54 protein-coding genes, 7 tRNA genes, 2 rRNA genes and 1 other annotated feature (1 of these 64 running past the window's edge) are annotated in these 57,671 nt (G+C 39.2%); of the genes, 53 read left to right on the top strand and 10 right to left on the bottom strand.

Features of this window, described 5'->3' with window-relative positions:
* Window positions 1-136 precede the first annotated feature (136 nt).
* The 4 genes from H5R64_RS03510 to H5R64_RS03525 all read left to right on the top strand — a co-directional run bounded on the left by H5R64_RS03510 (window position 137) and on the right by H5R64_RS03525 (window position 3,555).
* Window positions 137-3,059: ribosomal RNA gene (locus H5R64_RS03510) — 23S ribosomal RNA — on the top strand.
* 77 nt (window positions 3,060-3,136) lie between these two features.
* A 5S ribosomal RNA gene (gene rrf / locus H5R64_RS03515) occupies window positions 3,137-3,253 on the top strand.
* 5 nt (window positions 3,254-3,258) lie between these two features.
* A tRNA-Asn gene (locus H5R64_RS03520) sits at window positions 3,259-3,331 on the top strand.
* Window positions 3,332-3,482: 151 nt separating this feature from the next.
* A tRNA-Thr gene (locus H5R64_RS03525) sits at window positions 3,483-3,555 on the top strand.
* Window positions 3,556-3,811: 256 nt separating this feature from the next.
* On the opposite strand, the gene H5R64_RS03530 is transcribed toward H5R64_RS03525, so the two are convergent.
* Window positions 3,812-4,297, bottom strand: coding sequence for a flavodoxin (locus H5R64_RS03530; protein ID WP_182581330.1), 486 nt, complete (start codon window positions 4,295-4,297; stop codon window positions 3,812-3,814).
* 144 nt (window positions 4,298-4,441) lie between these two features.
* Here H5R64_RS03530 and H5R64_RS03535 point away from each other — a divergent pair.
* The 16 genes from H5R64_RS03535 to H5R64_RS03610 all read left to right on the top strand — a co-directional run bounded on the left by H5R64_RS03535 (window position 4,442) and on the right by H5R64_RS03610 (window position 20,043).
* Window positions 4,442-4,514: transfer RNA gene (locus H5R64_RS03535), tRNA-Asn, on the top strand.
* Window positions 4,515-4,661: 147 nt separating this feature from the next.
* Window positions 4,662-5,582 (top strand): glutaminase A, encoded by a 921-nt coding sequence (gene glsA, locus H5R64_RS03540; protein WP_182582849.1) that lies wholly within the window; start codon window positions 4,662-4,664, stop codon window positions 5,580-5,582.
* Between the two features lie 315 nt (window positions 5,583-5,897).
* Window positions 5,898-7,394: a peptide MFS transporter gene (locus H5R64_RS03545; protein ID WP_182581328.1), complete on the top strand. Its 1,497-nt coding sequence runs from the start codon at window positions 5,898-5,900 to the stop codon at window positions 7,392-7,394.
* A 139-nt stretch (window positions 7,395-7,533) separates the two neighbouring features.
* Window positions 7,534-7,616: transfer RNA gene (locus H5R64_RS03550), tRNA-Tyr, on the top strand.
* Between the two features lie 10 nt (window positions 7,617-7,626).
* Window positions 7,627-7,698: transfer RNA gene (locus H5R64_RS03555), tRNA-Gln, on the top strand.
* A gap of 70 nt (window positions 7,699-7,768) precedes the next feature.
* Window positions 7,769-8,410 carry a hypothetical protein gene (locus tag H5R64_RS03560; protein WP_182581327.1) on the top strand — a complete coding sequence of 214 codons (642 nt, stop codon included), beginning with the start codon at window positions 7,769-7,771 and terminating at the stop codon, window positions 8,408-8,410.
* A 118-nt stretch (window positions 8,411-8,528) separates the two neighbouring features.
* Window positions 8,529-10,178: an aspartate-alanine antiporter-like transporter gene (locus H5R64_RS03565; protein WP_182581326.1), complete on the top strand. Its 1,650-nt coding sequence runs from the start codon at window positions 8,529-8,531 to the stop codon at window positions 10,176-10,178.
* Between the two features lie 37 nt (window positions 10,179-10,215).
* Window positions 10,216-10,932, top strand: coding sequence for an aspartate/glutamate racemase family protein (locus H5R64_RS03570; protein ID WP_182581325.1), 717 nt, complete (start codon window positions 10,216-10,218; stop codon window positions 10,930-10,932).
* A 187-nt stretch (window positions 10,933-11,119) separates the two neighbouring features.
* Window positions 11,120-11,821: a GntR family transcriptional regulator gene (locus tag H5R64_RS03575; RefSeq protein ID WP_182581324.1), complete on the top strand. Its 702-nt coding sequence runs from the start codon at window positions 11,120-11,122 to the stop codon at window positions 11,819-11,821.
* A gap of 51 nt (window positions 11,822-11,872) precedes the next feature.
* Window positions 11,873-13,339: a nicotinate phosphoribosyltransferase gene (locus H5R64_RS03580; protein WP_182581323.1), complete on the top strand. Its 1,467-nt coding sequence runs from the start codon at window positions 11,873-11,875 to the stop codon at window positions 13,337-13,339.
* An 11-nt stretch (window positions 13,340-13,350) separates the two neighbouring features.
* The gene (gene nadE / locus H5R64_RS03585) at window positions 13,351-14,178 is read left to right on the top strand and encodes an ammonia-dependent NAD(+) synthetase (RefSeq protein ID WP_182581322.1); all 828 of its coding nucleotides are present in this window, start codon (window positions 13,351-13,353) and stop codon (window positions 14,176-14,178) included.
* Window positions 14,179-14,198: 20 nt separating this feature from the next.
* Entirely contained in the window at window positions 14,199-16,376 is a 2,178-nt protein-coding gene (locus H5R64_RS03590) for a Tex family protein (RefSeq protein ID WP_182582851.1), read from the top strand.
* The gene (locus H5R64_RS03595) at window positions 16,369-16,821 is read left to right on the top strand and encodes a SprT family protein (protein ID WP_182581320.1); all 453 of its coding nucleotides are present in this window, start codon (window positions 16,369-16,371) and stop codon (window positions 16,819-16,821) included. Before H5R64_RS03590 ends, H5R64_RS03595 begins: the two co-directional genes overlap by 8 nt.
* A gap of 57 nt (window positions 16,822-16,878) precedes the next feature.
* Window positions 16,879-16,964: transfer RNA gene (locus tag H5R64_RS03600), tRNA-Leu, on the top strand.
* 177 nt (window positions 16,965-17,141) lie between these two features.
* Entirely contained in the window at window positions 17,142-19,091 is a 1,950-nt protein-coding gene (locus tag H5R64_RS03605) for a glycoside hydrolase family 2 TIM barrel-domain containing protein (RefSeq protein ID WP_182582853.1), read from the top strand.
* The gene (locus H5R64_RS03610; RefSeq protein WP_182582855.1) at window positions 19,075-20,043 is read left to right on the top strand and encodes a beta-galactosidase small subunit; all 969 of its coding nucleotides are present in this window, start codon (window positions 19,075-19,077) and stop codon (window positions 20,041-20,043) included. Before H5R64_RS03605 ends, H5R64_RS03610 begins: the two co-directional genes overlap by 17 nt.
* 48 nt (window positions 20,044-20,091) lie before the next feature.
* On the opposite strand, the gene H5R64_RS03615 is transcribed toward H5R64_RS03610, so the two are convergent.
* Window positions 20,092-21,828 (bottom strand): cell division protein, encoded by a 1,737-nt coding sequence (locus tag H5R64_RS03615; protein ID WP_182582857.1) that lies wholly within the window; start codon window positions 21,826-21,828, stop codon window positions 20,092-20,094.
* Window positions 21,829-22,024: 196 nt separating this feature from the next.
* Here H5R64_RS03615 and H5R64_RS03620 point away from each other — a divergent pair, with 196 nt between their 5' ends.
* The 6 genes from H5R64_RS03620 (at window position 22,025) to H5R64_RS03645 (ending at window position 26,788) form a co-directional block, all read left to right on the top strand.
* Window positions 22,025-22,723, top strand: a complete 699-nt coding sequence (locus H5R64_RS03620; protein WP_182581316.1) for a 2,3-bisphosphoglycerate-dependent phosphoglycerate mutase — start codon at window positions 22,025-22,027, stop codon at window positions 22,721-22,723.
* A complete protein-coding gene (locus H5R64_RS03625; RefSeq protein ID WP_182582859.1) occupies window positions 22,710-23,579 on the top strand; it encodes an alpha/beta hydrolase in 870 nt (289 codons plus the stop codon). The genes H5R64_RS03620 and H5R64_RS03625 overlap by 14 nt, the downstream gene beginning before the upstream one ends.
* Window positions 23,580-24,304: 725 nt before the next feature.
* A complete protein-coding gene (locus H5R64_RS08710) occupies window positions 24,305-24,475 on the top strand; it encodes a PLP-dependent transferase (RefSeq protein WP_231818586.1) in 171 nt (56 codons plus the stop codon).
* A 45-nt stretch (window positions 24,476-24,520) separates the two neighbouring features.
* Window positions 24,521-25,216 (top strand): amino acid ABC transporter permease, encoded by a 696-nt coding sequence (locus H5R64_RS03635; RefSeq protein ID WP_182582861.1) that lies wholly within the window; start codon window positions 24,521-24,523, stop codon window positions 25,214-25,216.
* A 14-nt stretch (window positions 25,217-25,230) separates the two neighbouring features.
* On the top strand, window positions 25,231-25,980 hold the full coding sequence (locus tag H5R64_RS03640; RefSeq protein WP_182581313.1) for an amino acid ABC transporter ATP-binding protein: 750 nt from the start codon (window positions 25,231-25,233) through the stop codon (window positions 25,978-25,980).
* A 16-nt stretch (window positions 25,981-25,996) separates the two neighbouring features.
* Window positions 25,997-26,788 carry a transporter substrate-binding domain-containing protein gene (locus H5R64_RS03645; RefSeq protein ID WP_182582864.1) on the top strand — a complete coding sequence of 264 codons (792 nt, stop codon included), beginning with the start codon at window positions 25,997-25,999 and terminating at the stop codon, window positions 26,786-26,788.
* A gap of 262 nt (window positions 26,789-27,050) precedes the next feature.
* Here H5R64_RS03645 and H5R64_RS03650 read toward each other — a convergent pair whose 3' ends face one another.
* The gene (locus H5R64_RS03650; RefSeq protein ID WP_182582866.1) at window positions 27,051-28,391 is read right to left on the bottom strand and encodes a C1 family peptidase; all 1,341 of its coding nucleotides are present in this window, start codon (window positions 28,389-28,391) and stop codon (window positions 27,051-27,053) included.
* Window positions 28,392-28,525: 134 nt separating this feature from the next.
* Window positions 28,526-30,145, bottom strand: coding sequence for a malolactic enzyme (locus tag H5R64_RS03655; RefSeq protein WP_220476713.1), 1,620 nt, complete (start codon window positions 30,143-30,145; stop codon window positions 28,526-28,528).
* 130 nt (window positions 30,146-30,275) lie between these two features.
* Between H5R64_RS03655 and H5R64_RS03660 the strand changes: the two genes are divergently transcribed.
* The 3 genes from H5R64_RS03660 to H5R64_RS03670 all read left to right on the top strand — a co-directional run bounded on the left by H5R64_RS03660 (window position 30,276) and on the right by H5R64_RS03670 (window position 32,169).
* Entirely contained in the window at window positions 30,276-30,398 is a 123-nt protein-coding gene (locus H5R64_RS03660; RefSeq protein WP_182581310.1) for a helix-turn-helix domain-containing protein, read from the top strand.
* A 217-nt stretch (window positions 30,399-30,615) separates the two neighbouring features.
* Window positions 30,616-31,770, top strand: a complete 1,155-nt coding sequence (locus H5R64_RS03665; protein WP_182582868.1) for an RNA-guided endonuclease TnpB family protein — start codon at window positions 30,616-30,618, stop codon at window positions 31,768-31,770.
* A 171-nt stretch (window positions 31,771-31,941) separates the two neighbouring features.
* Entirely contained in the window at window positions 31,942-32,169 is a 228-nt protein-coding gene (locus H5R64_RS03670) for a type 2 periplasmic-binding domain-containing protein (RefSeq protein WP_182581308.1), read from the top strand.
* A gap of 241 nt (window positions 32,170-32,410) precedes the next feature.
* On the opposite strand, the gene rpiA is transcribed toward H5R64_RS03670, so the two are convergent.
* Both rpiA and H5R64_RS03680 read right to left on the bottom strand, forming a co-directional pair.
* Window positions 32,411-33,103 (bottom strand): ribose-5-phosphate isomerase RpiA, encoded by a 693-nt coding sequence (gene rpiA, locus H5R64_RS03675; RefSeq protein ID WP_182582870.1) that lies wholly within the window; start codon window positions 33,101-33,103, stop codon window positions 32,411-32,413.
* 18 nt (window positions 33,104-33,121) lie between these two features.
* Window positions 33,122-33,415, bottom strand: a complete 294-nt coding sequence (locus H5R64_RS03680; RefSeq protein WP_182581306.1) for a GNAT family N-acetyltransferase — start codon at window positions 33,413-33,415, stop codon at window positions 33,122-33,124.
* A 108-nt stretch (window positions 33,416-33,523) separates the two neighbouring features.
* Here H5R64_RS03680 and H5R64_RS03685 point away from each other — a divergent pair, with 108 nt between their 5' ends.
* The 16 genes from H5R64_RS03685 to H5R64_RS03760 all read left to right on the top strand — a co-directional run bounded on the left by H5R64_RS03685 (window position 33,524) and on the right by H5R64_RS03760 (window position 48,607).
* Entirely contained in the window at window positions 33,524-34,060 is a 537-nt protein-coding gene (locus tag H5R64_RS03685) for a dCTP deaminase/dUTPase family protein (protein ID WP_182581305.1), read from the top strand.
* Window positions 34,061-34,232: 172 nt separating this feature from the next.
* On the top strand, window positions 34,233-35,612 hold the full coding sequence (gene radA / locus H5R64_RS03690) for a DNA repair protein RadA (RefSeq protein WP_182581304.1): 1,380 nt from the start codon (window positions 34,233-34,235) through the stop codon (window positions 35,610-35,612).
* 20 nt (window positions 35,613-35,632) lie between these two features.
* Window positions 35,633-36,793 carry a PIN/TRAM domain-containing protein gene (locus H5R64_RS03695; RefSeq protein ID WP_182581303.1) on the top strand — a complete coding sequence of 387 codons (1,161 nt, stop codon included), beginning with the start codon at window positions 35,633-35,635 and terminating at the stop codon, window positions 36,791-36,793.
* Window positions 36,794-36,904: 111 nt separating this feature from the next.
* Window positions 36,905-38,563 carry a formate--tetrahydrofolate ligase gene (locus H5R64_RS03700; protein ID WP_182581302.1) on the top strand — a complete coding sequence of 553 codons (1,659 nt, stop codon included), beginning with the start codon at window positions 36,905-36,907 and terminating at the stop codon, window positions 38,561-38,563.
* Between the two features lie 370 nt (window positions 38,564-38,933).
* Window positions 38,934-40,352, top strand: a complete 1,419-nt coding sequence (cysS, locus tag H5R64_RS03705; RefSeq protein ID WP_182581301.1) for a cysteine--tRNA ligase — start codon at window positions 38,934-38,936, stop codon at window positions 40,350-40,352.
* Window positions 40,353-40,367: 15 nt separating this feature from the next.
* On the top strand, window positions 40,368-40,781 hold the full coding sequence (locus H5R64_RS03710) for a Mini-ribonuclease 3 (protein ID WP_182581300.1): 414 nt from the start codon (window positions 40,368-40,370) through the stop codon (window positions 40,779-40,781).
* Window positions 40,771-41,517 carry a 23S rRNA (guanosine(2251)-2'-O)-methyltransferase RlmB gene (gene rlmB / locus H5R64_RS03715; protein ID WP_182581299.1) on the top strand — a complete coding sequence of 249 codons (747 nt, stop codon included), beginning with the start codon at window positions 40,771-40,773 and terminating at the stop codon, window positions 41,515-41,517. Before H5R64_RS03710 ends, rlmB begins: the two co-directional genes overlap by 11 nt.
* Window positions 41,518-42,071: 554 nt before the next feature.
* A complete protein-coding gene (locus H5R64_RS03720) occupies window positions 42,072-42,638 on the top strand; it encodes a sigma-70 family RNA polymerase sigma factor (protein ID WP_182581298.1) in 567 nt (188 codons plus the stop codon).
* 158 nt (window positions 42,639-42,796) lie between these two features.
* On the top strand, window positions 42,797-42,946 hold the full coding sequence (gene rpmG / locus H5R64_RS03725; RefSeq protein WP_182582872.1) for a 50S ribosomal protein L33: 150 nt from the start codon (window positions 42,797-42,799) through the stop codon (window positions 42,944-42,946).
* Window positions 42,947-42,962: 16 nt separating this feature from the next.
* Window positions 42,963-43,139: a preprotein translocase subunit SecE gene (gene secE / locus H5R64_RS03730; protein WP_003717524.1), complete on the top strand. Its 177-nt coding sequence runs from the start codon at window positions 42,963-42,965 to the stop codon at window positions 43,137-43,139.
* Between the two features lie 107 nt (window positions 43,140-43,246).
* The gene (gene nusG / locus H5R64_RS03735; RefSeq protein WP_182581296.1) at window positions 43,247-43,792 is read left to right on the top strand and encodes a transcription termination/antitermination protein NusG; all 546 of its coding nucleotides are present in this window, start codon (window positions 43,247-43,249) and stop codon (window positions 43,790-43,792) included.
* A gap of 209 nt (window positions 43,793-44,001) precedes the next feature.
* The gene (rplK, locus tag H5R64_RS03740) at window positions 44,002-44,427 is read left to right on the top strand and encodes a 50S ribosomal protein L11 (RefSeq protein ID WP_003717526.1); all 426 of its coding nucleotides are present in this window, start codon (window positions 44,002-44,004) and stop codon (window positions 44,425-44,427) included.
* Window positions 44,428-44,521: 94 nt separating this feature from the next.
* A complete protein-coding gene (gene rplA / locus H5R64_RS03745; RefSeq protein WP_182581295.1) occupies window positions 44,522-45,214 on the top strand; it encodes a 50S ribosomal protein L1 in 693 nt (230 codons plus the stop codon).
* Between the two features lie 106 nt (window positions 45,215-45,320).
* Window positions 45,321-45,395, top strand: a tRNA-His gene (locus tag H5R64_RS03750).
* 261 nt (window positions 45,396-45,656) lie between these two features.
* A complete protein-coding gene (gene gadC, locus H5R64_RS03755; RefSeq protein WP_182581059.1) occupies window positions 45,657-47,177 on the top strand; it encodes a glutamate:gamma-aminobutyrate antiporter in 1,521 nt (506 codons plus the stop codon).
* 23 nt (window positions 47,178-47,200) lie between these two features.
* Window positions 47,201-48,607, top strand: a complete 1,407-nt coding sequence (locus H5R64_RS03760) for a glutamate decarboxylase (protein ID WP_182581058.1) — start codon at window positions 47,201-47,203, stop codon at window positions 48,605-48,607.
* A gap of 130 nt (window positions 48,608-48,737) precedes the next feature.
* On the opposite strand, the gene H5R64_RS03765 is transcribed toward H5R64_RS03760, so the two are convergent.
* A complete protein-coding gene (locus H5R64_RS03765; RefSeq protein ID WP_182581057.1) occupies window positions 48,738-49,382 on the bottom strand; it encodes a phosphatase PAP2 family protein in 645 nt (214 codons plus the stop codon).
* A 111-nt stretch (window positions 49,383-49,493) separates the two neighbouring features.
* Window positions 49,494-49,611, top strand: a sequence feature (ribosomal protein L10 leader region).
* Window positions 49,612-49,642: 31 nt separating this feature from the next.
* Here H5R64_RS03765 and rplJ point away from each other — a divergent pair.
* Window positions 49,643-50,143, top strand: coding sequence for a 50S ribosomal protein L10 (gene rplJ / locus H5R64_RS03770; protein WP_182581056.1), 501 nt, complete (start codon window positions 49,643-49,645; stop codon window positions 50,141-50,143).
* Between the two features lie 63 nt (window positions 50,144-50,206).
* Complete coding sequence (rplL, locus tag H5R64_RS03775; protein ID WP_182581055.1) at window positions 50,207-50,572, top strand: 50S ribosomal protein L7/L12; 366 nt, start codon at window positions 50,207-50,209, stop codon at window positions 50,570-50,572.
* 155 nt (window positions 50,573-50,727) lie between these two features.
* Here rplL and H5R64_RS03780 read toward each other — a convergent pair whose 3' ends face one another.
* Both H5R64_RS03780 and mscL read right to left on the bottom strand, forming a co-directional pair.
* Complete coding sequence (locus H5R64_RS03780) at window positions 50,728-51,012, bottom strand: hypothetical protein (protein ID WP_182581054.1); 285 nt, start codon at window positions 51,010-51,012, stop codon at window positions 50,728-50,730.
* 365 nt (window positions 51,013-51,377) lie between these two features.
* Window positions 51,378-51,752, bottom strand: a complete 375-nt coding sequence (gene mscL, locus H5R64_RS03785; protein WP_182581053.1) for a large-conductance mechanosensitive channel protein MscL — start codon at window positions 51,750-51,752, stop codon at window positions 51,378-51,380.
* 172 nt (window positions 51,753-51,924) lie between these two features.
* On the opposite strand from mscL, the gene H5R64_RS03790 reads away from it, so the two are divergent.
* From H5R64_RS03790 to H5R64_RS03800, 3 genes are read left to right on the top strand one after another with little or no spacing between them, the layout of a single operon-like run.
* Window positions 51,925-52,245 carry a PadR family transcriptional regulator gene (locus H5R64_RS03790; protein ID WP_182581052.1) on the top strand — a complete coding sequence of 107 codons (321 nt, stop codon included), beginning with the start codon at window positions 51,925-51,927 and terminating at the stop codon, window positions 52,243-52,245.
* On the top strand, window positions 52,245-52,880 hold the full coding sequence (locus tag H5R64_RS03795; protein WP_182582874.1) for a DUF1700 domain-containing protein: 636 nt from the start codon (window positions 52,245-52,247) through the stop codon (window positions 52,878-52,880). Before H5R64_RS03790 ends, H5R64_RS03795 begins: the two co-directional genes overlap by 1 nt.
* Complete coding sequence (locus tag H5R64_RS03800) at window positions 52,858-53,622, top strand: DUF4097 family beta strand repeat-containing protein (RefSeq protein WP_182581050.1); 765 nt, start codon at window positions 52,858-52,860, stop codon at window positions 53,620-53,622. The genes H5R64_RS03795 and H5R64_RS03800 overlap by 23 nt, the downstream gene beginning before the upstream one ends.
* A gap of 494 nt (window positions 53,623-54,116) precedes the next feature.
* Here H5R64_RS03800 and H5R64_RS03805 read toward each other — a convergent pair whose 3' ends face one another.
* Entirely contained in the window at window positions 54,117-54,971 is an 855-nt protein-coding gene (locus H5R64_RS03805) for a LysR family transcriptional regulator (protein WP_182581049.1), read from the bottom strand.
* A gap of 111 nt (window positions 54,972-55,082) precedes the next feature.
* Here H5R64_RS03805 and H5R64_RS03810 point away from each other — a divergent pair, with 111 nt between their 5' ends.
* The 3 genes in view from H5R64_RS03810 to menC are tightly spaced (at most 18 nt apart) and all read left to right on the top strand, a layout consistent with a single transcriptional unit that may run on beyond the window.
* Window positions 55,083-56,417: a M20/M25/M40 family metallo-hydrolase gene (locus H5R64_RS03810; RefSeq protein ID WP_182581048.1), complete on the top strand. Its 1,335-nt coding sequence runs from the start codon at window positions 55,083-55,085 to the stop codon at window positions 56,415-56,417.
* A gap of 18 nt (window positions 56,418-56,435) precedes the next feature.
* Window positions 56,436-57,641, top strand: a complete 1,206-nt coding sequence (locus H5R64_RS03815; RefSeq protein ID WP_182582876.1) for an MFS transporter — start codon at window positions 56,436-56,438, stop codon at window positions 57,639-57,641.
* 18 nt (window positions 57,642-57,659) lie between these two features.
* Window positions 57,660-57,671, top strand: the beginning of a protein-coding gene (gene menC / locus H5R64_RS03820; protein WP_182581046.1) for an o-succinylbenzoate synthase. It continues 1,095 nt past the right edge of the window; only the first 12 of its 1,107 coding nucleotides appear in the window; its start codon is at window positions 57,660-57,662; its stop codon lies off the right edge, out of view.

The raw sequence follows: 57,671 nt of genomic DNA on the forward strand, positions 1-57,671 counted from the left end.
AGCTTGCACTTTGAAAACTAAATAATATCAATTTTCTTTATTAATTAACAAAACAAACCGAGAACACCGCGTTATTTTGAGTTTTAAGAAATAATCGCTAACTCAATTAATCCGATAATCACAAAGTGATTATCAAGGTTAAGTTATGAAGGGCGCATGGTGAATGCCTTGGTACTAGGAGCCGATGAAGGACGGGACTAACACCGATATGCTTCGGGGAGCGGTAAGTACGCTTTGATCCGGAGATTTCCGAATGGGGAAACCCAACCAACTTAGTCGTTGGTTGCTTGACTAGTGAATCTATAGCTAGCAAGCGGTAGACGCAGTGAACTGAAACATCTCAGTAGCTGCAGGAAGAGAAAGAAAAATTCGATTCCCTCAGTAGCGGCGAGCGAACGGGGAAGAGCCCAAACCAACGAGCTTGCTCGTTGGGGTTGTAGGACTGAACATTTGAGTTACCAAAGAGCGACGTAGTCGAAACAGTTGGGAAACTGTGCCAGAGATGGTGAGAGCCCAGTAGACGAAACGTCACTCCCTCAGTTCAGGATCCTGAGTACGGCGGGACACGTGAAACCCCGTCGGAAGCTGCGAGGACCATCTCGCAAGGCTAAATACTCCCTAGTGACCGATAGTGAACCAGTACCGTGAGGGAAAGGTGAAAAGCACCCCGGAAGGGGAGTGAAATAGTTCCTGAAACCATGTGCCTACAAGCTGTCGGAGCCCATTAATGGGTGACGGCGTGCCTCTTGCAGAATGAACCGGCGAGTTACGATTGCATGCAAGGTTAAGGTGGAAAAACTGGAGCCGCAGCGAAAGCGAGTCTGAAATGGGCGTATGAAGTATGTAGTTGTAGACCCGAAACCAGGTGACCTACCCATGTCCAGGTTGAAGGTGCGGTAAAGCGCACTGGAGGACCGAACCCGTGTCAGTTGAAAATGGCTGGGATGAGGTGTGGGTAGCGGTGAAATTCCAAACGAACTTGGAGATAGCTGGTTCTCTCCGAAATCTCTTTAGGGGGAGCCTTGGGATAAAGAATCGTGGAGGTAGAGCTACTGTTTGGACAAGGGGCCCGTCATGGGTTACCAACTTCAGATAAACTCCGAATGCCATCGATTTATGCCCAGGAGTCACACGATGAGTGATAAGATCCACCGTGTAAAGGGGAACAGCCCAGATCACCAGTTAAGGTCCCTAAATATATGCTAAGTGGAAAAGGATGTGGAGTTGCATAGACAACTAGGATGTTGGCTCAGAAGCAGCCACCATTTAAAGAGTGCGTAATAGCTCACTAGTCGAGTGATTCTGCGCCGAAAATGTACCGGGGCTAAGCATATTACCGAAACTGTGGATGTGCACTACGTGCACGTGATAGGAGAGCGTTCTAAGGGCGGTGAAGCTAGACCGTGAGGACTGGTGGAGCGCTTAGAAGTGAGAATGCCGGTATGAGTAGCGAAAGACAGGTGAGAATCCTGTTCACCGAATGACTAAGGTTTCCTGGGGAAGGCTCGTCCTCCCAGGGTAAGTCGGGACCTAAGCCGAGGCCGAGAGGCGTAGGCGATGGATAACAGGTTGAGATTCCTGTACCAGTTAACTGCGTTTGACGATGGAGGGACGCAGGAGGCTAAGCAAACCTCACGATTGGAAGAGTGGGGCCAAGCAGTAAGTCAGGATGTGAGTTAAATGCTTACATTCGGGTTGACAAGCTGTGATGGGGAGCGAAATTATAGTAGCGAAGTTGCCGATGTCACACTGCCGAGAAAAGCTTCTAAGGAGCAAGTTAACTGCCCGTACCGCAAACCGACACAGGTAGTCGAGGAGAGAATCCTAAGGTGAGCGAGTGAACTCTCGTTAAGGAACTCGGCAAAATGACCCCGTAACTTCGGGAGAAGGGGTGCTGGTCGCAAGACCAGCCGCAGTGAATAGGCCCAGGCGACTGTTTATCAAAAACACAGGTTTCTGCAAAATCGTAAGATGAAGTATAGGGGCTGACGCCTGCCCGGTGCTGGAAGGTTAAAAGGAAGGGTTAGCTTCGGCGAAGCTCTGAATTGAAGCCCCAGTAAACGGCGGCCGTAACTATAACGGTCCTAAGGTAGCGAAATTCCTTGTCGGGTAAGTTCCGACCCGCACGAAAGGCGTAACGATCTGGGCACTGTCTCAACGAGAGACTCGGTGAAATTGAAATCCCTGTGAAGATGCAGGGTACCCGCGACAGGACGGAAAGACCCCATGGAGCTTTACTGTAGCTTGATATTGAGTGTTTGTACTGCTTGTACAGGATAGGTAGGAGCCATAGAAGTCGGAACGCTAGTTTCGACGGAGGCGTTGGTGGGATACTACCCTTGCATTATGACCACTCTAACCCGCAGCACTAAACGTGCTGGGAGACAGTGTCAGGTGGGCAGTTTGACTGGGGCGGTCGCCTCCTAAAAGGTAACGGAGGCGCCCAAAGGTTCGCTCAGAATGGTTGGAAATCATTCGCAGAGTGTAAAGGCACAAGCGAGCTTGACTGCGAGACAGACAGGTCGAGCAGGGACGAAAGTCGGGCTTAGTGATCCGGTGGTTCCGTATGGAAGGGCCATCGCTCAACGGATAAAAGCTACCCTGGGGATAACAGGCTTATCTCCCCCAAGAGTCCACATCGACGGGGAGGTTTGGCACCTCGATGTCGGCTCATCGCATCCTGGGGCTGTAGTCGGTCCCAAGGGTTGGGCTGTTCGCCCATTAAAGCGGTACGCGAGCTGGGTTCAGAACGTCGTGAGACAGTTCGGTCCCTATCCGTCGCGGGCGTAGGAAATTTGAGAGGACCTGTCCTTAGTACGAGAGGACCGGGATGGACATACCGCTGGTGTACCAGTTGTTCCGCCAGGAGCACCGCTGGGTAGCTATGTATGGACGAGATAAACGCTGAAAGCATCTAAGTGTGAAACTCGCCTCGAGATGAGATTTCCCATTCCTTCGGGAAGTAAGACCCCACAAAGATGATGTGGTAGATAGGATGGAAGTGGAAGTGCCGTGAGGCATGGAGCGGACCATTACTAATCGGTCGAGGACTTAACCAAGTTAAGCGGGAGTTCGGTTTGGTAGAAAATGATATTGTTTAGTTTTGAGAGCGCAAGCTCTTGCCCAAAAGGGTAAGTGTGGTGATGATGGCTTGAAGGATACACCTGTTCCCATGCCGAACACAGAAGTTAAGCTTCAACACGCCAAAAGTAGTTGGGGGATCGCTCCCTGCGAGGATAGGACGTTGCCACGCGTTATTCCGGCATAGCTCAGTTGGTAGAGCACCTGACTGTTAATCAGGTTGTCGTCAGTTCGAGTCTGACTGCCGGAGTTATTAATGAAAAGCTATTAGCTATTGGGCTGATAGCTTTTTTATCTTATTTGTTAAATAAAACACCTATTCCTAATTTACTTAGATAAAATTAGGAATAGGTGTTTTAACTCGCTTATTGTCATGATATAATAAAAGATGTTAATTATCTGCTAACTTAGCTCAGCTGGTAGAGCATCTCCCTCGTAAAGAGAAGGTCGGAGGTTCGACTCCTCTAGTTAGCACTTATAAAAGTCTAATAATCCTTGATGTAGTAGCGTCTTACAAAAACACATCAAGGATTATTTTTTATACATATAAAAGCATATGCGTTGAAAATTTAGGTAGAAGTTATCAATGACTAGTTATAATAAACCTTACGAATAATTTCTTGTGAATATTACTGTGTATGGGAACACTGACCATATGTAAACTAATAGGAATAAGAAGTATGAACCCAATTACGGATCAGGTTCATGCATTAACTTAATTAAGTAAGAATTAAAAGTTCAATGAGTTAAGCCAATTCTTAATTGCTGATCGAGAATTAAGAATATCTCCGTGAGCTACTTTAACATCATAGTTATTTTCCCTAACCGTTCGTTCAACATTGGATTGTGCTCGATCATATCCAGTACTGCTAGATGTTCCAAACGTTGCTAGTCTTTTTCCGTTAAGTGCAAGATTGTCGATAGCGGTAGCAATGAGGCGTGGCGGAATCCCCCACCAAATTGGGTGACCAATAATAACGTTGTCATAATTATCGAGAGAGGGTAGATCATCTTTAATAGGAACACGGCCATCGTGTTCTTGTTTCTGTTCTACGGTTGCCCGAGTAGATTTGTTATGCCAATTAAGATCATCGTTTGAGTAGGGTGTTACTGGATGAATTTCAGCAATATCTGCATTCAAAATTTGGGAAATCTTTTCTGCTACCTTTTTCGTTGTACCAGTAGCGGAATAGTAGAGAACTAAGGTATTTGCCATGGGATACCCTCCTTGAAAATCCTTATTTTTACTAGTATTATATCTCAAATTAAGGGAAATTAATTTAAATCTCTTCTTGCTACTTAAGATATTATCTTGTATAATAACTAGTGTTGTTAAGGTTTATCTTTGATATTATCTTATTCCGGCATAGCTCAGTTGGTAGAGCACCTGACTGTTAATCAGGTTGTCGTCAGTTCGAGTCTGACTGCCGGAGTTATTTGTATCGTTAGCTATTTTAGCTAGCGTTTTTTTATTTTAAAATTCATCGCATTAAATAATTAATTATCTCAGTTACACCATAATACGTTTCTTTTGCTATTTTTACTAATTAACGTATGATTTTAATTAGGAGGTGATCTATTTGAATCTAGAACAAATAGTGAAAAATAACTTACCTAATAGCCAGAAAGGAAGAGTAGCTGATTACATTCCAGCACTAGGTAAAGTGGCACCGAAACAATTGGGAATTGTAGTTTATGATCTGAAAAAGAATAATATAGAGCAGGCTGGTGATTCAAGGGTTAGATTTGCGATCGAAAGTATTTCAAAAGTTATTACTTTCTTGTATGCGGTAAACCAGTTAGGAATGGAGTATGTTACTCAACATGTTGGGGCCCGGCAGACTGGTTTTCCATTTAATTCAATTTTAAATTTAGAAATTGAGGGGGATCATCATCCGTTAAATCCCTTTGTTAATGCTGGGGCAATCGCAGTAACATCACTAGTAAAGGCGACAAATAGTATGCAGCCGTTTGAACAGATTATTCGGTTTACTCGCGATATTTGTCACGATCCACAAATCACGCTTAGTACAGAAATTTCTGAGTCAGAAGAGCGAACGGGTGATATGGATCGCTCCTTAGCATATTACCTTAAAGCAAAAGGTATGTTAAAAGCGAATGTGCCATTAAGCCTGAAAACTTATTTTAAACAGTGTTCAATGATGGTAACGGCTGCTGATCTGGCCAATTTAGGTGCAGTTCTAGCAAATAATGGAATTAAGCCGTGGGATAATGAGCGATTGATTTCGAGTGAAGCAGCAACATACACTAAATCATTAATGATGACTACTGGACTTTATAACGAATCAGGAAAATATTCTGCAATTATTGGAGTTCCAACTAAAAGTGGTGTTGGTGGTGGACTAATGACCGCAGTACCAAATAAGTATGGAATTGGAATTTTCAGTCCGCCATTGGACAAATCTGGTAACAGTATTGCAGGGCTGAGTGCTTTAAATGAACTTAGTCAGAAATTAAAAGTCGACATATTTAGATACTAAATGGCGAAATTTTGTTTGATGTTTAATTCTAAAATAAGATTAGCTTTATTAAGTTAAGGGATATTCTGCAGCATGCTTAATATTATTAAGCATAAACTAGAAAAATATTCAAAAAATAACGTGGAGTAGGTTGATTAGTTGTGAAACAAGTTATCCTTAGAATAGTTTTTCTCATCAAAAATTTATTGTTGAATTGACGCCTGCAAAATAGACGCCTATAATAGTTATATTATGAAATTTTAATGTGAAAGTTTCTTAATTTAATTAACTTTTACATTTGATTTATCTCCTGAAGATATTATTTGGAGGAATTATATGAGTAAAGAGAAAAACTTGGATACAGCCTTCTTTGGGCAGCCAAGAGGACTATCCACGCTGTTCTTCACTGAAATGTGGGAACGGTTTAGTTACTACGGAATGCGGGCTATCCTGCTATTCTACATGTACTATGCTGTCACTAAGGGTGGTTTGGGCATGGATCAAGCCACTGCTGCTTCAATTATGGCGATCTACGGTTCGTTAGTTTACCTCTCAAGTGTTGTTGGTGGTTGGCTTTCTGATCGTGTATGGGGCTCTCGTAGGACCGTCTTTATCGGTGGTGTGCTGATTATGTTTGGGCACATTGCCTTGTCATTGCCTGCTGGTGTTACAGCCTTATATATTTCAATCGCATTAATCGTTGCCGGGACTGGTTTATTGAAGCCAAACGTTTCTGAAATGGTTGGTGGCTTATATGCTCCAGATGATGAACGTCGTGACTCTGGATTTAGTATGTTTGTTTTTGGGATTAACTTGGGGGCAGCCGTTGCTCCATGGGCTGTTCCATGGGCTGCAAATGGTTTTGGCCTTCATTTATTTGGTAACGAAATGAACTTCCATGCTGGTTTTTCACTAGCTGCAATCGGAATGTTCTTTGGTTTACTTCAATATACTTTGGATGGTCGAAAGTACCTTTCAAAGGACAGTTTATATCCTAACGACCCGATTGAAAAAGATGATTTACGGCCAATTATTATTTGGACTTGTGTTGGGATAGCTGTATTGATTGTTATCCTAGGTCTGTTAGCCGCAATCGGTCAGCTAAACATTACTAATATCATTAACATTATCACGTTTATCGCAATTGCATTGCCAATCTACTACTTTATTATGATGCTGAATTCAAAGAAGGTTACTAAGCCTGAAAAGTCGCGGGTTCTTGCTTATATTCCACTTTTTATTGCTGCAGCAATCTTCTGGGCAATTGAAGAATCAGGTTCTGTTGTTTTAGCATTGTTTGCTGAACAACGGACAGTTCTTCACATTGGTAGCTGGCACTTTGCTGCTGCTAACTTCCAGACTTTGAACCCATTATTCATTATGATTTTAACACCAGTATTTGTTGCCCTTTGGGATCACTGGAAGGGTCAACCAAGTGCTCCTGGTAAGTTCTCTGCTGGTCTTGTTTTTGCCGGATTATCATATATCCTCATGGCGTTGCCAGGCATGATGTTCGGGACTGCAGGACGGGTTAGCCCATTCTGGCTTGTTGGTTCATGGTTCATCGTTGAAATTGGTGAAATGTTAATCTCACCAATTGGTTTGTCAGTAACCACTAAACTTGCGCCTAAAGCATTTAAGTCACAAATGATGAGTATGTGGTTCTTGGCTGATTCTGCTGGTCAAGCTGTTAACGCTCAAATTGTTAAGTACTACTCGTCTGCAACTGAAGTTCCATACTTCATTGTTGTGGGGCTTGTAAGTATTGTTTTCGGGATTATCCTGATGTTCTTCGTTAAAAAGATCCATGGATTAATGGACGGAGTAGATTAAAATGAAAGAAGAAGCTGGAAATTAATTTTCAGCTTCTTTATTTTTTTTAAAACTTTTCTCCAAAAAGTCCTTGCAATTTTAACTAAAGTTCGGTACTATAATAAATGTTGATTGTTGCTTATAACTTTCACATTATGATGGAGGAGTAGCGAAGTCTGGCTAAACGCGACGGTCTGTAAAACCGTTCCTTCGGGTTCGGCGGTTCGAATCCACCCTCCTCCACTTTTATTATTGGGCTATAGCCAAGCGGTAAGGCAACGGTTTTTGGTACCGTCATGCGCTGGTTCGAATCCAGCTAGCCCAACTGCTTAAGCCACCAACTAAATAGTTGGTGGCTTTTTTGTTTATTAAAACTATGTAAAGGAGAAATTACGATGCCTAAACAAGGGCAGTTTGCAAAGTCGAGTCGACTTAAACAATTAAACCAGTTTAAAGTAAAAAAACATTCTCATCGGTCTGTAATTGATGGTGACCAGTTTGTTGACTATGTCGTTTTACGATTTAATCTAACAAGTAAGAAAAGATTAGCAAAGAAGATTCAAGAGAGTAATCAACGCTTCTTAATTGAAATTTTGGATACTTGTCAGGGACAACGTTTAGATTTAGAAAGTATCATTCCGAGTTTATTTAAGCAGTTAAATAGTCGTGTTCCTTGGCAGTTCTACCGTCAAATAATTAATGGTTGGAGAACTCTCCAACATTTTATTCAACGGGAAGTTCCTAGTGTTCCACTAAAACAACAAATTCTTGTTTCGGGAACAATTAGTGAAGAAGAGTTAACAAAAATGGTTGCAGAAGAATTAGCAGTAAAAGCAACTGCTATGATGTTTTTGAATCGGCCAGTAAGTAACCAGATTCAAAAATTAACGCAACAACGACTCTTTCAAACTATTTATCAGGGTGATCAGGTTAACTGGCAGCAGATCGAAATTTTATTTAAACCATTTCCGTTAGTAATTGCTCCTGGGCTAGATCAGGAAACTAAGGATTGGTTAATAGCATTGGCAAAATCGTAATTAATTCAAAGGTAAATAAGATGGTTGAGTTGATAGCCTTCATTCTTAGATAATGTTAAAATGAATGATTGGTAATAACAAAATTAAGGGATTGTCTGAGGTATAAAGAGAAATTCTTATGGTTGATACAATTATTCATTTTATGGTTCATAACCAAGTCTTTACCTTATTTATCTGTATGGCCCTAGGTTTTGCAATTGGGGATTATAAAATTGGGGGTAAATTTAGTATTGGAGCAACTGTGGCCACGCTAATTGTAACCTTAATTGTTGGTCAGATCGGAGCGTTTCCACGAGATGAAATGCTAGGAACGATCTTCTTTGGTGCTTTCATGTTTTCAGTTGGCTACCGAATTGGGCCGCAGATGTTAATCAGTTTAAAAATTTTCGGTTCACGAATTCTGATTATCAGTATTTTCTGGTTAGTAACGGCTTTTCTTGTTTCATGGGGATTGTTCATTACATTTCACATTGGACCGGGAGTGGCATCAGGAATTATTGCTGGTTCATTAACTCAATCATCAACGGTTGCTAGCTCGTTGCGGACGATTGGGTCTCTGCCAGTTAGTAGTGCAGTTCGATCAACGTATGAAGCTCAGTTGCCAGTCGCCTATGCATTAACCTATGTTTTTGGAACGTTGGGTGTTATCATTTTTCTTCGTGATGTTGCTCCAAAGCTTTTGGGAATCAAGGTAAGTAAACGAGGACCATTGATGGCCTGGAAGTATCACTTTCACGCAAAAAATCCTAACCCGACATGGCGGCGGACATACAGGATAAAACCTGATTCACCGTTAGTTGGTAAAACGATTGGTAGCTTTAATAAGTGGACTCGTTACCGGATAATTGCATTAGTTGCTTTTCATGGAGATGAGATGACGGATCACTTGGAGTATAAGTTGAAGCCTGGGGACCTTCTAACCGTGATCGGCTATGCAATTTACTTTGATCAGATGCATGGAATTAAGGGGACGTCCGAAGTCTTAACTCCAACTAATGCACCGCGAGAACGAAAATTCGTTTTGGGGAAGCATTTTAAGCCAACCCAACTAGCACATTTACGTCAACATGGGGTTTTTATTAATATTCAAGATCCGGATACGGGGAATGAACAATTATTTAATCAGTTAAAGCCTGGGGATGTAATTTCTTTAACTGGGAATACGTCACGGACATCCACGATTTTAAGGAAGATGGGACGCTGGCATACGAGTGCAATGGCAATTAATTACTCATTGTTCTCACTCGGAATTGGTTTTGCCTCTTTACTTGGAATTCTTGGGGTGAAGTTGAACGGCATTCCTCTACAACTTGGAAACGGGGTTGCTGCCTTATTAATGGGTCTAGTATTGAGTACATGGATTTCCCGTCATCGGGATCATGATTCAATTCCACCAACAGTAACTGCTTTTTTCCAGAACTTAGGGTTAACTCTTTTCGTGGGGACGGTTGGCCTTCAATCTGCCCAAGCATTTACTGGTGCGATTAAGGCGTTAGGGATTGGGGTGCTCTTTATTGGCGCAGTTATTGCAATTGCTCCCCACCTTTTAACGTTACTATTTGGTCGTTATGTTTTACATATGGAACCCTTGGCATTGATTGGTGGATTGACTGGTTCAGGTACCTGTGCCGCTGTGATGACGGAAATTGCTGATCAGGCTGGTGCGGAAGGTGGGGCATATTTTGCCGCTGCGTTAACCCCAGCTTACATCATGGGAAATATTGGCATCACTTTACTAGGACCAATTTTTGTTGCGTTGTTATCTTAAAGTATTGAAGTTAAACCATAAAGTGAGGTTATGAGTCATGAAAAAGTTTTTTACAGTTCTTGGTGGAATGGGAACATTAGCTACTGAAAGTTACGTACGGATTTTGGATCAGCGGACACCAACGCATCGTGACCAGGATTATTTGGACTACCTTGTGGTTAACCATGCGACTGTCCCAGATCGGACAAGTTGGATCCTTGATCATAGTAAGCCCAGTCCAGCTAAAGCGCTAGTTGAAGATATCAAGCAGCAGAGCCTTCTTCATCCGGAATTCTTTGTCTTAATTTGTAATACTGCTCACTATTCGTATGATGAATTACAGGCAGCGACGAAGATTCCAATCCTTAATATGCTTCAAGAAACGGTTAATGAAATTAAACGATTGAAGCCAGATGCTAAGCGAGTTGGTCTTTTGGGAACTGACGGTACCATGAAATCCGGAATTTATGATTCTTATATCAAGAATGCAGGTTACGAAGAGGTTAAGGCAACTCCTGAGATTCAAGAAATGACCGAGGACTTAATTTATCATGACATTAAGGAAAAGGGTCACTCTGACGGGAAAAAGTATCATGAACTAGTGCGTAAGATGATTGAAGAAGAACACTGTGACATTGTTATTCTTGGTTGTACAGAACTTTCATATGCTGAAGAGATGGATCCGGAAACTAAGTACCCGGTTGCAGATTCACAATCAATCATTGTCGACCGGACGCTTGAACGGGCATTAAAGATTCGCAACGGGGAAAAATAAAAGTTATAAAATAAGAAACCGAAAAATAACCATTGGTCTAAGTAGTGGAGGTGTATTAGATGAGTTGTTTTTCGGATTTTTATTTAATTTGTTAATCTTACTAAAATTGGTCTAACCCTATTAAATGATGTTACAATTATAAATGGCTAATTATTGTTTGAAATGGTGTGAGGAGGATAAAGCCAAAATGAGTTCACCGATATATATTCAAATCCATAATCAACTACGGGAAAATATTGAAGATGGTAAATGGAAGGTTGGCGATAAAATTCCTGCTGAACGGGAGCTGGCTAGTCGATTTGGAGTCAGCCGAATGACATTACGCCAAGCAATTCAAGAATTGGTTGATGAAGGAATTCTTGAACGGCATGTTGGTTCCGGAACCTTTGTCGCTAATCGAAAAGTCCAAGAAAAAATGTCGGGGGTAACAAGCTTTACAGATTTAATGAAGTCGATTGGTAAGGAGCCATCTAGTACAACGATTTCTTACCACTTGACGATTCCCTCCCAAGTTGAAATCGAAAAGCTAGATTTAAGGGACGGCGATCAGGTTATTCGAATGGAACGGATTCGTTCAGGAAATGATGTTCCAATCTGCTTTGAAGTGGCAACGATCCCGGCAAGATTAGTTAAGGGATTAAGTAAAAAAGAAGTAACAACTTCTTTTTGGGAAACACTTGAACATAAGGCCCATCTTTATCCGGGACATGCTGTTCAGCATATTTCTGCTACTAAGGCCAATGAACGGATTGCAACTTACTTAAATGTTAAACGTGGTGACCCATTATTGCGGATGACACAACTTTCGTATTTACAAGATGGAACACCATTTGAATATGTTCATACCCAATATGTTGGTTCACGATTTGAGTTCGTTTTGGAGAAATAAAATTCGTGCTACAATGTTGGTTATTAATTTAATTTGAGAGGATACTAGACAATGAAATTCAATTATCCAGATGATAGTACAGCTCTTCATACTGATGCTTATGAACTCAGTATGATGCAAACATATTGGAAACAGGGACAGGAAAATCGGCGTGCCGTTTTTGAAGCTTTTTTCCGTAAAATGCCTTTCCAAAATGGGTATGCAGTTTTTGCAGGTCTGGATCATATTATTCGTTATATTAAGTCTCTTCACTTTACGGCTAATGATATTGAATATCTTCGGTCGACGGGGCAATTTGCCGATGATTTTTTGGACTATCTGAAAGACTTTAAATTCACGGGATCTATTAAGAGCTTTGAAGAAGGAGAATTGGTGTTTAACCATGAACCGATTCTCCAGGTCGATGCACCGGTGCTCGAGGCCCAATTAATTGAAACAGCATTATTAAACATTCTTAATTATCAAATTATGATTGCTACTAAGGCTTCTCGGATCAAGTCGATTGTTGGTGATCAACCAGTGATGGAATTTGGCTCACGACGGGCTCAAGAATTTGACGCTGCTTTGTGGGGAACGCGGGCTGCCTATATTGGTGGCTTTGATGCAACAAGTAATGTTCGTGCAGGTAAATTATTTGGAATTCCAATTTCTGGGACTCATGCCCATGCCCTAGTTCAGGCATACCGGAATGATTATGATGCCTTTAAGGCATATGCCCAAACTCACCATGACTGCGTTTTCCTGGTAGATACATTTGATACATTGAAGAGTGGTGTACCGGCTGCAATAAAGGTGGCCAAGGAATTTGGCGATCAAATTAATTTTCATGGTGTCCGGATTGATAGTGGTGATATGGCCTACCTCTCGAAGCAGGTTCGAAAGCTACTTGATGATGCTGGGTTTAAAAATGCGAAGATTTACGCTTCCAACGGTCTTGACGAAAAGACAATTCAGAACTTGCAAATGCAGGGAGCTAAGATTGACGTTTGGGGAATTGGAACTAAGTTAATCACTGCTTACGACCAACCAACTTTAGGAGCTGTTTATAAGCTAGTTGCCATTGAAGATGAAGATGGCAATATGGTTGATACAATTAAGCTTTCGAATAACCTTAGTAAAATGTCTACTCCAGGGAAGAAACAGGTTTGGCGGATTAATGATTGTGCAGATAATAAGAGTGAAGGGGACTATATTACCCTTGCCGATGAGGATCCCCGTAAGCAACGGTCATTAAATATGTTTAATCCGGACTTCCCACTCCAACAAAAGGATGTTGATGATTTTAAAGCCCGTCCCATGTTAAAGGATATTTGGAAAGACGGTCAATTTGTTTATGATGAACCGAGCCTGGAAGAAACACGACAACGGCGAAAGAAAAACCTTGATGCATTGTGGGATGAATACAAACGCGATCTTAATCCAGAAGTTTACCCAGTGGATCTGTCACAGAAGTGCTATGATAATAAGCTTAAGATGATTCACCGGATCCATGAATACGTAAAAACACTTGATAATTAGGGGGCAGAAAGATGACTAGTTTACAAGAAACAATCATTGAGACGCTTCATGTACGACCAGAGATCGATCCAAAGGCGGAAGTTGAGCAACGGGTTGAATTCTTAGCAGACTTCCTCAAAAAGACGGGGATGAAGACTTTAGTCCTAGGAATCTCTGGTGGTCAGGATTCTTCATTAGCAGGACGTTTATCACAGTTAGCAGTTGAGAAGCTTCGTCAAGAAACGAACGATCAAGCCTATCAATTTATTGCAGTTCGCTTACCTTATGGTGAACAAGCGGATGAATCAGATGCGATGATGGCAATTGACCAGTTTATCCATCCTGATAAGATAATGCGGGTTAACATTAAGCCTGCTACAGACGCGATGTTTGATTCGTTAACAACTGCTGGTGCTAACATTAGTGACTTTAATAAAGGGAATATTAAGGCCCGTGAACGGATGATTGTCCAATACGCAATTGCGGGTGAACATGGGGGTGCCGTTGTGGGAACTGATCATGCGGCAGAAGCGGTCACTGGATTTTATACTAAATTTGGGGATGGTGGTGCTGATATTACACCACTCTCCGGCTTGGATAAACGACAAGGAAAAGTCTTGCTGGAATACCTTGGTGCTCCAGCGCACTTGTATGAAAAGGTTCCAACGGCTGATTTGGAAGATGACAAACCAATGCTTCCGGATGAGAAGGCCCTTGGAGTTTCCTACCAAGAAATTGATGATTACCTTGAGGGAAAAGAGGTTAGTCCTCAAGCAGCAACGACAATTGAAGGCTGGTACAAGAAGACACAACATAAGCGTCACCAGCCAATTAATCCCGCTGATACTTGGTGGCGGTAAAACGATCGACGGAGGATTGTATGGACGAAAAAGCAATTAAGTTAGTTAGTAAACAACTTCCAAAACTACGTGAATCACAGATTAAGGCATCTTTGAAGTTAATGGATGAAGGAGACACGATTCCGTTTATTGCCCGGTACCGGAAAGAGGCTACCGGAACGTTGGATGAAGTTCAACTTCAGGAAATTCATGATCAATATCGGCATGCAACATCATTACTTGATCGGCAGCAAACCGTTATTAATAAGATTAAGGAAGCTGGTAAGCTAACTCCGGCCTTAGAGAAGCAAATCTTGGCTGCAACGGAACTCCAAACGGTTGAAGACCTTTACTTGCCTTATAAGCAAAAACGGCAAACAAAAGCGCAGGTAGCCCGGGAACATGGTTTAGCACCCCTTGCTAATTGGTTATTAACATACTCAGACGATGACCCACAAACTGAGGCGGCAAAGTACCTCAATGATGACGTTGAAACGATTGAGGATGCTTTGGATGGCGCTCACGAAATCTTAGCTGAAGCAATTAGTGAAATGTCAACTGTTCGGAGTTGGTTAAGAAACTTTATGAATCAACATGGTCAATTGGTAACTACTGTTAAGCGAAACGGTAATGAAAAGGATGAACTAAAAACTTACGAGCAGTACTACGACTTTACGAGTCCGGTAAAAGAATTAAGTTCTTACCAGATCCTGGCAATTAACCGTGGAGAAAAGGAAGGTGTCCTAAACGTTAAGGTCACCGTAGATGATGACGCGGTGCTCAATTACCTTCACTTTCGGTTAATCCGGACAAGTAAGGAGAATGCGGCTGTTAAGTTGATTGAAGAGGCCTATGCTGACTCCTATAAGCGTTTCTTGGGTCCAGCAATTGAACGGGAGATTCGCCGCCAATTAACGGAAAATGCGGACCAGCAAGCGATAAAAGTATTTGGAGAAAATCTTTATCATTTATTGATGCAAGCGCCAATTAAGGGAAAAGTTGTTCTTGGCTTTGATCCTGCTTACCGGACGGGATGTAAGTTAGCTGTTTTGGATGAAAACGGAAAGTTCCTTACTAAGGCCGTTATTTATCCCCACAAGCCAGCGCCTGAAGAAGATCGAGTAAAAGCTGAAGGTCAGTTAATTGATCTGATCGAAAAGTATCGTGTTGAGATGATCGCAATCGGTAACGGAACAGCAAGTCGGGAATCTGAACAGTTTGTTGTGAATACCTTGAATAAAATCAAGCGACCTGTCTATTACGTAATTGTTAATGAAGCGGGTGCCTCTGTATACTCGGCAAGTAAGGAGGCGCGGAATGAGTTTCCTGATCTTCATGTTGAACAACGAAGTGCGATCAGCATTGGTCGACGGCTTCAGGATCCACTCGCCGAATTAGTTAAGATTGATCCACAAGCGATTGGTGTTGGTCAGTACCAACACGATTTGCCGAAAAAAGAGCTCTCGGGTGAATTAGATGCCGTTGTGGAGCGAGCCGTTAATCGGGTTGGCGTTAATCTTAATACCGCAAGTTACCAACTTCTCACTCAGATTTCTGGTCTGAATAAGACTACGGCAAAAAATATAGTTAAGTATCGTGATGAACATGGTAAGTATACTAACCGAAAACAATTAAAAGATGTCCCAAGGTTGGGACCAAAAGCTTATCAACAATCTGTTGGGTTCTTGCGAATTGTTAACGGAGATAACCCTCTCGATAATACTGATGTTCATCCGGAAAGTTATCCAATTGCAAAGAAGATCATGGAAGCTGCTGAGATTAATGTTGATAGTCTTGGCTCGTCAGTAGCTGAAAAGCAGTTAAAGAAGATCAATATTAAGAACTTTACTAGTGAAAAAGCTGGTGAAGAAACGGTGAAGGATATCATTGCTTCACTTCAAAAGTCAGGTCGTGATTTGCGTGATTCAATGCCAGCACCATTGCTTCGTCAGGACGTAATGAAGATTGATGATCTTAAGACGGGGATGAAACTTCAGGGGACCGTTAGAAATGTTGTAGACTTTGGCGCCTTTGTTGATATTGGTGTGAAGCATGATGGCTTAGTTCACGTTTCAAAGATGAGTAAGCAATTTATTAGGGATCCACGTGCTGCAGTTTCTGTTGGTGACATTGTGGATGTTTGGATTGAAGACGTTGATCTTAAACGTCAACGAATTCAACTAACAATGATTGCACCACAAGATGAAGAAAATGCGTAATCAGCAATTACAAGAACTAACTGAAAAATGGTCGATGGAGTATTTTCAGCGGCCATTTCTACATCGGATCTTCTTTAATTCCCGTTTACGAACTACTGGTGGACGTTACCATCTTGATGATCATCATATTGATATTAATCCGTTAATGTACACTGAATTTGATTTAGATAATTTAAAACGGGTGGTTCTTCATGAACTTTGTCACTATCATTTACACTTGACTAATCGTGATTATCATCACCGAAGTGCGGATTTTCGTCAGTTACTGGTTCGTGTAGGCGGTTCACGATATGCTCCGGTAACGAGTAGAGCTACGCGAAGAACACGCCACTATTGGAGTTATCAATGTAAGGGATGTGGAGTCCAAATTCTCCGTCAACGACGATTTAATACTGAGCGGTACGTATGTCGTCGGTGTGGGCACCATTTTATTCAAAAAAACTGAAAAAAGTTATTGCCAACGAATAAGTATCTTGCTATAATAATATTCGTTGGTTGATATGCGGCCGTGGCGGAACTGGCAGACGCGTAAGATTAAGGATCTTATGGTCGATTATGACCGTGGAGGTTCAAGTCCTCTCGGCCGCACTAATAAAGCACTTAACTTTTTGGTTAAGTGCTTTTTTCGTTTAAAAATTAACCGAAATCAGTTTTTAATGAAGAAAATAACTATTATTAATTTTACCTTGGTTAGAAAATCCTATCTTTACAGTGATGAAAGCGCTATACTTAAACTGTAATGATTTTTAAGGAGGAACTTTGTCGATGGAAGCAGAGATAAAATGGTTAGATAATCCAGAGATTTTCCGGGTTAATCAATTACCGGCGCATAGTGACCATCATTTCTACCGTAATTATGTAGAGTGGCAACAGCATAAAAGTAGTTTTGAACAAAGCTTGGATGGTCAGTGGCAGTTTAAGTTTGCCCAAACGCCTCAGGAAAGGGTTAAAGATTTTTATAAAGTTGACTTTGACGCTAGTAACTTTGGGCACATTAAAGTTCCTAGTGAAATTGAATTAAGTGATTATACACAAAATAATTACATTAATACCCTGATGCCGTGGGAAGGAAAAATTTTCCGGCGTCCTGCTTATGCCTTGAGCCAGGATGATCCTGAAGAAGGATCGTTTAGTGAAGGGAAGGATAACACCGTTGGCCTTTACCTGAAGCATTTTGACTTAAATGATGAACTTCGGGGGAAGCAAATTCGGGTTCGCTTCGAAGGCGTTGAACGGTCAATGTACCTATGGCTTAATGGTCACTTTATTGGATATGCAGAAGATAGCTTTACGCCCTCTGAGTTTGATTTGACACCTTATATTCAGGATGAAGATAACGTGATAGCGGTAGAAGTATTTAAGCACAGTACCGCTTCCTGGATTGAAGATCAGGATATGTTCCGTTTCTCTGGTATTTTTAGGAGTGTTGAACTACTCGCCCAACCGGTAACTCACCTGGAGGACTTTACCTTGAAGCCACGGGTAGCTGATAATTACCGTGATGGTGAGTTAGCAATTGATCTTGCTTTTGTTGGCGAGCAAGCTGGTAATGTCCATCTTGTGGTAAAGGATCATGATGGCAAGACCTTACTTGATGAAACAAAGCCAGTTACCGAAAAAGTTACAGTTGAACCGCACGAATTTAAGGATGTCCACCTTTGGGATAACCATGATCCATACCTCTATCAACTTTTGATCGAAGTTAAGGATGCTAAAGGAAACCTCCTTGAATTGGTTCCTTACCAATTTGGTTTCCGGAGGATTGAAATTAGCCCAGAACACGTTGTCCTGTTAAACGGAAAGCGCCTCATTATTAATGGAGTTAACCGTCACGAGTGGGATGATCACCGTGGTCGTTCAGTCACAATGAAGGATATGCTTAGTGATATCCATACCTTCAAAGAAAATAATATTAATGCTGTCCGGACATGTCACTATCCAGATCAGATCCCTTGGTATTACCTTTGTGATCAAAATGGAATTTACATGATGGCCGAAAATAACCTTGAATCACACGCTACCTGGCAAAAGATGGGGGCAGTTGAACCATCATATAACGTTCCTGGTTCTGTTCCTCAATGGCGTGAAGTTGTTGTTGACCGTGCGCGAAGTAACTATGAATTCTTCAAAAACCATACCGCAATTCTTTTCTGGTCACTTGGGAATGAATCATTTGCCGGTGATAACCTTGTAGCTATGCAACAATTCTATAAGGAACATGATGATAGCCGTTTGGTTCACTATGAAGGTGTTTGTCACACACATGATTACAGCGACCAAATTCCAAGTTTAAATAAGGAAAACTACCTTCCTCAAGGAGAAACTCATGATTATCGTGATGAGTTATCAGACGTAGAAAGTTGGATGTACTTACCACCAAAGCAGGTTGAAGAATATTTGAAGAATAATCCGGATAAGCCATTTATGGAATGTGAATACATGCATGATATGGGTAATTCTGTTGGTGGAATGGGATCTTACATTAAACTCCTTGATAAGTACCCACAATATTTCGGTGGCTTTATTTGGGACTTTATTGATCAGGCACTTCAAGTAAAGGATCCAATCAGTGGACAAATGGTTATGCGTTATGGTGGTGATTTTGATGATCGTCATTCAGACTATGAATTTTCTGGCGATGGTCTAATGTTTGCCGATCGGACACCTAAACCAGCTATGCAGGAGGTACGGTATTACTATGGCTTACACAAATAAAATGCACGTGATCTACGGTGACGGAACGTTAGGACTTGGTGGGGATAATTTCCACTATATCTTTAGTTATGAAAAAGGTGGCCTGGAATCGTTAAAGTTAAATGGCAAAGAATGGCTTTATCGGGTTCCAACACCGACCTTCTGGCGCGCCACAACTGATAATGATCGGGGAAGTGGCTTTAATATTAAGTCTGCTCAATGGCTGGCAGCTGATACTTTTAGTAAATGTCTTAATGATCAAACTGACTTAGTAGTTGATGATCGTCACTTTGATCACTTGCCAGTTGCTCCAGAAACAAATAAGTTTACTAATCACGAGACGGCAAATAAAGTAAAAATTACTTTTACCTATGAAACATTAACTGTTCCTGCAACCAAGGTCACTGTAACCTATGTGGTTGGCGCTACTGGGCAAATTAATGTTAGTGCCCATTATTTTGGCCATGAAGATCTTCCCGGCTTACCAGTTTTTGGCCTACGTTTTATCATGCCAACACTAGCAACTGGCTTTGACTACGAGGGACTATCTGGCGAAACATATCCTGACCGAATGGCTGGGGCTCGTCACGGTAAGTACCATGTTGACGGTCTTCCGGTTACCCCATACTTAGTTCCTCAAGAAAATGGGATGCACATGGAAACTGGACAACTCAGCATTACCCGGGAAATAACTGAAAATAATGCTGATCATTCTGCTGAGCCGTTCTCCTTAAAGATTAGTCAAGAAGATCAGCCATTTAACTTTAGCTGTTTACCATACACTGCTGAAGAACTTGAGTCAGCAACCCATATTGAAGAATTACCGTTAGCACGACGAACGGTATTGGTAATGGCTGGTGCTGTTCGTGGTGTTGGGGGAATTGATAGTTGGGGTGCAGATGTTGAAAAGCAATATCACATTCCAGCTGATCAAGATATCGAATTTTCATTTATAATTAACCCTACTAAATAGTAAATTAAAATACGCCTCTGGGTATGTGTCCAGAGGCGTATTTAGTGTTTAGGCTATTCTATGTTTATAAAAGGTATAGCTACCATATACCCAATAGATGCTTAAACTAATTAGCCAAATTACTAATAGGTAGTTAAACCAGCTAGCTGGCTTGAATCTTAAAGTGGCAGTATTAAGACCTTGATGCTCATGAACATAGGGGGAACCGATTGATGAGCGTTGGTAGTGGGTAACTCTCCTACCGTTTACTGTAAGGACAGATTCATGATAAGTGACTAATGGGAGACGTTTTGTTCCAGAATGATCAGCTGTCCAGGTAAGTTTTAATTTTCCACCCTTAAGAACAGTATGATGGAAATTATTAGCATTCTTAATGATTTGAGACTGGTAATCATAGGAGTGTTTGGATTTATTTCCTGCATAGTTTGAAGGCAGAGGGAGATAGTCAGGACTGCGTTTTTCAACTAGGCTTAGTAGTTGTCCAGGGTGTGAGGATTGGGTTGAATAACGGATCGCTGCTTTGTTAGTACTGACTTTCGCTAACGCACTGAGGTTAGCGAAAAGTGCATCAGAATAGTAGTTGGCGACCTTCCTTGAGATCGTAATGTTGGTTGGGATAAATACAAGGAGAAGGGTTACAACAAGAATTCCAATTGAAGAGTTGCGACTAAGTGAGTATTTAGGAGTTGAGTTGACGATTGTTGTAATGGTCATCGCAATTCCTGCGAAAAGGAGGGGGTAAGCGATAATTGTCAAACGGCTAGGAAATTGTAACGTGTGGGAAAGAAAGGGAAGCCACTGTTGAAACTTTTTCCAGGGAGTAATAACAGAACTTAAGATCAAGATTAAGAAACCCCAACTCGTGATAAATGTATTGAGCGATGAGCGGTGGGGTTTTCTAATAACGAATATAAATTGAGCAGTAAAAAGGAACCAAATGAAAAACGAAAGAAATCTCCGGTTATTACTAAAGGTTGCTGGACGTAGAGCATTAGCAAATAGGTTAAAGTTTGCCGGATAGGCGATATGGTTATTGAGGTTAATCATGAGCAATGCGCCCCAGATATTAGCGGTTAAGATTATTGTCCCAATTACCGCTTTGAGTAAATCTATCCACATTAATCGAGGATTGTTAGAATGGATGAGTCCAGCAATAAAAAACGGAATTAAGGCAACCACAAAAAATACGGAGCTCAAAAGATGGATTTGCATGATGATAGTCATGACGGTCATTAATTGAAGAACGTTAATTGGTTGTTCACTATTTTGAATCATCCTAATACCGCAGATGATCATGTATGGAGATAAGGCGGCACCCCACGCATTCATATTTTGTGCTAATTCCCAACGAGGTAACCAACCGATGTTCATGTAAATAAAAGCGGTAATTAGTGCAATACTTTGCTTACTATGGAGTTTAATGCATAGTTTATACATCCCGGTTCCACCGATAAAGTAAATAAGAAGATTAGTGATGATTTGGTACCGATACCAACTTCTGGCAAACAGAAGGATTATCCCGTTAAAGTAGGCAAATAGTGGACAGTACGTAGCATTGATAATTCGGCCACTTTGTTGAAAAGAATAATTACTTTGAAAGTAACTAAAATTCCAGTACCGAATTTGCTGAGCTGTTTCATAAAAACGATTAAAATGAAAAATTGAATCTGTCCCGAGGATAACCCCTTGGGATATTATTTGTGGCGATATTATTAAACAACTCATAATAATGATGAGGTAATAAGGGAATCCCTGCTTAATTAACTTGATGGTTTTTTCTTTCATGTTTTTTAGTTAGGTAGAGAAAAATATTTTCTTTAGGCTAGCTTATTCCTTTCATTGTGAATACAATAATTTAATTATACGCTATTATTATGATCATGAGGAAAAATTAGTTACTTCAGTTAGGAGTTCGGGAAAAGTTATTCTTGTTATGAAATATACAAATGCGCTATGATTAGTGTGTTAGGGAAGTGAGAGAATGGCAAAGTTAGTAATTGTTCGTCATGGTCAGAGTCAGGCAAACCGTGATAATATTTTTACAGGGTGGACTGATGTTCCACTGACTGAAAAGGGAATTGAGCAAGGACAGATGGTAGGTGATGAATTGGCCAAAATGGGGATCCAATTTGACGATGCCCACACCTCATATATGTCGCGAGCAATTAAGACAATGAACATTATTCTGGATAGGGTTGATCAACTTTATATCCCAGTATATAAAACTTGGCGGTTGAATGAACGCCACTACGGAGCACTTAGTGGGTTAAATAAAGCCAAGGTTAAAGAAAAAGTCGGTGCAGAACAACTTCATCGTTGGCGTCGTGGTTACAGTGAGATTCCACCAAAGTTGAAGCACCGGCAGCATGAACGACGGTATGATCGCCTGGGTGTAAAGATGCCTTCCAGTGAAAGCCTTGCAATGACCCAGAAACGATTATTGCCCTACTGGCAGGATCAAATTGCTCCACGACTGCTAGACGGAAAGAATCAGTTGATAGTTGCTCATGGGAGTTCATTACGGGCATTAATTAAATATCTTGATCAAATTCCTGACGATCAAATTGATAAGGTTGAAGTTCCAAACGGTAAACCGATTATGTATGAATTTGATCCAGTATTAAATATCGTTAAGAAGACTTTTATTACAATGGATGGTGAAAAAAATGACAATTCATGAGATTGAAAATAACCCGAATCTAAATGGACAAATTCGTTTGATCGAAAACGTTACGTATGGTGCTGCTGATGGTCAAGCATTAAAACTTGAACTTTTAACCCCATGGACACAACGGTACCCTCAACAATATAAGACAGAACCACGACCACTAATTGTATTTGTTCAAGGAAGTTCTTGGCGGTTACCAACATTTGGTGAAGAGATTCCTCAACTAGTACAATTTGTTAAGAATGACTATGTTGTTGCCACGGTGCAACATCGTAATTCATTGGATGGTTATCCTTTCCCAGCATTTCTTCAGGATGTTAAGACAGCAATTCGTTTTTTGCGTGCAAACGCGAAAAAGTATGCTATTGATCCTGAACGGGTTGCCATCTGGGGAACTTCTTCTGGTGCGAATGCAGCAATGTTAGTTGGCCTTACAGGGGACGACCCTAAGTACAAGACTGCTGCTTATGATGATCAATCTGATGCCGTTTCAGCGGTTGTATCTTGCTTTGCTCCAATGGATGTTGCTGAAACGTTTAAGTATACGGCGAATGTTCCGGGAAATGAAATTCTAAAGTATTGCCTTTTTGGTACTGACAAAAAGAAGTGGCCCGAAATTATGCGTGAAATGAGTCCCTTGTACCGAGTAAAAGCAGGAAAACGGTACCCATCGTTTGAACTATTTCATGGAGATGCGGATAAGATTGTCCCTTATCATCAAATGGAAGAAATGTATGAGAAGTTAAAATCTGTTGGTGCAAATGTTGAAGCCTATCGGGTTACTAACGCTAATCATGAACTTGATTTTTGGAGTCAAAGAATTTACGATACGGTTCTTGAATTCTTAGATAAGAAGCTAAAGCATTAATATTATAAGAAATTAACGAGAGCGTGACAGAATACCGCTCGCAAGCACAAATAAGCTTTCGACGTTTATCTTGTCGAGCGCTAAAGACCATTCTTACTGCGCGTTGTCGTTGCCTTTTATGTCACACCTTCGTTATTTTTAATAATTAACATATTGACACCTTACTATAAATAAGTTATATTTTACCTATGATTTATTAGGGGGAACACGTCATGAAAAACATTCAATTTTTTAGCGTTGTTTGTTGCTGTGGATCGCGTCTTATGCGACCCATGTCTTGGCGTATCCAAAATTAATTTGGCCTGCTAATACAGTCGGGGTAAGTGCATAAGGCGCAATTTCAAGTGTTTTTCTTGGAATTGCGCCTTTTTGTATCATTTTATTTAGCTAATTTATAAGGAGAAACATTATGCACTTTAATCCTCAATTAGTACATGGTGACAACAGTGAAGATAAAAATACGGGTGCCGTTTCAACACCAGTTTATCGTTCTTCAACCTTCCACCGAGATTAACTGAGCGGTAATCTTCAATGGGAATATTCACGAACAGGAAACCATACCCGGACGTCGCTTTCTTCAGGTTGCAGATATCGAAGCAATTAGTAAGATCGCAAAGAAACATGGTGTTAAAACGATTGTTGATAATACGTTTGTAACATCTTATAATCAGCGGCCATTAACTTTAGGGGCACGATTAAGAAGTCACCAGGAAAATGCTGATGCGGTGATTAACTTTTTACAAGGTGATTCGCGAATTGCCAATATTTATTACCCTGAATTAATTGATTTTCCTGGTCATGACATCGCAGCAAAACAGACGCGTAACTTTGGGGCGATGATTAGTTTCGAGTTGAAGCCAGAATTGAAGATCCTGAAGATATTATCGTTGATCTAAAACAGGCTCTAGGTAAATTAAAGCAAGAGAAAGGATAATTTAACTATGTGGGAAATAATCAGAACATCATTACCTCAACTCCTAGCAGCGGGATTTAAATATACAATTCCGCTAGCGTTAATTTCATTTTTCTTTGGATTAATTATTGCTTTAGTAACTGCATTGATTAGACTGTCGTATCAACGCGGGCCGTTTATCCTACTAAAATGGTTTGCTCAATTTTATGTATGGCTTTTCCGGTCAACTCCGCTTTTAGTTCAACTGTTCATTGTATTCTTTGGATTACCGTATTTACGGATTAAGGGAATTTTCCCTCACGGGATTAAATTAGAGCCATTTACCGCTGGAATTGTTACCTTTTCGTTGAATACGGGGGCGTATGCTTCGGAAACGATTCGGGCAGCAATTAGTTCAGTTGCGAAGGGACAGTGGGAAGCTGGTGCAGCAATTGGGATGACCCGCCTTCAAATATTATGGCGCATTATAATTCCCCAAGCACTTCAGGTGGCATTACCACCGTTATCAAATAGCTTTATTAGCCTGGTAAAGGATACTTCATTGGCAGCCTCAATTACGATTATGGAAATGTTTGAGGTTAGTCAGCAAATTGCAGCTGCGAATTACCAGCCATTGTTAATGTATACATTGGTAGCATTAATTTATGCGGTGTTTACCACGGTCCTTACAATCATTCAACATTACTTAGAGAAACGATTGGGTAGTCAGATCAGGATAAGTTAGGTAGGTGACATGCAATGAGATTGATTCAGATTAACAAAACATACGGCGATAAAACAGTATTGAAAGATGTAACATTAGATTTTCCAATAGGGAAGGTAACCGTCCTCGTCGGTCCATCTGGTTCGGGAAAATCGACAATCCTCCGGTCACTGAATTTTTTAGTGACACCAGAAAGTGGTCAGTATGATTTCAATGATCATCAGATTGATTTTAGTCAAAGTATAAGTAACAAAGAAAAATTAGCAGTTCGTCGGGAAACCGGGATGGTCTTTCAGGATTATAATCTTTTCCCACATAAAACGGTTCTGGGAAATATCATTGAGGGGCCTACTCAGGTTTTGAAGATGGGAAAAAAGCAGGCAATTAAAGTAGCTAAGGAGTTATTGGCTAAGGTGGGGCTAGCGGACTATGGGGATGTATATCCTAGTGAATTGTCAGGTGGACAAGCGCAGCGAGTAGCAATTGCGCGTGCACTGGCGATGAAGCCACGGTATGTTCTTCTTGATGAACCAACTTCTGCTCTAGATCCAGAATTAGAGTTAAGTGTTTTGAAGGTTCTTCTCCAATTGGCCCATGAAAAGCAATCGATGGTTCTGGTAACTCACAATATGGCGTTTGCTAAACAGATTGCAGATAAGATCATTTTCGTGGAAAATGGTGAAATTATTTATGATGGCGATCCGAAAAAATTCTTTTCTCAGGATAATTCAAGTAAACGAATCAAGAATTTTATCGCTTCAATGACAATGGAAAACTTAAAGTAAAAAGGAGAAAATTAAAATGAAAATGTGGAAAAAAGTACTGTTAACATTAGCTGCAATTACACTCGGAACAAGTGCCGGGATTAGTAATGTGTACGCTGCTTCATCAAAGGTCAATTCAGAATTAAAGCAAAAAGGTGAACTCACGATTGGGTTGGAAGGAACCTACTCCCCTTATTCATACCGGAAAAACAATAAGTTAACTGGTTTTGAAGTTGATCTCGGAAAAGCGGTTGCTAAGGAGATGGGGCTCAAAGCTAAATTTATTCCTAGTAAGTGGGATTCTTTAGTAGCTGGTTTAGGTTCTGGAAAATATGATGTAGTGATGAATAATATTACTCAGACCCCAGAACGGGCGAAAAAGTACAATTTTTCTACTCCTTACATTAAGTCACGGTACGCTTTGATTTTGCCTAAGGATAGTAAGATTAAGGATTTGAAACAGATTAAAGGAAAGAAGATTGTTGCTGGTACTGGAACAAATAACGCTGATGTTGTAAAAAAGTATCACGGTACGCTTGTGCCAAGTAGTGACTTTAGTAATTCGTTAGCAATGATTAAACAAGGCCGGGCTGAGGGAACTGTTAACTCACGTGAAGCTTGGTATGCTTATAGTAAGAAACACAGTACTAAGGGATTAAAGATGATTGATGTTTCTAGTGAGGCAAAGCCTGTAAATATCTCTGCCCTCTTCAATAAAAATGATAAGGCCATTCAAGCTTCTTACAATCAAGCTCTCAAGAAGCTTCAAAAAGACGGTACCATTAAAAAACTTTCTCAAAAATACTTCGGAGCGGATATTACGGAATAAGAGTGCGATTCAGAGTGTGAACCGTGACGAATTAGCAATCGAGCACTAAGAAATCCCGGACGATGATTGTCCTGCAATCAAGTCCGGAATATTTAGGCGGAGATTGCGGTCACGGTGAACACATTTCGACTTAGTTGCCTAGAACCGCTAGTTCGAGGAAACCACAGCGAAGCAAGCCTATTTAGTAGGACATAAGTTGCATAACACAAAAATAAATTCCCCTTAGCATGCTAAGGGGAATTTATTTTAATTATTACCTAGTTTAGGCTAACGTTCCCATTGGATCCCAAGGCTTTAAGACAATTGGTTCTTGAGCCTGAGCCTTCTTTAGCTTGTCACTAAGATATTTCTTGTTAACAACAATTTGGTAGCAATACTTGTCCATCCAAGCATCGCTCATTACGAAGTAACCCTTGGTACCGACTTTTGGTCCCCAAGAATTTTCTACTTTCCACTTGGTTGGCTTGTCATTTACCAGGTCAACACCAGTAAGGACCATTGCGTGATCCATCATACTTTGACCATAGTCAAGGGCATCCGCCTTAGTCATTTCGAGATCCGTATCAAATAATTGAGCGTAATCATAGGTGTTTAATGCCATGATCCCGAGCTTCGTTTCAGAATATTTAACAACGTCAGAACCAAACCAAACACTTTCGCCAGCCTTCAATTGATCGATTGCTAGTTGCTTGAATTCAGTCATTGGAAGGTTTAAGTGTTTAATTTGACGCCCACCGACAACGTTACCTAACATATCGATAGTGTATGTCTTGTAATATTCCTTATCCGCAGTTGGCGCTTGAATAATTGAAATGTAATCATCAAGGTTCCAACCGACATACTTTTTGAAGAATTCTTGTGGAGTAATATTTTCTTCACGGTGGAATTCATTATCTTTCTTTGTCCGGTATTCAAAATTAAAGTGGCTAGCTGGTTCACCAAAGGCATATGCAAGCATCCGGTAAACATCATTCAACATTTCTTTCCGCTTTGCGTTGACGACTTCTTCATCCGCGTGGTCTTCATTAATCATCTTTCGTAAAATTACTGCATCGTGGCGTAATTTATTGTTGAGCAGAGAATTAATCCCGTTTGAGCGGTTAGAGTTAAATGATTCCGGCATTGCAGATTTTGGCATTACCCCGTACTTCTCGATTAAAGCACAGAGCATATCCCATTGGCCACCATCAGATTGTGGGGCTTCCATTAACCAGGCAATTTTCCGGTCACTAGTAGGAAGACTAGCAGTTTTAATTACGTTTTCGTAGAAGTAGTTTGCCTTTTCAAACTTATCCCAGAAGAATTGGTAAGATTGAGAAAACTCGAAGTTGTCAGGCAAGTTAAACCGGTGTTGCATGTCATGACGCATCGTGTTTAATGCTGCAAACATCCAGCAACGACCTGATTGCTTTTGGTCGGCAACATCCCCGGTCTTTAAATCAATTGAAAAGTGGGGAGCATTATCAGCAATTGAGTGCCAATTAAAACTAGCAGCGTTAACCCCATTTTTGGTAACGGCATTCTCAAGTACGCTACTTTCCTTACGTTGGTGATAATACTGGTGAAAATCGTTAATTGCTGAATTAGTAATATTAAAACTCACGACAGTTCACACTCCTTAAATAGTATTACCTAATATTATAGTGATTTAAATGCGGAAAGAAAATCCCTTATAAACACAAATGACTCCATAGTTCATTTCACCGAGCTAGGAGTCTTTTTTGAATACTATTTATTTTAGTATTTTGCTTCCCAGGTCATCTTTTCAACAGCATTTTTAGCATCTTTAGCTGAAGAGAGACCTTGATCAATGGCAGATTGAGCGACTGCAATTGCGACAGTCTTGGAGAATTTAGTCATATCTTTAACAGGAGGAAGAACAGCGGCACCAGGCTTAGTTGGATCAACTAAGCCAACAAGTGAATGAGCAGCAGCAGCGAGCATAGCATTATTAATATGCTTTGCTTCCGTTGCAATTGCCCCAAAACCAACTCCTGGGTAAATTAACGCATTGTTTGCTTGACCGATGTTGTAGGTAACACCATTATATTCAATGTCGTCAACTGGGATCCCGGTTGCAACTAATGCACGACCGTCAGTCCACTTTAGGAGGTCTGCAGCCCGTGCTTCGGCAAGTTTAGTTGGGTTAGAAAGAGGGAAGATAATTGGTCGTTTAGTGTGTGCTGCCATTTCCTTAACAATTTCTTCAGTGAAAGCTCCTGGTTGGGTAGAAGTCCCGATCATGACAGTTGGGTGAATCGTCTTCACTACTGTCGTCAAGTTAGTCAATTCATCGGCATTGGCAAATTCATCCCGTTGCCGAGTAAATGGCTTTTGCTTTGGTGTTAATCCTTCAGTATCTTCAAAGAGTAATCCTTGCTTATCAACTAAGTAAAAGTGTTTCTTGGCTTCAGCGGGATCCATTCCTTGACGAACTAATTCTTCAAAGAGCATCTTGGCAATTCCCATTCCGGCACTTCCGGCACCAAAGGTTAAGAACTTTTGATCAGCTAATTTTTCCTTAGAAATGTTTAGTGCGCCTAAGACACCGGCAAGGGCAATGATCCCGGTTCCTTGAATATCATCATTAAAGGTCAAGATCTTATCTTGGTACTTATCAAGAATCCGTGCAGCAGTTCCCCGACCAAAGTCTTCAAAGTGGAGCAGACTCTTTGGGAATAGTTCTTCGACTGTATCAACGAACTTATCGATAAAGTCAAAGTATTCTTGACCAGTGATCCGGTGGTGCCGTTCACCAAGGTAGTTTGGATCTTTGAGGAGAAATTCATTATCTGTTCCTGCATCAATAGAAATTGGCAGAACTTGGGAAGGGTTAACTCCGGCAGCGGCAGTGTAAACCATTAGCTTCCCAACGGCAATGTCAACCCCATCGACACCCCAATCACCGATTCCTAAGATCCCTTGAGAATCAGTAACGACAATAAGACGGATATCACGACCGCAACTAACGTTTTGAAGGCTTTCCTTAATGTCTTCGGGATGCTTAACTGAAAGGTAAACAGCATCTTGAGGGCGAAGGTAGCGTTCATTATACTTTTCAATGGCTTCAGCGATCACCGGATCGTAAACGATTGGCATCATTTCTGCAATGTGTTTTTCCATTAAGTAGAAGAAAAGTGTTCGGTTAGCGTTGAAGACTTCCATTAAGAAATGTCGCTTTTCAATTCGGGATGTCTTACTTTCATAAAGAGCGTAAGTATCGGCTTCCTGTTCTTCAATTGTTTTTACTCGTGGTGGTAAGGTACCAATCAATCCTAATTTTTTTCGTTCATCGATTGTAAACGCGGTTCCCTTATTCTTGAAAGGGTTATTGAGAATTAACATTGCATCTGACATTATTAAAGATCTCCTTTTAATTGGTTATGTATAACTTAATGATAGGAAGGTCATTAGGATATAGTCAAATTTATGCTATCCTATAAATAAATTTGATATACCTGAATGAAGAGCTACTTTTGAGGATAAAATGAAAATTAGAGATTTAGAATACTTTATTGAACTTGTAAAAGATAAAAACTTTTCAGTAGTTGCCGATCGTTTCCATGTTAGTTATCTAACTATCACAATGGCAATTAACCGATTAGTATAAAAATACGGAGCCCCTTTTATTCGTGATCATGTTAAATTAGAGGTTACTGAAGCCGGATCAAAAAAATGCTCCAAATGTTATTAAGAGGAGAACTAGGTATGTCGCTTCTTAGTTCCGCAAGTTTACTGATATAAATAAGGCAGAAAGCCCGTGACTTTAGTCATGGGATGAATGCCTTTATTTTGCTATAATTTGACTACGGAAAGGTGGTGAAAAGATGCTAAAAGGCATTAAGATTCGTTTATATCCAAACGAAAATCAAAAAAATAAACTATGGCAAATGTTTGGTAATAACCGCTTTGTTTGGAATCAAATGTTAGGAATGGCTAAGCAACGCTATCAAAACAATCCAAGTAGCCAATTTATAAATGGCTATCAAATGGATGCTTTGTTAAAACAATTAAAACAAGAATATCCGTTCTTGAAGGATAGCGATTCATCAAGCTTACAAATTGTTAATCATAATCTTGATCAAGCATTTAAAATGCTATTTAAGCATCGTGGTGGTTATCCGCGGTTTAAGAGTAGACGGACAGCTAAACAAGCATATACGGGAAAATCTACGATTTCTGTGGTTGCTAAGCGTTACTTAAAATTGCCAAAGTTAGGCATTATCAAGACTAGTAAAACTAATCAATTAACTAACTGTAAAATTAAACGTTATACTGTTAGCCATGATGCTACTGGTCGGTATTATCTATCGTTACAGTTAGAAGCGCCAGAACCACTCTCACTACCTAAAACAGGTAAAAAAGTTGGCATTGATGTTGGAATAGCTGATTTAGCAATTAGTTCTGATGGAGAAAAGTTTGGTACTTTTAATGCTAAATGGTTAGAAAGACAAGCGCTCGCTTGGCAAAGCAAATATGCCAAGCGTAAACACTTAGCAACGATTGCCCAAAGGCAATGGAATCATAACCATAAAACGGTTAAAGAAGAACTGGATGACTATCAAAACTGGCAACGGGCACGAAAACAAAAGGCTTGCTATCAGCAACGGATAGCAAATAAGCGAAAAGACTACTTGCATAAGCTAACAACTTATTTGGTGAAAAAGTATGACGTGATTGTCATTGAAGATTTGAAAGCCAAGAACCTTCAAAAGAATCATCATCTAGCTAAATCAATTGCTAACGCGAGTTGGTATCAATTTAGGACCATGTTGGAATATAAATGTGCGTGGTATGGTAAACAATTAATTACTGTTAAGCCAAACTATACTAGTCAAATTTGTAGTCAATGTGGCTATCACAGTGGTAAGAAATCACTAGAAATTCGTGAATGGACTTGTCCTAAATGTGGTACCCATCACGATCGGGATATTAATGCGGCAGTTAATATCTTGCATAAAGGATTAAAAGCCGTAGGCTAGGGACTAGCCGTGGTAAATAGCAAAGTTCTGTAAGTTAGGTATTATGAATACACATGTAATATCCTAAATACTACTTTGTGTTCCCAGAAACCACCGACTTTAGTCGGTGTGTAGTTCATATTATTATGAGTCGGCATCACTGTTTGGTTTAGAGAAAGAAAGTACAATTTAGTGATCTCAAAAACGGTCCTTTATATTGCCAGATGTAGACTTTATTCACCAACAAGCTTTCCGTCAATGTGTTGCCTTGCCCATATTCGCCCTAAAGTAATTTATCGGACAAATGATATTCACATTATTAAGAACATGGTTGCTGAAAATTTAGGAATTTCATTTTTAACAAAATTAGTAATCACCCCTAATGATCGTTTAGCAGATTTAAGCTTAGCCGATTCTTAATTATGAGGCGAAAACTAAGAATCACGAGGAAACTTCGTGAAAAAATAAAGAAGCTGTGACGTAAGTTTTCTATAGTGCAGTAAATACAAAATGGCTCTAGCGTTCGGATTTTCCGAACGCTAGAGCCATTTTGTACTTGTGGGGCTCCCAGAACCTAGCTTTGCGCCGAAAAACGGACTAGTACTAGGTCTGGCTCATTCCCTAAAATTAAGATCATTTACTAATTTTTGCGTCTTATATATTATTGACGGGCATGAAGCAACTTTGCTCCATCTTGAGTTCCGACAAGGACATCATTGACTTGATTTAAGAATAAACCATCTTCAATTAAACCAACCATGCCAATTAATTCTTTGTGAAGGGCAAATGGATCATTTATTTCTTCAAGGTGTAAGTCAATGATGAAATTTCGTTGGTGCGTGCGGAATTTATCACTATTATCAGGAAGCATACGCCAAGTTGGGTTGTAACCACGACGGGCCAGCTTAGTAAAGAGGTGTTGACTTCCGTATGGGGTTACTTCAACTGGTAGCGGAAATGCACCTAAGTGATGAACTAACTTTGATTCATCAACAATCCACATTACGTGGTCAGAGTAATTAGAAACGATCTTTTCCCAGAGAAGGGCACCACCGCCACCTTTGATTCCCTGAAAATCATCACTAATCTCATCGGCCCCATCAATAGTAAGGTCGATGTGATCAACATCATCAATTTCTTCAACCTTAATTCCTAAGCTTTCAGCTTGGCGAGTAGTTCTATTTGAGGTTGTGACACAAACAATATCAGTTAAATCACCATTTTTAATGTGTTCACCAAGGACCTCAACTAAGCAGTGAACAGTGGAGCCGGTACCAAGACCGACAACCATTCCTGGACGAATATATTTAACTGCTTCACGGCCAACTTGTTGTTTTAGCTCATCTTGATTCATGAGTTTCCTCCTTAGGTTTTAGAAACGATCTTCTGGTAACAATAACTGCTGATATTCAGGATGCACCTTAAATTGCTTGACTGCATAAGGACACATTAATTTTACTGTTAGTTGGTGTGCGGTGGCATATTTAACGAATCGGTTAACTAATTCTGCCGCGATGCCTTGACCACGATAATCGGGATGAACGAAAACTCGTTCAACAACGACCCGATTAAGAACGCCCGCTACTTTAGGGAAATTAATTTCGCCAACAAAAGGTTGTTGGTCATCACTGGCGACAATTCGATCTTCTTCAATTTTGTAATCCATTTGATCACATCCATTCAATCTTACTTAGCTCAAGGTAAAGTCATACCATAAATCCTATATCTATTTTATAATAAGTAGATAGTTTATAAAAAGGATTAGGTGATATAAATGAAACGCGGATTTAAGATTGTTTCTAGTAAGCAAGCTCAGGGGCTTCATTTACCAAGCCGGCAAACTGCTAATGCAGCAGGATATGACTTTGAAGCCGCTGAAGATTTCGTCCTGCCATCTATTTGGAAAGGGAACTTTTTGAAGATCCTTTGGAAACTCCACCAGCAAACAAAGTTAACTGATAAAGAACTTAAAGATGCTGATCGATGTCTTAAACCGTATCTCGTACCAACTGGGATTAAAGCTTATATGCAAGATGATGAATTCCTGCTATTAGCAAACCGCTCCAGTGGTCCATTTAAACGTCGATTAATCCTACCAAATGGAGTCGGAATAGTGGACGCTGACTACTACGATAATGATAGTAATGAAGGAGAAATCTTCTTCCAACTCATTAACTATGGTTTAACGGATTATTACATTAAGAAGGGTGAGCGAATTGGCCAAGGAATTTTTATGCCATTCCTTACCATCGATGATGAGAAACAACCACGAGCCCAGCGGGTTGGTGGATTTGGCTCAACCAAAAAGTAATATAGCAAATCTTAAATAAAATCGGAATAATTTCGGACAATTTTTTCTGAAATTGCCCATATTTTTGCCGGTGGAACGGTCCAATGCTTTTTTTTGAAGTAATTGGTAGGGCGCACTTTTATTTCAGGATCGTTGTTAGTAAGTAATTTTTAAGGAAGAAAGGAAGGCATAAATGGCCAGAGTTAAAACGCAATATGTTTGTCAAAATTGTGGCTACAGTTCACCGCGGTATTTGGGAAGGTGTCCTAACTGTGGAGAATGGAATACGTTAGTTGAAGAACAGGTTCAGTCTTCAAGTTCAAGTGCAACTACTCGGCGGCCAACCACAACCTTAACTGGCTTAGTTGCCAAACCACAAAAAATTGGAGAAATTAATAGTCATGAAACACCTCGGGTAAAGACGAATCTAAATGAACTTAACCGGGTTCTTGGTGGAGGAATTGTCCCAGGGTCGTTGATTTTAATTGGTGGGGATCCAGGGATTGGAAAATCAACACTTCTTCTTCAAGTTTCCGGTCAATTATCTAGCGAACACCACCGAGTTTTATATGTTTCTGGAGAAGAAAGTGCTACCCAGATCAAGATGCGGGCGGAACGACTTGATGTGGCAGCGGATGATTTTTATATTTATCCCGAAACGAATATGGACAGCATTAAGGATACAATTCGAGAATTAAAACCAGAATATGTCGTGATTGATTCTGTTCAAACAATGCAGGCTACCGATGTTACTTCTGCTATTGGGAGTGTTTCTCAGATTCGGGAAGTAACAGCGCAGTTAATGCAGATTGCCAAAAGTAATAATATTACGATATTCGTAGTTGGTCATGTTACCAAGGGGGGTGCAATTGCCGGACCGAAAATTTTGGAGCACATGGTAGATACCGTTCTGTATTTTGAAGGTGACCTTCACCATACTTACCGAATACTGAGATCGGTAAAGAATCGTTTTGGTTCGACTAATGAGTTAGGGATCTTTGAAATGCACACGAATGGCCTATCTGAGGTTAAGAATCCTTCAGAAATTTTTCTTGAGGAACGGTTAAAGGATGCTAATGGATCGGCTGTGGTGGTTTCATTGGAAGGAACTCGACCAATTTTAGTTGAAATTCAGGCGTTGGTCACACCAACTGTTTACGGAAATGCTCAACGAACCGCTACAGGTTTAAATAGAAACCGAGTATCATTGATAATGGCTGTTCTTGAAAAACGAGCAAGTTTGATGTTACAAAACCAAGATGCCTACCTTAAGGCAGCTGGTGGTGTAAAATTAGATGAACCCGCAATTGACTTAGCGATTGCAATTAGTATTGCGTCAAGTTATCGAGATAAGGGAACCAAAGCCACGGATGCATTTGTCGGTGAAGTTGGCTTGACTGGCGAAATCCGGCGGGTCAACCGAATTGAACAGCGGGTTGCTGAAGCACAGAAGCTTGGTTTTAAGCGGATCTTTGTTCCCAAGAACAACCTAAAGGGCTGGCAAGCACCAACCGGAATTGAAGTTATTGGGGTAACAACTCTGCGTCAAGCGTTGCGTCTTGCTTTAGGCTAATTTGAAAGTGAGGGTTGATTATGCGAAAAAAAATTATTCGATTAATATATATTGTTGTTGGGGCCGCAATTGGTTTTTATTACCTGCCATTATTTTGGGACTTAGTTAAGGTTCACTTAAATAATGCACTCTTAGTGTTTATTGATATTATTCTGGGAGCTTTTATTTTCTTTATTCTTTCGTTACTGCTTGCTAAACCAACAGAACAGTTAGTTGTGCGGATTGAAAAGAGCCTGACAAAGTTAAGTCCAGTCTATCTATTTTTTGGGACACTCTTAACAATTGTGGGGTTGGTCCTTGCAGTTTTAGTTTCGATTCCACTTTGGCGAACTGGAATTCCAGTTATTAATAACGTTTTACCGATTTTGTTAATGATTACCTTTAGTTATTTTGGATATCGGATTGGAACAACTCGGCTGGACGATTGGAAAAATTTACTTTCTGGACATCGGGTTCGACCAAAAAATTTAAATACTGAGGTTATCGACCAAAAGGATGAGAATTACCACCATTACAAGATCCTGGATACTAACATCTTAATTGATGGGCGGATTTATGATTTGGTTAAGACGGGGTTCTTGGAAGGGACATTATTGGTTCCCAACTTTGTTCTTTACGAATTACAATACATTGCCGATTCGGGCGAAAACATTAAACGAGTTCGGGGACGACGTGGTTTAGATATTTTGAATAAGCTGCGTAAAGAGAAGATCGTTCCCATTGAAATGTACGATGGCGATTTTGAAGATATTCCTGAGGTTGATAGTAAACTAATTGTGTTAGCAAAGAAGGTTAATGGGGTAATTGTGACTAATGACTATAATTTAAATAAAGTTATTCAGTTCCAAAATGTCCAGGTTTTGAATATTAATAACCTTGCAAAGTCGTTGCGGCCGCGAGTAATTCCTGGGGAAACGCTTAACGTTGTTGTTGTAAAGAATGGGACTGAGCGTCAGCAAGGGGTTGCTTACTTGGATGACGGAACGATGGTTGTTGTTGAAGATGGCCGTTATTTCATGAACAAACGAATCGAAGTTGAAGTTACTAGTGCCTTACAAACCGATGCGGGACGAATGATATTTGCGCGCCCGCTTCACTCTCGGCGAGGGATTAACGAGAAAAATAGTGAATCCTCTAAGGGAGAAAAGAAGGTAACAAAATCGGATAAAGATTCTAAATAGTTATTTACAAATGCCACATAGTTTTATATTCTAGACACCGCGAGAGTTATTTCTTAACTTTATCGGCGCCTTTTTGGAAAATGTTCGTATTATAGATGGGAGAGGGTTGAAATGACAGACATAGAAATTGCTGACCAAGCCACACTCGAACCAATTAATAAGATTGCTGAGAAAATGGGCCTTAAGGAGGACAATATTGAACAATATGGGAAGTACAAGGCAAAAATTTCATTACCAGTTGCCGAGAAACCGGGAAAGAAGCATAAACTGATTCTGGTAACCTCAATCAACCCCACTCCAGCTGGTGAGGGAAAATCGACTGTTTTAGTTGGCTTGGGGGATGCCTTAAATCAATTGCACCACCAAACGATTATCGCAATGCGGGAACCATCAATGGGACCTGTTTTTGGAATCAAGGGTGGTGCGACTGGTGGGGGTTACAGTCAAGTAATTCCGATGGAGGATATTAACCTGCACTTTACTGGAGATCTCCATGCTTTAACTAGCGCTAACAATACTTTAGCAGCCCTAGTTGATAATTATGTTATGCGGGATAACAAGTTAAAGCTTGATCCGCGGCGAATTATTTGGAAACGTGTAGAGGACGTTAATGATCGAGCATTACGAAATGTAATTACTGGGCTCGGTGGCATTATGCAAGGAATCCCGCGGCAAACTGGCTTTGATATTACTGCCGCATCAGAATTAATGGCGATCTTATGTCTTTCTACTGATTTAATGGATCTAAAGAAACGGATTAGTCAGATCGTCGTTGGCTATACCTACGATCGTGAACCAGTAACTGTAGGCCAACTTGGGTTTGAAGATGCGATTACAATTCTCTTAAAGGATGCAATTAAGCCTAATTTAGTACAAACTCTTGATCACACTCCGACAATTATTCATGGGGGACCATTTGCTAATATTGCCCATGGCTGTAATAGTATTTTGGCTACCCAAACAGCACTTAAGTTGGCTGATTACACAGTAACAGAAGCTGGATTTGGTGCGGACTTGGGAGCTGAAAAGTTCCTTGATATTAAGCGGCCCGTTTTAGGAAAGAATCCAGATGTTGTTGTGATTGTTGCAACTGTTCGTGCCCTTGAATATAACGGTGGTGCTAGTCTAGATGAAATTAAAGAAGAGCAACTGCCTGCGCTTGAAAGGGGGATTATTAACCTAAAACGTCATATTGAAAACATGCAACGTTATGGTTTGCCAGTTATTGTTGCGATTAACCATTTTACCAATGATACCGATGCTGAAATCAAATTCATTGAAGATAATTGCAGGCGACTTGGAGTTAATGTAGTTGTTGCTGATAGCTGGTTTAAGGGTGGTCAGGGTACTCAGGATCTCGCTAAAGAAGTTGTTCGCTTGGCTGAACAAAAGAGTGGTTTTAAGCCCCTTTACAAGGCTAGTGATTCAATTGAAGAAAAGGTAAATACGATTGCTAAGTCAATCTACGGTGCAAAAGACGTTTCGTTTAGCAAGAAAGCCAAGAAACAATTAAAGCAGTTTGCTAAGTATGGGTGGAATGATTTACCTGTCTGCATTGCCAAAACTCAGTATTCTTTTACTGATGATCAGAGTCAGCTAGGAGCACCGGTGGACTTTACATTCCATATTCGCGAATTTGTACCAAAGTTAGGGGCTCGTTTTATCGTTGCCCTCTCTGGAAATATGATGACTATGCCAGGACTTTCTAAGGTACCAGCCGCAGTTAACATGACGATCGATGCTAACGGTAAGATAACGGGATTATTCTAAATTAGATAATTTTGTTCAAAGAAAATAATAAAGGCTTCAAAGTGAGTTTTTCTCCCCTTTGAAGCCTTTCTGTGTATAAAAAAAGAGATAGCTTGGGAAAGCTATCTCTTTAGGAGTATTATGAGGACTTGGGGTATCCTCATATAAATTATTTTTTCGGTTACTATTGGGAGGAGTAATTGAAAAATAATAGGTTTCATTAGTAGTAAAGTTTAGTATCTTTACTACGTTTTATATATTAGCAGGAGAATGTGAAGAAATTGTGACCATAACGTAAAAAAACTTTTTTCATCAAAAAAGATCCAATAATACGTTCAATTAATTAGATATGTTAGTATTATGAATATAGGAATGAAAGGAGCAGACAGTCATGCTAACGATATATAATACATTGACTCGTAAACAAGAAGAATTTAAACCGCAAACCCCAGGAGTTGTTAACATGTATGTCTGTGGTCCGACGGTATACAACTATATCCATATTGGAAATGCACGTTCTGCAATTGCATTTGATACGGTTCGTCGTTATCTCGAGTTTAAGGGATACAAGGTAAATTATGTTTCTAATTTTACTGATGTCGATGACAAGATGATCAAAGCTGCTCACGAGCAGGGAATTACCGTTCCTCAATTAGCTGATAAGTATATTCAAGCATTTATAGAAGATACCAGTGCTTTGAATATTGAGCCAGCAACTATGCATCCCCGAGCAACCGAAAATATCCCTGAAATTATTGAATTTGTTCAGGGATTGATTGAAAAGGAGTACGCCTACGAAAAAGATGGTGATGTATATTATCGTGCACGGAAGTTTAAGAATTATGGGCAGCTATCGGGCCAATCAATTGATGATTTAGAAGTTGGTGCGAGTGAGCATATTAGTGCCGATGAAGTTAATAAAAAAGAAGATCCAATGGACTTTGCTCTTTGGAAAGCTGCTAAACCGGGCGAAATCAGCTGGGATTCTCCGTGGGGAAAAGGCCGGCCGGGTTGGCATATTGAATGTTCAGTAATGTCAACGAAATATCTCGGCAAAACAATCGATATCCATGGTGGTGGTCAGGATCTTGAATTTCCTCACCACGAAAATGAAATTGCTCAAAGTGAAGCAGAAACAGGAAAAAAGTTTGTTCGCTACTGGATGCACAATGGTTTTGTGACAATTGGCAAAGATAACGAAAAAATGAGTAAGTCTTTGCATAACTTTATTACGGTTCATGACATTATTAAAGAGGTTGATCCACAAGTATTACGATTCTTTATGGCTACTACCCAGTACCGGCGACCAATTCAATATAGCAAAGATAACTTAATTGATGCTAAGAATAATTTGGATCACATTCAAACCGCCTTTGATAACTTAACTTATCGGCAAAAAGATGCTGAAGCAGGGACTGATGCAGCAGTTAGTCAAAAGCTTGTTGAGTTTAAACAGAAATTTATTGATGCAATGGACGATGACATTAATGTTCAAAACGGGATTACTGTTGTTTATGAATTAATTAAGTATGCGAATGTTTATAGTCAACAAGAAGCAGTTAAGGCGGATGAGCTTGATGAGATGAAGAACTTGATTGCTGAATTGGTTAGTATTTTTGGTGTGAAGTTAGTATCAATGAATAATGAATTGAATGATGAACACATTCAGTCATTAATTGAGGAACGAAACGAAGCACGAAAAAATAAGGATTTTGCTCGGAGTGATCAGATTCGTGACGAGTTAAAGGAGCAAGGGATTATCCTTGAAGATACGCCGCAGGGAACACGTTTTAAACGAGTAAAAAAGTAGACAGGAAGGACATTAATGGAACAAGCAGATTATCGACAATTAAACGGAATTGCGCTCGCTTATTTAGGAGATGCAGTTTATGAAGTATTTATTCGTCAACATCTATTGAGTAAGGGATTAGCAAAGCCGACTAAGCTCCAACACCTGGCAACACATTATGTTTCAGCGAAGGCACAGGCGGCATTAATTGACTTAATGAAGCAGGATGATATTTTAACTGAAGATGAATGGAGTTACTTCAAACGAGGACGGAATGCAAATAGCCATACTCATGCAAAACATACTTCTGTGCTAACTTACCGAATTTCTACCGGCTTTGAGGCGATGATGGGCTATCTCCAATTAGCCGGAAAGCAGGACCGGATCGAAGAATTAGCAGAATGGTGCATTCAACAAGTTGAAGCAGGGAGAACAAAACATGAAAAATGATAACAGTGAATTTATTATTGGACGCCACCCAGCAGTAATGGCATTAAAATCCGATCAGGAGATTAATAAGGTTTTTATCCAATCGGGACTAAAATCTGACGCAATTTCACAAATTATTAAATTAGCGAAGGAAAAACGGTTAGTTGTTTCTAATGTTCCCAAAACTAAACTAGACCAAATGAGTGATCACCAAAATCACCAGGGGGTTGCTTTGGCAGTTGCTGCATACCACTATGCCACAATTGATGACTTATTCGATAATGCGGCTAAGCATGAGGAGGCCCCATTTTTCTTGATCTTGGATGAACTTGAGGATCCTCATAACCTTGGATCAATTATCCGGACTGCGGATGCAGCAGGAGTTCATGGAATTATTATTCCTCGTCGGCGGTCTGTTGGATTAACCTCGGTAGTTGCTAAAACATCAACAGGAGCAATTGAACACGTTCCCGTTGCCCGGGTTACCAACCTCGTTCAGATCGTAAAAGAGTTAAAAGAGCGGGGAGTATGGCTGTTTGGAACTGATATGAAAGGAACTGATTATCGCCGCTGGAATGCCAAGGGTGCTGTTGCGTTAGTAATTGGTAATGAAGGTAAGGGAATCTCGCTGTTACTGAAGAAAAATTGTGACGAGATGTTGACAATTCCAATGGTTGGCCATGTTCAAAGTTTAAATGCAAGTGTTGCTGCAAGCTTGTTGATTTATCAAGGATTTAATTCTCGTCACCCACTGTAAGGAGTAAGGATGCTGGTATATACCAGTATCCTTTTTTAATAATATTAAATCATAAACAAAAACTATGAATGATTCATCTTATTAGGTTAAGTGAATTAGTTAAAAGCAAATTTTTTTCAAAATATAAAATATCCCATAATAAACTTTGATCATCTAGATACGACAGGTGTCTTTTTATGATTGATAAACTACGGTAATTATTCTATAAAAAAATAAATTTTTATTTAAATAAATATTTTTCTAACTATCATTTGAACAGTTGTTCACCGAGTCACAAGAAATGACTATTCAAATTGATAAAAATTTGGTAGATTATTTTCAGGCATTAGTCACCAAGATTTGGGGAATTAATATAAGGAACCAGTATTAAGAACTGAAATCTTCCTGACGATGGGGATGATACCCCATCGACCGGGCAATCACCTGTAAAGTGGCTTCCTTCTTGACGAAAAAGGAGACCACCATACAGCATGAATGCAAATGCAATCTAAGGAATGGGTGGAGGAGCCAAATTCAAGAAAGGTAATCCTTAACGAAGTAGTTAAGGTTAAATAATGATGGAAAATCATTCAGCTGATCTCGGATTACTCATCCAAGTACAAGTCGGCAATGAGGATAAATTTATGGCTTTATTCAATTGTTATTCTTCAATGGTTAGGCGATTATGGCAGAGGTATCACATCCCTGACCTTGAATTTGAAGATTGGTGTCAAGAGGCACAACTTGTCTTACTAAAAGTTATCTATTCTTATAGTGGAAAAGATATTCACCAATTCAGCGGTTTTTACAAGCAGAGTTTGGTTAATCGTCTTCTTGATTTATACCGAGCTCGACAGGCGAATAAACGAATTCCAATTGAACAACTCGGCACTTTTGGGGAAAATGATGACGAAATGATGATTCGAAAAAGTGCATCACTTGAGGATATCGTCTATTGTCATAAAAGTATCGAAGAGATTATTAGGATTAGTTCACCGTTTGAACGAGATGTTTTATCAATGATTGTAACTGGTAGATCAATTGAGCAAGTATGTCGAGAGCTGCAATGTAGTAAACGACAAGTTCAAAGTGCCCTTTCACGAACGCGAACAAAATTAGTTAAACTTTTGGCGGGCGAGTAATTAGACGAGATTAATAAATTTAGGGTAGGCTTTAAGGCTCGGCTTGTTCGAGTTTTAAAGCCTATTAATTATTTTAGTACTATTGCTTATGGCCAGTTGTCAGGACTTGTTTTGATGATTAGAACATGCTAACCTTAAGTATATGTGGAGGTGAAAGTATGTCCCAAAAGAAAGCTGCGCTGGAATGTACCAAGTGCGGTGTTCGCAATTATACGATTACCGCAAATCCTCAACGACAAGAACGGTTAGAATTAAAAAAGTTTTGTAAACATTGTGGAGAGTATACTCTTCACCGTGAAACCCGTTAATTAGCTGGAGGAAATTATGCATCTGTTTCGTTTTATTAAAAGTGTAAATCATGAAATGAAACTGGTTGTTTGGCCAACAGCCCGTGAAAATCGGCGTGATACAACCATTGTTATTTCGTTAACACTTTTCTTCGTCTTATTCTTTGCATTATTTGATTGGTTAATCCAACTCTTAATGAAGTTATTCGTCTAAGTGGTAGTCAATTTACCAAAGATTTGTTATACTAGGATCAGTTGAACTTCGTGGGGATCCGCGGGGTTTTTTATTTTGAATTTAAAAATTATTGAGGAGGATTCATCGTGGAATCAAATGAAAAACGTTGGTACGTCCTACATACATACTCAGGTTACGAAAACCGAGTAAAGAGTAACTTGGAATCACGTGCCCAATCAATGGGAATGCAAGACTACATTTTTAGGGTAGTTGTTCCCGAAGATGAAGTTCGTCAAGTTAAGGATGGTCAAGCTAAAGAAATTGTTGAAAAGACATTTCCTGGCTACGTTTTGGTAGAAATGGTAATGACTGATCAAGCATGGTATATTGCGCGGAACACGCCAGGCGTTACTGGTTTCTTAGGTTCACACGGTGGTGGTTCAAAGCCAACTCCATTACTTCCAGAAGAAGTTGACCGGATCATGAAGCGAATGGGTGTTCAAACCGTGCAACACGACATTGACGTTAACGTTGGTGACAGTGTTAAGGTTATTGCTGGACCATTTGCTGACTTAACTGGTAAGGTTACTGAAGTGGACCATGAAAAGATGAAGTTAAAGGTTAGTGTAGAAATGTTTGGCCGGGAAACCTCAGCCGAACTTGGTTTTGACCAGATCGATACAGTAGAATAAACGATATAGTTTAAGAAAAAATTTGCAGAAACTAGTAAGTTTCGGGTGAATGATTTTCTGGTTAATTATTGATTGCTTTTTGCTCAATAAATCTTGAAAAATTATTATAAATATGGTATTTTACCTAAGTATGCTATTCGACATACTGTGGGAGAGGTAAATTTACTGCCTCATCATGACCACAACACGGACTAAGGAGGTTTTGTCTCGTGGCAAAGAAAGTAGCTAACGTTGTCAAGTTGCAAATTCCTGCCGGTGCTGCTACACCAGCTCCACCAGTAGGTCCTGCACTTGGGCAAGCAGGTATTAACATTATGGGCTTCACTAAGGAATTTAACGCTCGGACTGCAGACCAAAAAGGTATGTTGATCCCAGTTGTTATTACCGTTTATGAGGACCGTTCATTCGACTTTATTACCAAGACGCCACCTGCTGCTGTCTTATTGAAGAAGGCTGCTGGTGTTGAACATGGTTCCGGTGAACCTAACACTAACAAGGTTGCTTCTGTAACCAAGGCTCAAGTTAAGGAAATCGCCGAAACTAAGATGCAAGATCTAAACGCCGCTGATGTTGAAGCAGCTATGCGCATGATCGAAGGTACTGCACGGAGCATGGGCTTCACTGTTGAAGACTAATTGCTAAGTAGCAGACCGGGTACGCTATTAAAGTAGTGGGCCCCGTGGGAGGTATGAACTCCGCTAGACCACATTTGCAAGGAGGAAACACAAGATGGCTAAAAAACGTGGTAAGAAGTACCAAGACGCGCTTAAAAAGGTTGATAGCAAGAAGAAGTACGCTGTTAACGACGCTGTTCAATTAGTAAAAGATATTGATTTCGCTAACTTTGATTCAACTGTTGAAGTTGCATTTAAGTTAAACGTTGATACTAAACAAGCTGATCAACAATTACGTGGTGCCGTTGTTTTACCAAACGGTACTGGTAAGGATCAAACTGTTATTGTTTTCGCTAAGGGTGAAAATGCTAAGGCTGCTAAGGAAGCTGGAGCTGACTTTGTTGGTGACACTGACTTGGCTGATAAGATCCAAGACGGTTGGTTAGACTTTGACGTTGCAATTGCAACTCCAGATATGATGCCGGTTGTTGGTCGTTTAGGTCGTATTCTTGGACCTAAGGGCTTAATGCCAAACCCTAAGACTGGTACAGTTACTATGGATGTTGCTAAGGCAGTTGAAGAATCTAAGGCTGGTAAAGTTACCTACCGGACTGACCGTGATGGTAATGTTGCTGTTCCATTTGGTAAGTCTTCATTTGATACTAACAAGTTAGTTGAAAACTTAAAGACTATTGAAGATATTATTGTTAAGGCACGTCCAGCTTCTGTACGTGGTACTTATGTACAACATGCTTCAATCGCATCTACTTTCGGACCAAGTGTTACACTTGATTTGGAAAGCTTCTAAGTTAGATTTAATTTAGAATGAAAGCTTCGGGATTTTCTCGAAGCTTTTTTAATTTTTTGTTGTATTATCTAGTGAATATATGTTACCATTATTGTAGTGTCTCATGGCGGTATTGGTGAAGTTTGGTTAACACACCGGTTTGTGGGTCCGGCACGCGTGGGTTCAAATCCCACATACCGCCCTAAATAATTAAAATAACAGATAAGAATTTACCATTTCTAAAGTCTGTATATAGCTGAACTGCAATTTTGAAATTGCAGTTCAGCTTTTTTAATGAATAAATAATTTTTTTATGAAATGAAATATTCAATGCCTTTTGTTTTTAATATAATAAAAAAAGTTATATAATAATAATTGTAAATAATTGATATTGTTTATAAGTTACTTAATAGTAATTAGCGCTAATTACTCGCTTTCATTTCTTTTGAAAGGAGTTATAAATATGGCTCATAATAAGCAAGTTATGAGAAATTTAACATTATTTGGCTTTTTCTCACTGACTGCCTCGATGGTTCTTACCGTTTATGAGTATCCTACTTTTGCTACCTCAAAACTCCACTTGGTATTCTTCTTAATACTTGGAGGAATCTTCTGGTTCCTTCCAGTAGCTTTATGTGCAGCCGAAATGGCTACCGTTGAGGGATGGAATCAAAATGGTGGTGGGATCTTTAGTTGGGTATCTCATACACTAGGTAGACGCTGGGGATTCGCTGCAATCTTCTTTCAGTGGTTCCAGATCACTGTTGGATTTGTAACAATGATTTACTTTATTCTCGGTGCGTTTTCATATGTTATTGATTGGCCAGCTCTAGATTCACAGCCAATTATCAAATTTTTCGGAGTGCTAGTAGTATTTTGGATCCTAACTTTCTCGCAATTTTGGGGAACAAAATATACGGCATACATTGCTAAAATTGGATTTGCTATTGGTATTTTAATTCCTTCACTAATCTTATTCATTTTGGCGATTTGTTATGTCGTTAGTGGAGCTAAACTACAAGTCAGTTTTTCACCAAGCGCATTTATGCCAAACTTTACAAAGTTAAACACATTAGTAGTCTTTGTATCATTTATTTTGGCTTATATGGGTGTTGAAGCATCTGCTTCTCATATTAATGAATTAAAGAATCCACGTCGTAACTATCCGTTAGCAATGTTCATTCTTGTTATTTTAGCAATCTGTCTTGATACTTTTGGTGGGTTTACTGTTGCTGCAGTTGTTCCTCAAAGTGAATTGTCCCTTAGTGCTGGGGTTGTCCAAGCATTTAAGTATTTGTTACTCCACTTTAACGCACACTTTGGATGGATTGTTAAGGTAATTGCATTGATGATTGCGCTAGGGGTAATGGCTGAAATTAGTTCTTGGGTCATTGGACCATCGCGTGGATTGTTTGCAACAGCTCAGCAAGGGCTTCTTCCACCACTTTTCCAAAAGACTAATAAACACAATGTTCCAGTTGCATTAATTATTACGCAAGGAATCATCGTATCTATTTGGGATGGTGTTCTAACTTTCGGTGGTGGAAGTAACAATGTTTCATTCTTTGTTGCTATTTCATTAACCGTTGTAATTTACCTTGTTGGATATCTTTTATTCTTTACTGGGTATCTTGATTTAGTCTTTAAGAAGAAGCAGCTTAAGAGAACCTATTCGATTCCTGGAGGAACAGTATGTAAGGCAATAGTTGCTATTTGTGGCCTGTTAGTTTCACTCTTTGCCTTCTTTATTTCATTTGTTCCACCGAGCAATCTTCCGGTAAGCTCACATCGTGCCTACCTATGTGTTTTGATAATTAGTTTTATAGTTGCTTTATTACTACCATTCGCAATTTACGAGTTCTATTCTAAGCATCATGATCATAAGATAAGTACTCCTAAGCACTTATTAGCTAAAGACATTAATGCGACTGTTCCGCCCATTGCACGTGGTGAACACCATATAACTGATTCTAAGAATTCGTAAAATTAACAAGGAGGTCCTTTTTTATGGCAGGATTATACGGAAAAAATAGTCAAGAAAAGCATAGTGCAATTGATCCAATTTTTGGTTCTTATACTTCGGATCACGCGTTATCAAAGTATGAATTAAATCCAGAATCTGTATCCCCAGCGGTTGCATATCGTATTGTTAAAGATCAATTAATTGATGAAGGTAATGCGCGTGAAAATTTAGCAACATTCTGTCAAACCTACATGGAGCCAAATGCTACAAAGATCATGGCAGAAACGATGCAAAAAAATGCAATTGATAAGTCAGAATACCCACGTACTGCAGAACTAGAAAATCGTTGTGTAAATATTATTGCTAAACTTTGGCATGGTCAAAAAGATGAGGATTACATGGGAACATCAACCGTTGGATCTTCTGAAGGTTGTATGCTTGGTGGTCTGGCAATGAAGTTTGCTTGGCGTGAACGGGCAAAGAAATTAGGGCTTGATATCCATGCACATAAGCCAAATCTAGTAATTTCATCTGGTTATCAAATTTGCTGGGAAAAGTTTGCTACATACTTTGATGTGGAATTACGGACAGTGCCAATGGATGAAGAACACCAATCTCTTAACATGGATACTGTAATGGATTATGTCGATGAATATACTATTGGTATTGTAGGAATCATGGGAATTACCTATACCGGTCGTTATGATAATATTGAAAAATTGAATGACCTGGTAGAAGAATATAATAAGACAACTGATTATAAAGTGTATATCCACGTTGATGCAGCTTCAGGTGGTTTCTATGCTCCGTTCATGGAACCTGATATTAAGTGGGATTTCCAATTAAAGAACGTTGTTTCAATCAATTCTTCAGGTCATAAATATGGATTAGTTTACCCTGGGATTGGTTGGGTGCTTTGGCGTGATAAGAAGTTCTTGCCAGAAAAATTAATTTTTAAGGTAAGTTACCTTGGTGGTGAATTACCAACAATGGCAATTAACTTTTCACGGAGTGCTTCTCAAATTATTGGTCAATACTACAACTTTGTTCGGTTTGGCTTTAACGGATATAAGAAGATTCAAAAACGTACGCATGACGTTGCGGTTTATTTAGCATCTGAAATTGAAAAGATGGGTATATTTGATATGGTAAACGGTGGAACCGAAATTCCAATTATTTGCTATAAGTTGAAGGATCTTACTGCACAAAACTGGTCACTTTATGACTTAGCAGATCGTCTTAGAATGCAAGGATGGCAAGTTCCCGCATATCCACTACCAAAGAATTTGGATACGGTTGAAGTCCAACGAATTGTTTGTCGGGCTGACTTCGGAATGAGTCGTGCACATGAATTTATTGATGACATGAAACGTGATATTAAAGCGCTTAATAACTCTGCTTTGGTTGGTCACAAGACAACCGAATTGAAGAAGTACGGGTTTACACACTAGTAATATTAGATTAATGTCATTATTTTGCTAGAGTGAGTCTAATTTAAAATAAAAGTTAATTAAGAATTAGATTATAAAAATACCTCATAATTATTTAGATGAAATTCTAATAATTATTGAGGTATTTTATTTAAAATATTTTTGTTATTGGTTTAATTAACCATTGAGAAAGTTGATGGCGAAAGGCAGCCATAAATAGCCACCACCCACTTGCTAGGAGAAATCCGCCAATGACGTCACTAGTGAAGTGATCACGTAAATAAACACGAGTAACCATGATGGTGATAATCCAAAGTGCGCCAATTGCTTTCCATACAATTTTTCCACTTTGATGATGAAGGTAGGGAAAAATTAATGAGAGAATGGTAAATACAAAGATGACGGTTGCAAAGGTATGTCCGCTCGGAAAACTGTAACCGTTAGCTGGAAAGAGTTTATTGGTTGGTCGAATACGAAGGACGTTATACTTAACAAGGATAACCAGGGAATAACCGACAAATTGAATGAGAACATACCAAAGACTAAGGTTGAACTTATTTTGCCACCAAAGGTACAGTGCGATCAGGATCGTAAAGGTTTGGATAATAATTGGATCACCAAAATGGGTTAAGATAATCATGATCTGAGTTTTCAATGGAAAAGTTGGTTGTGTTAATTGATAACCAAGTTGGTCAAGACGGGTAATCCAGGTTGAGTTATGACTAACGTTGATTAAGATAATACCGAATAATAACCAGCAAATTATACCGGTAGTTAATTGTAATTTTTTCTTCATGAGTTTGTGTTCCTTAAACGAAGTTAATAAATCAATTGTACACCAATAGAATATGGATTAATCCCCGAATAATTCTTTACAAGAATTCAGGAAGATGTTATACTATCGAAGTTGATTAATATGACTCTGCCTAAGACTCAGGTGGCCAAAGCCTTAATTATGTGCCTGCCGAGGAAGAAATTAAGTTCCTTCTCTATGTCTGCGGTCATAGGGATTTTTTTATAAATCCGATCAAACTACATTGCAGGAGGTGAAAATTCATGAGTGAAGCAGCTATTGCTAAGAAGGCTGAAATCGTTAAGCAAACCGTTGATTTGATTAATGATGCTGAATCAGCTATCGTTGTTGACTACCGTGGTTTAACTGTTGCTGAAGTTACTGATTTACGTAAGCAACTTCGTGATGCCGGCGTTAAGATGTCAGTTATCAAGAACAAGATTCTTGAACGTGCCGTTGAAGGTACTGATTACGAAGATCTTAAGAGTACTTTTGTTGGCCCAACTGCAGTTGCATTTTCTAACGAAGATCCAATTGCCCCAGCAAAGATCTTGAAAAAGTTCGCTGATGACCACGACGCTCTTGAAATTAAGGGTGGTTTCATCGAAAAGAGTGTTAAGACTCTCGATGAAATTAACGAATACGCTACTATGCCTAGTCGTGAAGATCTGTTGTCAATGCTTGCATCTGCATTGCAAGACCCAATGCGGAAGATTGCTCGTGCAGTCAAGGCCGTTGCCGACAAGGAAGACGAAGCCGCATAATTGTTGTATTACCATATACTATCAAATCAAATTTAATTACCTAAATATTGGAGGAATATAATCATGGCTTTTGATAAGGATGCTATCATTGCTTCATTAAAGGAAGCATCAATTTCTGACCTTAACGATCTTGTTAAGGCAATTGAAGACGAATTCGACGTTTCTGCTGCTGCTCCAGTTGCAGTTGCAGGTGCTGCTGGTGGCGATGGTGCTGCTAAGGACAGCTTCACTGTTGAATTGACTGAACCAGGTGCTGCTAAGGTTAAGGTTATCAAGGCTGTTAAGGACATTACTGGTGTTGGCCTTAAGGATGCTAAGGATCTTGTTGACGGTGCTCCTTCAGCAATCAAGGAAGACGTTAAGGAAGACGAAGCTAACGACATCAAGGAAAAGCTTGAAGCCGCTGGTGCTACTGTTACTCTTAAGTAGTCTAACTTCAAATAATATACAGAAGAGGATGAACAAAATTGTTCATCCTCTTTTTTGTTTATAGAAAGAGGACGCAATGAGAAAAAAGTTAAATTCTCATTGCGTCCTTTTATTAGTGTATGGAAATACACTAATTCTTGTGTTATCAATTTAGGTTAGTTTGCCGAGTGAGTGTGGTTAGTAGTTTTAATAACTCGGTAACCAAAGTAGAATTGAATAGCAGCAAGAACGATGTTGATCCAATTCAAAGCAATGAACCAGCCGTTTAGCATGCTTGTATCATGGGTTACACCGTAGTAAACCCAGAATCCAATGAAGATTGCGCAAACATTAATCCAGGCAAAAGTTTTTTGCAGAACTTGATTGTCGAGTTGGAACCACATCCAGATAACGTTAACAACAAACCAAATAGCTAAAATCCAGAAAATAATGTTAAACATAACGCATCTCTCCTTATAATCAATTCAAACGAAACAGGACTAGCAAGTACATGTTAGAAAATTTTAGCCGATACCGGTTAGTGAAAGGGAATAATAGACACTAATTAAACGCTCATATTTTATAAGAACTAAACTTAGAAAATAATTGCTAATATTTAGTTAGTACGTCAGTGTGGGTGGAAAAAAGATTCCTCTGCAATTAACGATATAGGTAGATTATTGCTTATAATTCTTCCTGTAATCACCTCACTTACTGTTACCCCCTCTGGACTATATTAACAGGAAAAACTGCTTAAATCCAATAATAAGTAGATAATAAAAATAATAAATTCCTGCTAAAAATTAACTAGCAGGAATTTATTTAGTTATTTACTTTCATTTTTCTTTAACAGTTCAGTAATTTCTTTAAGGTATTGAGCTTCTTCACTTAATTTAGCAGGTTCTTCTTCCTTTTTCTTTCTGAAGCGGTTAATTGCTTTAACCATCAGGAAGATGACAAAGGAAATGATCAAAAAGTTAATTACTGAGTTAAGAAAACTACCATATTTGAACTGGGCATCCCCAATTGTCCAGACTAGATTAGAGAGGTCGATCTTACCAATGAAGAGCCCGATTAACGGGTTAATAAGGTTATTAACTAACGACTTGACGATTGATGTAAATGCAGCCCCAACGATAATCCCGACTGCCATATCAACAACATTTCCTCGTGAAATAAAGTCTTTAAATTCTTTAATCATATGAGCCTCCTTTATATTACTAGTAATTTGAGTAATAATATTTTATCAAATTAAGTTATTGCTTTGGAAAAAAGCTAATTAAATTTAAATAAATTTAAGAGATAGTATTATTATATTTAGTCACTATATTATATATGATATAATATTACGTGAATTGAGGAGGATGTTCAAAATGAAAATTCAAATAACCGGTGAACTCCTTGATGGCCTTGTATTGGCGCTCTTGAACCAGGATGAGTACTATGGATATGCTTTAACGCAAAAAGTAAAAAACGTGATTGATATTTCAGAATCGACAATGTATCCGGTTCTTCGACGCTTAAAAAAGAATGGTGACTTAACCACCTACGATAAGCCATTTCAAGGGAGAAATAGACGGTATTATCAAATAACGACTACTGGTAAGCAGCGATTAAATGAGATTTTACAACTATGGGAAGAATATAAGGGTAATTTGGATCAAATCTTTTATCAAAAGGGGGAAGAAAAATAATGGATGCTCGGCAAAAATACATTGCGGAATTAGAAAAATACTTAAAACCGTTGACAGTAACTGAAAGGACAGATGCACTCGATTTTTATAACGAGTACATTGAAGATGCTGGTTATGATGATTACAAAGAAATTACTAAGGAGTTGGGGACTCCAAGGCAGTTAAGCCATAAAATCCTTGCTGACTACTCAATTAAAGCTAATGATAAAGAAACACAAGAGGGCCATGTCGCTTCAACGAAGTCTAGTTGGCGCGTTTTTTGGTTAATAATTATTGCTATCATTACTTCGCCAATTACATTTGCTTTAAGTTTAGGAGCATTAGGGATATTGGTTGCTGCTTTAGCTGCCGTGTTTGGTATTAGTGTGGGAATTCTGGGAACCCTTCTTGGCTTAGCTTTTGCAACAGGAGTTCTACTTTACACAGGAATTGGAGTTATCGCTACAGCGCCAATGACTGGAATTTTTTGCAGTGGTGCAGGGATAGCGTTATTAGGACTTTTACTTATCTGTATTCCAATTGGTTATTGGGTGATTCGCTGGTTGGCGCAAGCAATTGCAAACTTGTCTAAGTATATTTACCAAAAACTACTTCAAAGGAGGACTAACCACCATGAAAAAGATGTTCAAAATTAGTCTTGGGGTTTTAATTATCGGTATTGTTTTAATGATTGTTGGCTTTGCTGGGCATGGCGTGAAAAATATTTATTTTAAAGGGACAATGCCAACTGTTGAACATCGGACTACTAAGAATTTAGCTGGTAATAAAGAATTTAAGGAGCTTGATCTGAATGTCCCATGCTCAAATGTTTTAATTAAAACGGGAAAGAGGTTTGCGGTTAACTACCAGGGGAGTAATGGTCGGGTTCCGAAGGTCAAGCTTACAGGGCAGACATTGACGGTTAATCAGGATGATGGCCATGGAACGTTTTTTACCTTTGATGATGGGGATGACACCTTAATTATTACTGTTCCAAAGGGAGCAATTTTGTCAGGAAAGATCGAAATGGTTGATGGTGATTTAGATATTTCAAATGTTGATTTAACTAACATGGACATTAATGATGCAGATGGGGACGTTACTTATAACAAACTAGCAGTTGAAGGTGGGATGACGACCCTGGGACAAGGAGATTTTACGAGTCATGGAGTAACCTTTAAGGGACATTACACTGTAAAGACAGACGATGGTGATAATAAGGTAATTGCTTCACATGCGGATGGCTTTATCCTTCATACTGTTGATGGAGATAATAAACTTGACGGGGTTGATCATGGCTCAGAAGATCTTCAGCAAAATACTTCTGCAGCAAATCTTCTTCGACTAGAAACTACTGATGGTGATAATTCGGTGATTAATATTAAGGCAGTGGAATAAGTAAAAGTGGTCTTTAGTATTAGGAAATTCTTAGTACTAAGGACTTTTTGTATTTATCAACAAACTACAATGGAAAAGCTAGCTAAAGATTATAGAAAAATTGATTCGCTGAGGAAGAAACCGTTATTTCCTCTAAAAATATTGCTTAAATTCAGACCGTAATCAAGAAATTCCAAATTTCTTGATTGATAATACCAAGCAAATGATCATGTCGTAGATAATCTTGTTAAGCTCGCTAAAAAGAATTATGTATAAATCAAGCCAAAGGTTAATGTAGTCAGAATGGATGATGAAACAACATCAGAAATTATTATCTATTCAACAATTTTTCAATAATGAAAAAATACGTCTCCAGAGTTCAGATTTATCAAGTGCAGAAAATTCGTTTATGAATTGCATTGCTCGTACTTCATTTAAGCAATAAGACTATATATTATAGCTTTATTGCATTTAACTTTATCTTTTTTAGTTAATCAGACTATTAAAGAGGAAAATTAGTTTTTTAAGGAGTGACAGTAATTAAGAAGAAGTATAGCAATTTGCTCTTGAATGCTTGTCCTTGGCCCATAGGGATAGGAGAGATAAATTTTTCTATGGAAACCATTCTTTCCAATTTTATGTAATGAAATTTTTTCCAGATTAGTTGTACAGTTCCAGGATAACTCAGGAACAAAACATGAAGCATATCCTTGAGCTACTAAATTAATCATGAGATTACGATCGCCGGTTCGTAATACAACTTGAGGATTTATTCTTTGGGCAGAAAGAAAACGTCGGATAAAGTCGGCAAATGGTGACGCGTTCATTTCAATTAGAGGTAGTTGATTAATTTTTTCTAATTGAAATGTTGGTTGAGAGTTTTCTTTACTCGTTGCTAAAAAGATTTCTTCAGATAATAATAATTTGTTATTTTGCTCAGGAACCGGCAGTGAAACGAGCTGAAAATCGTAATGTCGAGGATCAGTGTCGATTTTACTTTGAATAAATTGAAGATTAATTTGTGGGTATTTATCATGAATTATCTTGAGAAATGAAACTAATAAAGGAGTAGTTTCACACATCTTAATAGTGATATTTTTATTGTCAAGTGAGTTAATTGCCTTTACATTTTCCTTTGCCATCCTTAGTTGATTAAATGAACTATTAACTACTGTAAAAAAATAATTACCTTGAGCGGTCAAGATTAATTTTTTACCTTGACGAATAAATAATAAAACGCCTAATTCATTCTCTAATTCCCGGATACTACGACTGATAGATGGTTGGGCAACACGTAATTTATTTGCTGCTTTTGTCATATTCATTGTTTTGACGACTTCGGTAAAGTATTTCATTTGCGTTAAATTCATCTTTGTTACCTCTTTCATAGCAATTTTGTTATTAACTACATGAAAAGTAATATTGGATTTTAAAAATAAATGAGAATATTCTAATTATATTATAATTTTGAAGGAGATGAAATGATGATTGATGACTATGTCAGGGAAAATCAGCAACAGTTTATTAATCTACTAGCTAACTTTATAAGTCAAAAAAGTCTTAGTCAAACAGGAGAAGGAATTCAAGCAACAGTTAAATTTTTGAAAGAACTTTTAGAACAATTCATTCATGCAAACGTTGAGATTATTGAAACGGCCGGTAATCCCATTATTATCGCAACGCTTTCTCCAGGTAAGGGTAATGAATACTTGTTTTATGGGCATTATGATGTTCAGTTACCAGGAAAATTAAACGAATGGAAAGTAAAGCCGTTCGAATTAACCCAGTGTGACGGTCGCTTGTATGGACGCGGAACTGGCGATAATAAAGGTCAATTAATGGCGCAAATATGTGGCTTTTATGTTTATCAGCAATTATATGGGGAGTTACCTTTTACAGCCAGGATTCTTATTGAGGGTGAAGAGGAGATTGGGAGTCCGCATCTTCTTCAAACGGTTCGGACTTTGAAAGATAAATACCTAAATAATCTTTCGGCTGTTTTTGTAATGGATGGATCAATAAGTCAATCAGGAGATCATATTTTACGATTAGGGAATCGGGGTGTTTTATCGTTTAAGTTAGGAGTAAGGACTAACGTAAGTGATCTACATTCAGGCAATTTTGGGAATGTTAGTAAAAATGCGGCTGTTGAACTTATGCGGGTTTTAATTAAGCTAATTAACCCACTAACTGGTCAATGTAGAATTAAGGGGTTTTATGAAGGAGTGGTTGAGCCAAGTAACCAAGAACGAAAGTGGTTGAACGCTCTTCCGAGTCCGTATCATATTCCAGCACCAATTTATAAGGATAAATTTGATTATTACTATCGGTTAATGTTTCGACCATCAATAACAATTAATGGGATGAGTAGTGGCTATGAGGGAAATGGGGTAAAAACGATTATTCCTGGCAAAGCAACTGCAATTATTGATTGTCGCTTGGTTGCTAATCAGACATGTGATGAAGTAATTAAATTAATTAATAATACGCTTAAAGTGGAATTGGATGAAAAACGAGTCAAAATTAAGTACTTGGTCAAACTTGATCCTGTGAAAATTGAAGAGAGTAATCCATTAATTTCTCGACTGGTTTCTACAATTACAGAAGCTACTGGTAAAGCACTAATTGAGCCGGTAATGCCTGGGAGTGTTCCAAATTATATTTGGAGAGATATTGTAGGAATTCCTCCGTTTACAATTCCATTGGCAAATTATGATCAATATAATCATGCACCAAATGAGAACATAACAATTGATGCTTTTCTGGATGGAATAAAGATTATTACTTATCTTTGTCGAAATTTAAATTCTAAATAGTGGAAAGAAGGTTATCTTATGGATGAATCACAATATTTAATGAGTCAGAATGAAAGGCCAAAGTCGTATCGAACACTAGTATTAGTTTTTTTAGGATTTATTATTTGCTTTATTGATCGTTCTGCAATGAATATTGCACTTGCTTATGTTGGAAAAAGCTTTACGTTGACTCCGGCTCAACTAGGAGTAGTAGGCTCTGCGTTTTTCTTTAGTTATTCATTAATGCAAGTTCCAGGGGGCTGGCTTGTTGACCGGTTTGGCACTAAATGGATGACGGTGCTCTCGCTTTTGGCATGGTCAGTATTTACTATGATGACAGGATTTGCTTGGTCGTTTATTTCTCTAATTATTATTAGGATCCTATTTGGAATTGGCGAAGGATCATATCCATCAGCAGCAATGAAACAGGTCCGTCTGGCATTCCCAGAAAATAAACGTGGGCAGGCATCCGCGGTTGCTATTTCATCTAATTATATTGGAAATGCACTTGCACCGTTTATTGTTGCTCCCTTGATTGCGATGTTAAGTTGGCGTGGTGCATTTCATGTTGTTGGAGTATTAGGTCTTATTTATTTGGCATTATATTATTTCTTCGAACGACCGTTAAATCGTGAAATTCCAGATTATGATACAGGAGATCAAAAGGTTAAAGGAAAGTTTGACTGGAGAGTATTAAGCTTTTCGGTAGTTGTATTTGGCTTTAGTGTAATTACAAAAGGACTGGATACCTGGATGCCTACTTACCTTCTTCAAGCACGACATATTAATCTAAAAGGAATTGCTTGGTTAGTACCTCTTCCTTCCATTACAGCGGGGATCGGCTCATTTATCGCTGGATTCATTATGGTTAAGTTTTTTGCCGGTCACGAGAAATGGCTAATTTCTCTTTCTGCCCTAATAACTATGGTATTCATGTATGGAATGTTTCATTCGTTAAGTTTGACCGGGGTGATTACCTTTGAAGTATTAGCTTATTTTACTAAATCAATTGGTTTTGCTGCCTCTTATGCTTTTGTAGCACAATTAGTTGCAAAAACAAATTATGGAGCATCCATTGGGGTGGTTAATTTTGGTGGGCAACTTGCTGGCTTTTTAGCACCAATTTTAATTGGTCTTGTTATCCAAGGTACTCATAGCTATACTGCAGCTTTCTTAGTACTAACATTCTTTGCATTACTGGCGTTTGTTGCTTCATTAACTATTCAGGGTAAAAAGGCAAATTAATAAGCAGAAGGTGATAAGATGAAAATTAAA

The sequence above is a fragment of the Limosilactobacillus fastidiosus genome, assembly GCF_014145505.1.
In the GTDB taxonomy this organism is placed as follows: domain Bacteria; phylum Bacillota; class Bacilli; order Lactobacillales; family Lactobacillaceae; genus Limosilactobacillus; species Limosilactobacillus fastidiosus.

Coding starts and splice junctions, on each gene's coding strand:
- H5R64_RS03660 (WP_182581310.1), top strand. CDS start 30,276: ATGAAAATTAGAGATTTAGAATACTTTATTGAACTTGTAAAAGATAAA.
- rpiA (WP_182582870.1), bottom strand. CDS start 33,103: ATGAATCAAGATGAGCTAAAACAACAAGTTGGCCGTGAAGCAGTTAAA.
- H5R64_RS03615 (WP_182582857.1), bottom strand. CDS start 21,828: ATGAAAGAAAAAACCATCAAGTTAATTAAGCAGGGATTCCCTTATTAC.
- H5R64_RS03605 (WP_182582853.1), top strand. CDS start 17,142: ATGGAAGCAGAGATAAAATGGTTAGATAATCCAGAGATTTTCCGGGTT.
- H5R64_RS03815 (WP_182582876.1), top strand. CDS start 56,436: ATGGATGAATCACAATATTTAATGAGTCAGAATGAAAGGCCAAAGTCG.
- cysS (WP_182581301.1), top strand. CDS start 38,934: ATGCTAACGATATATAATACATTGACTCGTAAACAAGAAGAATTTAAA.
- H5R64_RS03560 (WP_182581327.1), top strand. CDS start 7,769: ATGCCTAAACAAGGGCAGTTTGCAAAGTCGAGTCGACTTAAACAATTA.
- H5R64_RS03575 (WP_182581324.1), top strand. CDS start 11,120: ATGAGTTCACCGATATATATTCAAATCCATAATCAACTACGGGAAAAT.
- H5R64_RS03795 (WP_182582874.1), top strand. CDS start 52,245: ATGGATGCTCGGCAAAAATACATTGCGGAATTAGAAAAATACTTAAAA.
- secE (WP_003717524.1), top strand. CDS start 42,963: ATGCATCTGTTTCGTTTTATTAAAAGTGTAAATCATGAAATGAAACTG.
- rpmG (WP_182582872.1), top strand. CDS start 42,797: ATGTCCCAAAAGAAAGCTGCGCTGGAATGTACCAAGTGCGGTGTTCGC.
- H5R64_RS03570 (WP_182581325.1), top strand. CDS start 10,216: ATGAAAAAGTTTTTTACAGTTCTTGGTGGAATGGGAACATTAGCTACT.
- H5R64_RS03780 (WP_182581054.1), bottom strand. CDS start 51,012: ATGTTTAACATTATTTTCTGGATTTTAGCTATTTGGTTTGTTGTTAAC.
- H5R64_RS03760 (WP_182581058.1), top strand. CDS start 47,201: ATGGCAGGATTATACGGAAAAAATAGTCAAGAAAAGCATAGTGCAATT.
- H5R64_RS03595 (WP_182581320.1), top strand. CDS start 16,369: ATGCGTAATCAGCAATTACAAGAACTAACTGAAAAATGGTCGATGGAG.
- H5R64_RS03635 (WP_182582861.1), top strand. CDS start 24,521: ATGTGGGAAATAATCAGAACATCATTACCTCAACTCCTAGCAGCGGGA.
- H5R64_RS03800 (WP_182581050.1), top strand. CDS start 52,858: ATGAAAAAGATGTTCAAAATTAGTCTTGGGGTTTTAATTATCGGTATT.
- H5R64_RS03710 (WP_182581300.1), top strand. CDS start 40,368: ATGGAACAAGCAGATTATCGACAATTAAACGGAATTGCGCTCGCTTAT.
- nadE (WP_182581322.1), top strand. CDS start 13,351: ATGACTAGTTTACAAGAAACAATCATTGAGACGCTTCATGTACGACCA.
- rplA (WP_182581295.1), top strand. CDS start 44,522: ATGGCTAAAAAACGTGGTAAGAAGTACCAAGACGCGCTTAAAAAGGTT.
- H5R64_RS03685 (WP_182581305.1), top strand. CDS start 33,524: ATGAAACGCGGATTTAAGATTGTTTCTAGTAAGCAAGCTCAGGGGCTT.
- H5R64_RS03765 (WP_182581057.1), bottom strand. CDS start 49,382: ATGAAGAAAAAATTACAATTAACTACCGGTATAATTTGCTGGTTATTA.
- H5R64_RS03790 (WP_182581052.1), top strand. CDS start 51,925: ATGAAAATTCAAATAACCGGTGAACTCCTTGATGGCCTTGTATTGGCG.
- H5R64_RS03720 (WP_182581298.1), top strand. CDS start 42,072: ATGATGGAAAATCATTCAGCTGATCTCGGATTACTCATCCAAGTACAA.
- H5R64_RS03530 (WP_182581330.1), bottom strand. CDS start 4,297: ATGGCAAATACCTTAGTTCTCTACTATTCCGCTACTGGTACAACGAAA.
- rlmB (WP_182581299.1), top strand. CDS start 40,771: ATGAAAAATGATAACAGTGAATTTATTATTGGACGCCACCCAGCAGTA.
- H5R64_RS03640 (WP_182581313.1), top strand. CDS start 25,231: ATGAGATTGATTCAGATTAACAAAACATACGGCGATAAAACAGTATTG.
- H5R64_RS03565 (WP_182581326.1), top strand. CDS start 8,529: ATGGTTGATACAATTATTCATTTTATGGTTCATAACCAAGTCTTTACC.
- H5R64_RS03695 (WP_182581303.1), top strand. CDS start 35,633: ATGCGAAAAAAAATTATTCGATTAATATATATTGTTGTTGGGGCCGCA.
- H5R64_RS03665 (WP_182582868.1), top strand. CDS start 30,616: ATGCTAAAAGGCATTAAGATTCGTTTATATCCAAACGAAAATCAAAAA.
- H5R64_RS03805 (WP_182581049.1), bottom strand. CDS start 54,971: ATGAATTTAACGCAAATGAAATACTTTACCGAAGTCGTCAAAACAATG.
- H5R64_RS03590 (WP_182582851.1), top strand. CDS start 14,199: ATGGACGAAAAAGCAATTAAGTTAGTTAGTAAACAACTTCCAAAACTA.
- H5R64_RS03580 (WP_182581323.1), top strand. CDS start 11,873: ATGAAATTCAATTATCCAGATGATAGTACAGCTCTTCATACTGATGCT.
- H5R64_RS03610 (WP_182582855.1), top strand. CDS start 19,075: ATGGCTTACACAAATAAAATGCACGTGATCTACGGTGACGGAACGTTA.
- H5R64_RS03625 (WP_182582859.1), top strand. CDS start 22,710: ATGACAATTCATGAGATTGAAAATAACCCGAATCTAAATGGACAAATT.
- H5R64_RS03680 (WP_182581306.1), bottom strand. CDS start 33,415: ATGGATTACAAAATTGAAGAAGATCGAATTGTCGCCAGTGATGACCAA.
- H5R64_RS03700 (WP_182581302.1), top strand. CDS start 36,905: ATGACAGACATAGAAATTGCTGACCAAGCCACACTCGAACCAATTAAT.
- H5R64_RS03620 (WP_182581316.1), top strand. CDS start 22,025: ATGGCAAAGTTAGTAATTGTTCGTCATGGTCAGAGTCAGGCAAACCGT.
- H5R64_RS03545 (WP_182581328.1), top strand. CDS start 5,898: ATGAGTAAAGAGAAAAACTTGGATACAGCCTTCTTTGGGCAGCCAAGA.
- H5R64_RS03645 (WP_182582864.1), top strand. CDS start 25,997: ATGAAAATGTGGAAAAAAGTACTGTTAACATTAGCTGCAATTACACTC.
- radA (WP_182581304.1), top strand. CDS start 34,233: ATGGCCAGAGTTAAAACGCAATATGTTTGTCAAAATTGTGGCTACAGT.
- gadC (WP_182581059.1), top strand. CDS start 45,657: ATGGCTCATAATAAGCAAGTTATGAGAAATTTAACATTATTTGGCTTT.
- rplJ (WP_182581056.1), top strand. CDS start 49,643: ATGAGTGAAGCAGCTATTGCTAAGAAGGCTGAAATCGTTAAGCAAACC.
- H5R64_RS03655 (WP_220476713.1), bottom strand. CDS start 30,145: ATGTCAGATGCAATGTTAATTCTCAATAACCCTTTCAAGAATAAGGGA.
- rplL (WP_182581055.1), top strand. CDS start 50,207: ATGGCTTTTGATAAGGATGCTATCATTGCTTCATTAAAGGAAGCATCA.
- H5R64_RS03810 (WP_182581048.1), top strand. CDS start 55,083: ATGATGATTGATGACTATGTCAGGGAAAATCAGCAACAGTTTATTAAT.
- mscL (WP_182581053.1), bottom strand. CDS start 51,752: ATGATTAAAGAATTTAAAGACTTTATTTCACGAGGAAATGTTGTTGAT.